Origin of the sequence: Amycolatopsis sp. NPDC059657 (assembly GCF_042734395.1) — a bacterium.
Lineage (GTDB): Bacteria > Actinomycetota > Actinomycetes > Mycobacteriales > Pseudonocardiaceae > Amycolatopsis.
This window is the reverse complement of record NZ_JBHWEB010000082.1, coordinates 1-43,925: the sequence shown is the minus strand read 5'-3', so window position 1 is coordinate 43,925 and position 43,925 is coordinate 1. Positions and strand designations below refer to the sequence as shown.

General features: G+C 67.8%; 37 protein-coding genes. 22 read left to right on the top strand and 15 right to left on the bottom strand.

Annotated features, from left to right (window positions below):
• Positions 1-27: 27 nt before the first annotated feature.
• Positions 28-1,632 (bottom strand): ABC-F family ATP-binding cassette domain-containing protein, encoded by a 1,605-nt coding sequence (locus ACFV15_RS33595; RefSeq protein ID WP_378355505.1) that lies wholly within the window; start codon positions 1,630-1,632, stop codon positions 28-30.
• Positions 1,633-1,715: 83 nt separating this feature from the next.
• On the opposite strand from ACFV15_RS33595, the gene ACFV15_RS33590 reads away from it, so the two are divergent.
• Positions 1,716-2,399: a TetR/AcrR family transcriptional regulator gene (locus ACFV15_RS33590; RefSeq protein WP_378355502.1), complete on the top strand. Its 684-nt coding sequence runs from the start codon at positions 1,716-1,718 to the stop codon at positions 2,397-2,399.
• 1 nt (position 2,400) lies between these two features.
• Here the strand turns inward: ACFV15_RS33590 and ACFV15_RS33585 are convergent, their stop codons facing one another.
• Positions 2,401-2,844, bottom strand: coding sequence for a pyridoxamine 5'-phosphate oxidase family protein (locus tag ACFV15_RS33585; protein WP_378355500.1), 444 nt, complete (start codon positions 2,842-2,844; stop codon positions 2,401-2,403).
• 88 nt (positions 2,845-2,932) lie between these two features.
• On the opposite strand from ACFV15_RS33585, the gene ACFV15_RS33580 reads away from it, so the two are divergent.
• A complete protein-coding gene (locus tag ACFV15_RS33580; protein WP_378355499.1) occupies positions 2,933-3,391 on the top strand; it encodes a winged helix-turn-helix transcriptional regulator in 459 nt (152 codons plus the stop codon).
• A gap of 255 nt (positions 3,392-3,646) precedes the next feature.
• Positions 3,647-4,789, top strand: coding sequence for a sialidase family protein (locus tag ACFV15_RS33575; protein ID WP_378355498.1), 1,143 nt, complete (start codon positions 3,647-3,649; stop codon positions 4,787-4,789).
• Here the strand turns inward: ACFV15_RS33575 and ACFV15_RS33570 are convergent.
• Genes ACFV15_RS33570 through ACFV15_RS33560 form a run of 3 tightly spaced genes read right to left on the bottom strand, consistent with a single transcriptional unit; the run spans position 4,786 to position 6,610 of the window.
• Positions 4,786-5,130 carry a DoxX family protein gene (locus ACFV15_RS33570; protein WP_378355496.1) on the bottom strand — a complete coding sequence of 115 codons (345 nt, stop codon included), beginning with the start codon at positions 5,128-5,130 and terminating at the stop codon, positions 4,786-4,788. The two genes, ACFV15_RS33575 and ACFV15_RS33570, sit on opposite strands and share 4 nt — an antisense overlap.
• A 46-nt stretch (positions 5,131-5,176) precedes the next feature.
• Positions 5,177-5,767 carry a TetR/AcrR family transcriptional regulator gene (locus ACFV15_RS33565; RefSeq protein ID WP_378355495.1) on the bottom strand — a complete coding sequence of 197 codons (591 nt, stop codon included), beginning with the start codon at positions 5,765-5,767 and terminating at the stop codon, positions 5,177-5,179.
• A 6-nt stretch (positions 5,768-5,773) separates the two neighbouring features.
• Complete coding sequence (locus tag ACFV15_RS33560) at positions 5,774-6,610, bottom strand: alpha/beta fold hydrolase (protein ID WP_378355493.1); 837 nt, start codon at positions 6,608-6,610, stop codon at positions 5,774-5,776.
• Between the two features lie 90 nt (positions 6,611-6,700).
• On the opposite strand from ACFV15_RS33560, the gene rfbA reads away from it, so the two are divergent.
• Positions 6,701-7,582, top strand: a complete 882-nt coding sequence (gene rfbA, locus ACFV15_RS33555) for a glucose-1-phosphate thymidylyltransferase RfbA (protein WP_378355492.1) — start codon at positions 6,701-6,703, stop codon at positions 7,580-7,582.
• Here rfbA and ACFV15_RS33550 read toward each other — a convergent pair.
• The 4 genes from ACFV15_RS33550 to htpX all read right to left on the bottom strand — a co-directional run bounded on the left by ACFV15_RS33550 (position 7,572) and on the right by htpX (position 11,730).
• Positions 7,572-8,888 carry an NtaA/DmoA family FMN-dependent monooxygenase gene (locus tag ACFV15_RS33550; RefSeq protein ID WP_378355490.1) on the bottom strand — a complete coding sequence of 439 codons (1,317 nt, stop codon included), beginning with the start codon at positions 8,886-8,888 and terminating at the stop codon, positions 7,572-7,574. The genes rfbA and ACFV15_RS33550 overlap by 11 nt on opposite strands.
• Position 8,889: 1 nt before the next feature.
• On the bottom strand, positions 8,890-9,912 hold the full coding sequence (locus tag ACFV15_RS33545) for an LLM class flavin-dependent oxidoreductase (RefSeq protein WP_378355489.1): 1,023 nt from the start codon (positions 9,910-9,912) through the stop codon (positions 8,890-8,892).
• Positions 9,913-9,954: 42 nt separating this feature from the next.
• Positions 9,955-10,683 carry an MIP/aquaporin family protein gene (locus ACFV15_RS33540; RefSeq protein WP_378355487.1) on the bottom strand — a complete coding sequence of 243 codons (729 nt, stop codon included), beginning with the start codon at positions 10,681-10,683 and terminating at the stop codon, positions 9,955-9,957.
• Between the two features lie 186 nt (positions 10,684-10,869).
• Positions 10,870-11,730, bottom strand: coding sequence for a zinc metalloprotease HtpX (gene htpX / locus ACFV15_RS33535; protein WP_378355485.1), 861 nt, complete (start codon positions 11,728-11,730; stop codon positions 10,870-10,872).
• A gap of 159 nt (positions 11,731-11,889) precedes the next feature.
• Here htpX and ACFV15_RS33530 point away from each other — a divergent pair, with 159 nt between their 5' ends.
• Entirely contained in the window at positions 11,890-12,831 is a 942-nt protein-coding gene (locus ACFV15_RS33530; protein ID WP_378355483.1) for a hypothetical protein, read from the top strand.
• A 128-nt stretch (positions 12,832-12,959) separates the two neighbouring features.
• Complete coding sequence (locus ACFV15_RS33525; protein ID WP_378355481.1) at positions 12,960-14,084, top strand: BtrH N-terminal domain-containing protein; 1,125 nt, start codon at positions 12,960-12,962, stop codon at positions 14,082-14,084.
• Here ACFV15_RS33525 and ACFV15_RS33520 read toward each other — a convergent pair.
• Positions 14,081-15,058, bottom strand: coding sequence for a hypothetical protein (locus ACFV15_RS33520; protein WP_378355479.1), 978 nt, complete (start codon positions 15,056-15,058; stop codon positions 14,081-14,083). The two genes, ACFV15_RS33525 and ACFV15_RS33520, sit on opposite strands and share 4 nt — an antisense overlap.
• Positions 15,059-15,237: 179 nt before the next feature.
• On the opposite strand from ACFV15_RS33520, the gene ACFV15_RS33515 reads away from it, so the two are divergent.
• The 11 genes from ACFV15_RS33515 to eis all read left to right on the top strand — a co-directional run bounded on the left by ACFV15_RS33515 (position 15,238) and on the right by eis (position 30,468).
• On the top strand, positions 15,238-16,290 hold the full coding sequence (locus ACFV15_RS33515; RefSeq protein WP_378355477.1) for a Gfo/Idh/MocA family protein: 1,053 nt from the start codon (positions 15,238-15,240) through the stop codon (positions 16,288-16,290).
• Positions 16,287-17,258 carry an NAD-dependent epimerase/dehydratase family protein gene (locus tag ACFV15_RS33510; RefSeq protein WP_378355475.1) on the top strand — a complete coding sequence of 324 codons (972 nt, stop codon included), beginning with the start codon at positions 16,287-16,289 and terminating at the stop codon, positions 17,256-17,258. Before ACFV15_RS33515 ends, ACFV15_RS33510 begins: the two co-directional genes overlap by 4 nt.
• A 46-nt stretch (positions 17,259-17,304) precedes the next feature.
• Complete coding sequence (locus ACFV15_RS33505; RefSeq protein ID WP_378355474.1) at positions 17,305-18,813, top strand: MBL fold metallo-hydrolase; 1,509 nt, start codon at positions 17,305-17,307, stop codon at positions 18,811-18,813.
• Positions 18,814-19,114: 301 nt separating this feature from the next.
• Entirely contained in the window at positions 19,115-23,143 is a 4,029-nt protein-coding gene (locus ACFV15_RS33500; protein ID WP_378355472.1) for a DUF4082 domain-containing protein, read from the top strand.
• Positions 23,140-24,315 carry a glycosyltransferase gene (locus ACFV15_RS33495; RefSeq protein ID WP_378355470.1) on the top strand — a complete coding sequence of 392 codons (1,176 nt, stop codon included), beginning with the start codon at positions 23,140-23,142 and terminating at the stop codon, positions 24,313-24,315. Before ACFV15_RS33500 ends, ACFV15_RS33495 begins: the two co-directional genes overlap by 4 nt.
• Before the next feature lie 66 nt (positions 24,316-24,381).
• Positions 24,382-25,503 carry a DegT/DnrJ/EryC1/StrS family aminotransferase gene (locus ACFV15_RS33490; RefSeq protein WP_378355504.1) on the top strand — a complete coding sequence of 374 codons (1,122 nt, stop codon included), beginning with the start codon at positions 24,382-24,384 and terminating at the stop codon, positions 25,501-25,503.
• Complete coding sequence (locus ACFV15_RS33485; RefSeq protein WP_378355469.1) at positions 25,503-26,483, top strand: hypothetical protein; 981 nt, start codon at positions 25,503-25,505, stop codon at positions 26,481-26,483. The genes ACFV15_RS33490 and ACFV15_RS33485 overlap by 1 nt, the downstream gene beginning before the upstream one ends.
• Positions 26,480-27,724, top strand: coding sequence for a glycosyltransferase (locus tag ACFV15_RS33480; RefSeq protein WP_378355467.1), 1,245 nt, complete (start codon positions 26,480-26,482; stop codon positions 27,722-27,724). The genes ACFV15_RS33485 and ACFV15_RS33480 overlap by 4 nt, the downstream gene beginning before the upstream one ends.
• A gap of 1 nt (position 27,725) precedes the next feature.
• Complete coding sequence (locus tag ACFV15_RS33475) at positions 27,726-28,814, top strand: DegT/DnrJ/EryC1/StrS family aminotransferase (protein ID WP_378355466.1); 1,089 nt, start codon at positions 27,726-27,728, stop codon at positions 28,812-28,814.
• Positions 28,811-29,356, top strand: coding sequence for an acyltransferase (locus ACFV15_RS33470; protein WP_378355464.1), 546 nt, complete (start codon positions 28,811-28,813; stop codon positions 29,354-29,356). Before ACFV15_RS33475 ends, ACFV15_RS33470 begins: the two co-directional genes overlap by 4 nt.
• Complete coding sequence (gene eis, locus ACFV15_RS33465; protein ID WP_378355462.1) at positions 29,353-30,468, top strand: enhanced intracellular survival protein Eis; 1,116 nt, start codon at positions 29,353-29,355, stop codon at positions 30,466-30,468. The genes ACFV15_RS33470 and eis overlap by 4 nt, the downstream gene beginning before the upstream one ends.
• A gap of 336 nt (positions 30,469-30,804) precedes the next feature.
• Here the strand turns inward: eis and ACFV15_RS33460 are convergent, their stop codons facing one another.
• From ACFV15_RS33460 to ACFV15_RS33445, 4 genes are all read right to left on the bottom strand, one after another.
• On the bottom strand, positions 30,805-32,226 hold the full coding sequence (locus tag ACFV15_RS33460; protein ID WP_378355460.1) for a lipopolysaccharide biosynthesis protein: 1,422 nt from the start codon (positions 32,224-32,226) through the stop codon (positions 30,805-30,807).
• Positions 32,223-33,470, bottom strand: a complete 1,248-nt coding sequence (locus ACFV15_RS33455; protein WP_378355458.1) for an ArnT family glycosyltransferase — start codon at positions 33,468-33,470, stop codon at positions 32,223-32,225. Before ACFV15_RS33455 ends, ACFV15_RS33460 begins: the two co-directional genes overlap by 4 nt.
• Positions 33,467-34,861: an O-antigen ligase family protein gene (locus ACFV15_RS33450; RefSeq protein WP_378355457.1), complete on the bottom strand. Its 1,395-nt coding sequence runs from the start codon at positions 34,859-34,861 to the stop codon at positions 33,467-33,469. Before ACFV15_RS33450 ends, ACFV15_RS33455 begins: the two co-directional genes overlap by 4 nt.
• Positions 34,862-35,034: 173 nt before the next feature.
• Positions 35,035-35,892, bottom strand: a complete 858-nt coding sequence (locus ACFV15_RS33445; protein ID WP_378355455.1) for a hypothetical protein — start codon at positions 35,890-35,892, stop codon at positions 35,035-35,037.
• Positions 35,893-36,078: 186 nt separating this feature from the next.
• Here ACFV15_RS33445 and ACFV15_RS33440 point away from each other — a divergent pair, with 186 nt between their 5' ends.
• The 5 genes from ACFV15_RS33440 to ACFV15_RS33420 all read left to right on the top strand — a co-directional run bounded on the left by ACFV15_RS33440 (position 36,079) and on the right by ACFV15_RS33420 (position 42,658).
• Positions 36,079-37,317, top strand: a complete 1,239-nt coding sequence (locus ACFV15_RS33440; RefSeq protein WP_378355454.1) for an MFS transporter — start codon at positions 36,079-36,081, stop codon at positions 37,315-37,317.
• Positions 37,314-38,297 carry a hypothetical protein gene (locus tag ACFV15_RS33435; RefSeq protein ID WP_378355452.1) on the top strand — a complete coding sequence of 328 codons (984 nt, stop codon included), beginning with the start codon at positions 37,314-37,316 and terminating at the stop codon, positions 38,295-38,297. The genes ACFV15_RS33440 and ACFV15_RS33435 overlap by 4 nt, the downstream gene beginning before the upstream one ends.
• Before the next feature lie 147 nt (positions 38,298-38,444).
• Positions 38,445-39,257, top strand: a complete 813-nt coding sequence (locus tag ACFV15_RS33430) for a WecB/TagA/CpsF family glycosyltransferase (RefSeq protein ID WP_378355450.1) — start codon at positions 38,445-38,447, stop codon at positions 39,255-39,257.
• A 6-nt stretch (positions 39,258-39,263) separates the two neighbouring features.
• A complete protein-coding gene (locus ACFV15_RS33425) occupies positions 39,264-41,333 on the top strand; it encodes a glycosyltransferase (protein WP_378355448.1) in 2,070 nt (689 codons plus the stop codon).
• A gap of 32 nt (positions 41,334-41,365) precedes the next feature.
• The gene (locus ACFV15_RS33420) at positions 41,366-42,658 is read left to right on the top strand and encodes a hypothetical protein (protein WP_378355446.1); all 1,293 of its coding nucleotides are present in this window, start codon (positions 41,366-41,368) and stop codon (positions 42,656-42,658) included.
• Positions 42,659-43,027: 369 nt separating this feature from the next.
• Here the strand turns inward: ACFV15_RS33420 and ACFV15_RS33415 are convergent, their stop codons facing one another.
• Positions 43,028-43,717 (bottom strand): glycoside hydrolase family 75 protein, encoded by a 690-nt coding sequence (locus ACFV15_RS33415; RefSeq protein WP_378355444.1) that lies wholly within the window; start codon positions 43,715-43,717, stop codon positions 43,028-43,030.
• Positions 43,718-43,925 lie beyond the last annotated feature (208 nt).

Genomic DNA, 43,925 nt, shown 5'->3' with positions numbered 1-43,925 from the left:
ACCGCCCGCAACGCGCACGAGCCCTGGTCACCGCGGCGGGGCGGTCTCCTTGAGTTCGCCGTCCAGGGTGAGCCAGCGGGTCAGGCCGAGGTCGTGCAGGAACGCGATGTCGTGGCTGGCCACCAGCAGTGCGCCTTGGTAGGACTTCAGGGCTTGGGTGAGCTGGCGGACGCTGCCCAGGTCCAGGTTGTTGGTCGGCTCGTCGAGGAGCAACAGCTGGGGTGACGGCTCGGCGAGGAGCAAGGCCGCGAGGGTGGCTCGGAACCGTTCGCCGCCGGAGAGTGTCGCGGCCGGTTGGTCGGCGCGTCTGCCTCGGAAGAGGAAGCGGGCCAGGTGGGCTCGGATCCTGTTGTCGGTCGCGTTCGGGGCGTAGGCGGCGATGTTCTGGGCCACCGTCAGGGTGTTGTCGAGCAGGTCCAGGCGCTGCGGGAGGTAGCGCAAGGGAACTGTGACGGTCAGCTCGCCGGAGAGCGGCTCCAGCTCGCCTGCGATGGTGCGCAGGAGGGTGCTCTTGCCCGCGCCGTTCCGGCCGGTCAGTGCGATGCGTTCGGGGCCGCGGATTTCCAGGGTCGCTTGGGCGCCGTAGCGGAGTTCAGCCGACGTGAGCTTGAGGACGCCTCGGCTGGGCGGGACCGCGGTTTCGGGGAGGTCCACGCGGATTTCGGTGTCCTCGCGGATGGCTTCTTCGGCTTCGCCGAGGCGTTCTTTGGCTTCCTCCAGCTTGTCTTGGTGCATGTTCCGGTACTTGCCCGCGGTGACCTGGGCCTGGCGCTTACGGGCCATCATGATGACCTTGGGTTCGCGCTTGGTGTCGAACTTGTGCTGGCCGAAACGGACCCCGCGGTCGAGTTTGATCCTGGCTTCGGCGAGCTCGCGTTGCTGGCGGCGGACGTCGGATTCGGCTACGCGGACCATGCGCTCGGCCGCTTCCTGCTCGACCGCCAGCGCCTCCTGGTACTCGGTCAGGTTGCCGCCGTACCAACGGACTTCGCCGCCGCGGAGGTCGCCGATCTGGTCGACCAGGTCGAGCAGCTCGCGGTCGTGACTGACGATGACCATCGCCGCGTGCCATGACTCGACCGCCTCGTAGAACCTGCGGCGGGCGGGGAGGTCGAGGTTGTTGGTCGGCTCGTCCAGCAACAGCACGTCCGGGCGGCGCAGGAATTGGGCCGCCATGGTGAGCAGCACCGACTCGCCGCCCGAAAGCTCGCCGATGTGGCGGTCCAGCGTCACGTGCTCGAGGCCGAGGCGATCCAGTGTGACGCGGGCGCGCTCTTCGACGTCCCAGTCCTCGCCGATCGCGGTGAAGTTCGACTCGCTCGCGTCGCCGGATTCGATCGCCCTCAATGCCGCCCTGACCGGCGCGATGCCCAGCGCCTGGTCGACGCGGACATGCGCATCGAGCGCGACGTTCTGAGGCAGGTAGCCCAGGTCGCCCGAGACCTTGACCGAGCCGGCGCCCGGTGTGAGCTTCCCGGCGATCAGGCACAGCAAGGTGGACTTGCCCGAGCCGTTCACGCCGACCAGGCCGGTGCGGCCGGCGCCGATGACCAGCGAAAGGTCGTCGAATACGGGTGTGCCGTCCGGCCAGGCGAACGTCAGGCCGGAGCAGACGATGGAGATGTTCGGCATGGACATGGGACCCCCTCTGGTTCTTCTACACTGTATAGGAAACATGTACAGTGTAGAAGAGATTTCAGGAAAGGGGTGCGGAGATGGTCGGCAGCGTGTGGCTCACCTCCGGAAAGGGCCGCAAATCGCGGGAGAGCGGCCTCGACCGGGACACGATCGTCGCGACGGCCGTCCGGCTGCTCGACGCGCAGGGTGACGTCTCGATGCGGGCGCTGGCCACCGAACTGAACGTCACGCCGATGTCGATGTACTGGTATGTCGCCAACAAGGACGACCTGCTCGAACTCGCGCTGGACGCGGTCGCCGGCGAGATCGAACTGCCGAAAGCCGACCATGACTGGCAAGCCGATCTGCGCGCGCTCGCGCAGGCTTGGCGGCGCACCATGGTCGCCCATCCGTGGGCGATCCGTTGCTATGGCGAGTACTTGAACATCGGGCCGAAGAGCATGCGCTTCACCCAGCACGCCCAAGCGGTCATCGCCCGGTCGCCGCTTTCCCCGCCCGACCAGGCCGCCGCACTATCGGCCGTCTTCCAGTACGTCTACGGCTTCGCATCGAACGAGAGCCGATGGTTGGAGTACGGCCGGAAAACGGGCCGCACGGTCGACGAGTTCGTCAAGGAGGTGGCCGAAAACGTGGCCGAGGTTCCGTGGGTGACCACACGAAGCGGCGTGATGGAACAGCGGCACAGCCAGAGCATGGCGGAGTTGCGCGACCGGGACTTCGACCGCGCGCTCGACTGGCTGCTCACGGGCATGCTCGCTTGACTCACTCCGAGAAGTCGGCGCTCAGCCAGCGGTCCGGGCGGGCGGTGAACAGCACGAACGTGCCGGTGGGGTCGCCGGTCTCGCCCGCGGCGAAGCCCTGGGCGTGGTCCTCGGGCAAGTAGCGGCTCGTGATCGCGAAGACGTCGTCGAACCCCGGCGAGCGGTCGGCCTTGACCACCGAGCATTCGACCGTGACGTACTTGTACGGGAACTCGGCCTGCTGCACGCAGAAGCTCAGCTTGCCCGCGTCTTCCAGCAGCCGGGTCTTGCGCGCGGTCCGGCCCTGCGTGCCAGTGAAGAAAGCGAGATCGCCGCCGGGCTCGTAGGCGTACCAAACCGGCACCGTGAGCGGCGGGCGCTCGCCGTCGCCCTCCACGCTCAGGACCCCGATGCGGGGCTCGGCCAGGAAGTCTTCGCGTTCGGTGGCAGTGAGCGTGCGAGGCATCTTGGTCTCCTTAGTCAGTTCCTTGAGGGAACTCAAAGCTAGCAGACATCAGTTCCTTAAGGGAACCCTTTGAGCTAAGATCGCTCTCATGCAGCGCACCCAGTTCGGTGAGATGGCTTGCTCGATCGCACGCACGCTCGACGTCATCGGCGAGCCGTGGTCACCGCTGATCCTGCGAGACGTCTTCGTGGGCATCTCCCGCTTCGAGCAGATCCAGCAGGACCTCGGCATCTCGCGCAAGGTGCTGACCGAGCGGCTGAAATGGCTGGTCGAATGCGACGTGCTGGAGCGCAGGGAGTACTCCAGCCGTCCGCCGCGTCACGAATACGTGCTCACCACCAAGGGCTCCGAGCTGTGCGACCTGCTGCTGACCATGGCGCGCTGGGGTGACCGATGGACCGCGGGCGAGGCGGGGCCGCCCGTTCTCTTCCGGCACCACGCGTGCGGCGAAGTCAGCCATGTGGAGCCGACCTGCTCGGTGTGCGGCAAGCCGATGCACGCCGGCGACGTCGATCCACTGCCCGGACCCGGCGCCCGGATGGACTGACCCGCCACGCCGAGCTTCTTGATCAACAAGACAATCACCGCTTCGGGGCACGCAGTGCACTCGAAAGCGGCTCGCAAGTGATCTTTGCTCACCCCTTCCGGGGATCATCGGAGCCGCGGCGACCGGATAGGGCGACAGCGTCCGGCCAGCACGGCGGCCGTGCGTGGTTACCGCGGGTCACCCCGCGGAAAGCCCGCGAGAAACCGGCTTGCGGCAGTGGTCTAATCGCGCGGTTTCCCGGATGAAAGGTCCCCCATGAGACGCGGCATTTCGCTGCTGGTTTCGCTGATCGTCGGCGCCTCGCTGCTGACGCCGGTCGCGCACGCGCAGGAACGCAAGCAACTCGTTCCCGGCTTCGGCACCTACGCCAGGCTCATCCGGCTCAGCCACTCGCAGGCAGGCCGCAACCGCATCATCGCGTCGCTCACCACGTCCTCGACCGTCGACAACTACACGACGGTCATGGAGAGCACCGACGAGGGCGAGTCCTTCCACAAGATCAGCGAGATCCACGACCGCGACGGTGTCGACGGCATGTGCTGCGGCACGCTCTACGAGCTGCCGCAGATGGTCGGCAGGCTCCGCGCGGGCACGCTGCTGTGGGCGGCGAGCTACGGGCACAACGGCGGGGTCAACCGCCGCGTCAAGCTCAAGGTCTGGGCCAGCCGCGACTCCGGCCGCACCTGGTCGTTCCTGGCCGAGCCCGCCGGGTCGCACAACACCGACGGCATCTGGGAGCCGGAGTTCACCGTCGACAAGGCCGGCACGCTGTGGCTGCACTACGCCGACGAAAGCGAAGCGCCGCAGTACAGCCAGGTGATGAACCGCGTCTCGTCGACCGACGGGCTCAACTGGGGCACCAAGCAGCGGACGATGGCGATACTGCCGCACCGCGTGCGGCCCGGCATGCCGATCATCCGGCGGCTGCCGGACGGCCGGTACTACTTCGCCTACGAGATCTGCAACTACGGCGACCGCTACTGCGACCCGTACTTCAAGATCTCGGCCGATGGCGCCAACTGGGGCGATCCGGAAGACCCCGGCACCAGGGTCCAGACCGCACAGGGCAACCACTTCCAGCACGCGCAGACGATCACGCTGTTCCCCGGCGGCGTGAACGGCACGCGCATCCTGATGGTCGGACAGATCTACGTCGACGCCGACGGCGATCCGTTGCCCGGCAACGGCTCGACGCTGCTGGCGAACGACAACTTCGGCTCCGGGCCGTGGTACGAGATCGCCGCGCCGCTCAAGATCAGCGGCGTCTACAACAACTACTGCCCGAACTACAGCTCGACGCTGCTGCCGGTGGACGACGGCAAGAACGTCCTCGAAATCGGCAGCGAGTACAACAGCGAAGGCACCTGCACCGCGTACTTCGCGAAGGGCCCTGCCTAGGAGATCAGGCCCAGAGTCAGCGCCGCCGCCGCGGTGGCGAGGAACACGATCCCGCCGACGATGTCGCGGGAGCCCACCCGCAGGTGGGCGATGATCGCGCCGATGAAGTACAGCACGAGGCCGGCGGCGGCGAGGGTGCCCAGCAGCGGCACGGCGAGCCCCGCCAGCAACCCCACGGCGCCCGCCGCCAGCAGCAGGCCCAGCACCGGTACCCACTTCCGGGGTATGCCCTTCATGTCGGCCTGAGCCTTGGGGTATTCGTGGCCGATGAGGTAGATGACGGCGGCGGCGCCGTTGAAAACAGCGCCGAGGATGGTGACCGTGAGGTAAGCGGCGAACATGATCCTCAGGACGAGGCAGCGAATCGATGTGTGACAGCGACCCCGTCTAGCCTGTCGCGAGGCCCTTGAACCAGGACATCAGCGCGACCTCGGAAGCCGCGCGGGTGGCCACGGGGTCTTCGGCGTTCGCGATGAGGAGTGCGGCTTCGGTCACCGCGCTCAGCACGAGCTGCGCGAGGACGTCGACCGGCAGTGGCGGCAACGCACCGGCCTTGACCGCGCCCGACAGGACCTCGGCGACCAGGCCGAGGCCGTGTTCGGCCTCGATCGCGCGCCACTCGGTCCAGCCGAGCACGGCTGGCGCGTCGGTCAGCGAGATCCGGCGGACCTCCTCGCGGCCGCACGCGTCCAGGAAGGCGCCGAGCGCGATCACCATGCCGCTCGCGAGGTCGCGCGCACCGGCCATCGCCGCCTCGACCTCGGCCGTGACCTCGCGCTCGACCTCCTCGAAGACCGCGCGGAACAGGGCCTGCTTGTCGCCGTAGTGGTGATACAGCGCGCCGCGGGTCACGCCTGCCGCGCGCACGATCTCGTCGGCGGGCACGGCCGCGTAGCCGCGCGTGGCGAACAGTTCACGCGCGGCGGACACCAAGGCCGCCTTCGTACTGTTCGACCGGTCTTCCTGGGTTCGTCGCATCGGCTCCTAATCTGCCATGAACGACACCAGATGCTTCGCCAAGGCCGCCGGCTGGTCGTGCGGCACGAATGTCCACGAGTCCTCGATCTCGACGACGCGGGCGTCCGGCAGCAATTCGGCGATCCGGTAGGCGAACGACAGCCTGAAGACGCGGTCCTCGCGCGCCCACGCCAGCAGCACGGGCTTGCGGAAACGCGGGAACTGGCGCGCGGCCGCCAGCGTGTGGCGCCGGTGCACCGCGCGCAGGAACTTGCCGAGATCCCGCCTGATCAGCCGGTTCTCGCGCGACGGCCGGAGGAAATCGTCGACGACGTCGGCGGGCAGTGGCCGTTTCGCCACCAGGCCGAACGCGACCGGGAGCCGCTGCACCGCTTTGAACCGCACCGCCTGGGTGAGCAGCCACACGCCGCCGGGGACCTTCGCCAGGCGAGGCAACGAGCTGAACAGCGGCGGGAAGAACGCCTCGAACGCGTCCGACGGCGTGAGCACGACCCGGCCGACGCGCTCGGGATGGTTCGCCATCAATATCTGCGTGAGCGCTCCCCCGGTGTCGTTCGCGACGACCGTGACGTCACGTAAGTCCAGCTCCGCGAGGAAGTCCGCGATCAACCGCGCCACGCCCGGCGGTGTCAGGTCGGCGTCCGCGTTCATCGGCAGCCGGTGTGAGCCGAGCGGCCAATCCGGGGCCAGGCACCGGAAACCCGCCGCCACGACATCCGGGATCACCGCTCGCCACAGGCCGGAATCGACCAGCAGGCCGTGCACGAACACGACCGGCGGCCCCTCTCCCTCGTCCCGGTACCGCAGGGAGCCCTGACTCAGCCGGATCTCTTTGTGTGTCATGCCAGCCATGGTTACATACAAACAGTATGTATGTAAATGAGACCCGGTAGGGTGAACGCACCAAGGGGAATCCACACAGGAGGAGTCACGATGAAGGGGATCGTTCTGGCCGGGGGCAGCGGGACGCGCCTTCATCCGATCACCCAGGCGATCTCGAAGCAGCTGCTGCCGGTCTACGACAAGCCGATGATCTACTACCCGATCTCGGTGCTGATGTTCGCCGGAATCCGCGAGATCCTGATCATCTCGACCCCGGCCGACCTGCCGAACTTCGAGAAACTGCTCGGCGACGGCAGCCAGTTCGGCCTCAAGCTCTCCTACGCCGAGCAGGCCGCGCCGAACGGGCTGGCCGAGGCGTTCATCATCGGCGCCGACTTCATCGGTGACGACCAGGTCGCGCTCGTGCTCGGCGACAACATCTTCTACGGCCAGGGTTTCTCCAGCAGGCTGCAGAACGCCGTGTCCACATTGGATGGATGCGTGCTGTTCGGCTACCCGGTGAAGGACCCCGAGCGCTACGGCGTCGGCGAGGTCGACGCGGACGGCAAGCTGCTCTCCATCGAGGAAAAGCCCGCGAAGCCGCGCTCCAACAAGGCGATCACCGGCCTGTACTTCTACGACAACCAGGTCGTCGACATCGCACGCGCGCTCAAGCCGTCACCGCGCGGCGAGCTCGAGATCACCGACGTCAACATGACCTACCTGCGTGACGGCCGTGCCGCGCTGGTCGACCTCGGCCGCGGTTTCGCCTGGCTCGACACCGGCACGCACGACTCGCTGCTGGAGGCGGGCACCTTCGTCCAGGTACTCGAACACCGCACCGGTGTGCGCATCGCGTGTCTCGAGGAAGTCGCGCTGCGCATGGGTTTCATCGACGCCGACCAGTGCTTCGCGCTCGGCAGCAAGCTCGCCAAGTCGGGCTACGGCGAATACCTGATGAACGTCGCGCGCACGGCTGGCGCTACCGGCTGAAGAGGTGCTCGCGCAGGGTGTTCCCGGTGTAGTCGGTTCGGAAAACGCCTAGCTCCTGCAGGTGCGGGACGACCTTGTCGGCGAACTCGTCGAGCCCGCCCGGCGTCAGGTGCGGCACCAGCACGAAGCCGTCGGACGCGTCGGACTGCACGTAGTCGTTGACCGTGTGCGCCACCTGCCGCGGCGTGCCGATGAACTGCTGGCGCGTCGTGGCCTCGATGACGAGCTCGCGGATGGAGAGCTTCTTCTCCTCCGCGAGCGCTCGCCACTTGCGCGCGGTCTCCAGGTTGTCCTTGTCGTGCTGCACCCTGCCCCAGGTCAACGGCTCGGCGTCGGGATCGGGGTCGACCTCCGGCAACGGCCCGTCGGCGTCGTACTCGCTGAGGTCACGGCGCCAGACCTGTTCGAGGAACTGGATCGCGGTCGCCGGGCGAACCTGCTGGTAGCGGATCTCGCGGGCGTACTCGTGCGCCTCCTCCTCGGTGTCGCCGAGCACGAAGGTCGCCGCCGGCATGATCAGCAGGTCCTCGTGTGAGCGCCCATAAGCCGCGAGACGGCGCTTGACGTCGGCGAAGAACGCTTGCCCGTCCTCGAGGGTGCCGTGCCTGGAGAAGATGACGTCGGCGGACTTGGCGGCGAATTCACGGCCCTCGTCGGAGTCGCCTGCCTGGATCACGATCGGCTGTCCCTGCGGCGTGCGCGGCAGCGTGAACTCGCCCTCGATGTCGAACTGCGGTCCACTGTGGACGAAGCGACCGACCTCTCGGACGAAGACGCCTTGCTCCTTGTCGCCGACGAACGCGTCCGGAGCCCAGCTGTCCCACAGCTCGCGGACAGTGGTCAGGAACTCCTCCGCACGCTGGTAACGGTCCTCGCGCTTAAGAAAGCCGCCGCGCCGGAAGTTCTGGCCGGTGAAGGCGTCCGGCGAGGTCACCACGTTCCACGCGGCACGGCCACCGGACAGGTGGTCCAAAGTGGACACCTGGCGGGCGACCTCATACGGCTCGTTGAAGGTCGACGACAGCGTGCCGGCGAGGCCGAGCTTCGTGGTCACCGCGGACAAAGCTGCGAGCACAGTGGTGGTGTTGGGCCTGCCGACCACGTCGGAGTCGAGGATCTTGCCGGCGTGCTCACGCAGGCGCAGGCCCTCGGCCAGGAAGATGAAGTCGAACTTGCCGCGCTCGGCGGTGCGCGCCATGTGCTCGAAGGACGCGAAGTCGATTTGGCTGCCCGAACGCGGATCGCTCCACACGGTGGTGTTGTTGACCCCGGGGAAGTGGGCGGCGAGCTTGATCTGCTTGGTCATCTCACACTCCCTGGTACATGTTGGGCGGCTTGGCCAAGCCGAAGTGTTCGCGCAGCGTGGTGCCGCTGTAGTCCTCGCGGACGAGACCCGCGCTCCGCAGTTCGGGGACGGTCTCGTTGGCGAACAGCTCGAGGTCGTCCGGCAGCACGGCAGGCCGGATGAGGAAGCCGTCGACATGGCCCTCCGACCACTCCCGCAGTGCGGCGGCGAGCGCTGCGGGAGTGCCGACGAAGTCACGACCAGACGGTCGAAACTCCTTGCCGTACAAGGAATCGAGCTGCTGCCGACGGTCGAGCGCGTGTTGCTCGGTCTCGCCGAGCAACACCGACACGGTCTCCAGCACCTTGCCGCCGTCCATGGCCAGGTCGGGTCCGAACTCGTTCATGACCACGGGGTGACCCTGCGGCGGCCTCGGCGTGATCGACGGGCCCTTCACACTGAAGAACTGGCCTTCGAAGTCGGCGTAGTGCAGCTTGTCGCGGTCGATGAACCGCCCGGTCGGCTCGTCACGGATGATCGCGTCGTCCTCCCAGCTGTCCCACAGTCGGTAGAGGACGTCGACGACATCGGCATTCTCGGCATTCGCCGCGGATTCCGACGGCCACGCGCGCCTGCCGAAGTGCTTGGCCTCGGCCTCGGTGCGGGATGGAATCAGGAGCACGCCGGCGCGGCCTCGGCTGGCGTAGTCGAGCGTCGCGACCGCGGTGGCGACGTGGAACGGCTCGGTGTGTGTGGTGGTGACTGTCGGCACCAGCCCGATCGAGTGCGTGACCGGCCCGAGCGCGGCGAACGTGAGCAGCGCGTCCAACCGGCCACGGACAACGGACGACCCGCCCGGCTGAACACCGAGCGAGTCGTCCAGGGTGACGAAGTCCAGCTTCGCGTACTCGGCGAGCCGCGCGTAGGTCAGATAGTGGGCCGACGTGAAGAGCGCGGCGGGCTCGACACCGGAGGCCCGCCAGGCGGCCGGGTGGTACCCGGCGCCGTCGATCGCCACACCGAAATGGAGTTCCGAAGAAGCCATAGGCCCAGTGAACTCCCGTTTTCGGCGGACCGGACGTGCTTCTCAGACCATGGGAGCCGGGAATACTTCGGGTTCCTCGACGGTTGCCGCCGAGCCGACGCGGTCGGCGACCAGAGCCGCGATGAGCCCGCCCGCGATCGGGGCGATCAGATAGACCAGCAGCTGGCCCCAGGCGACCGTGCCGCCTGCCAGCGAGAGAACCGCGTCCGGGCCGAACGTGCGGGCGAAGTTCACCGAAGCGCCGCTGGCCGGGCCGAACGCCATGATCTGGGTGGCCAGCGCGAGCCCGATGCCGAAGCCGAAGACACCCTTGGGCGCGGTCGGCGAGACGGCGAGCGCGAAGACCGCGGTGACCAGGATGGCCGCGCCGAGCGCCTCGGCGACGAGCGCGTGCCCGAAGTTGCCGCTGTAGGTGGTCGCACCGAGCCCGGCGTCGATCGCTGTGCCGCCATAGGACGCGTAAACGAGCGACGCGCCGAGCAGGCCGCCCGCTATTTGGGCGACGATATAACCGGGTACTTCGCGCCACGGGAATCTGCCACGAGAAGCCAAAGCGATCGTGACCGTCGGATTGCAATGCGCGCCGGAAACTGAGCCGAAAGCGTAAATGGCGACGGCGAGTGCCAAACCGTGTGCGAGCGCGACCATCAATAGTCCAGGACCGCCGGTCTTCGCCGCGCTGACGGCCACCGCCGCGCCGATACCGAAACCACACAAGAGGGTCGTACCTGCCAGTTCCGCGGCCATCCGGCGGATGAGACTGTATTCCACGACGAGTGGGGACCTTTCTCTGCGGTGGGGGCTGCTGGGGATGAATCCCAAAGTGCCGGTCCGCACCACAGCCCGAATACCGCCGATCGAGGGGCGGGTCCTACGCCATCCGTGACCGGATTTTCGCTGGTCGGGATGTTCTTCGAGGCGGTGAACCAAACCGCTCCGGCAGCCGTGAAAGAAGGGTCAGCTCTGGCGGTGCGCCATTTCTTCGAGGCGCCGGATGCGCTCGGCCATCGGCGGATGAGTGGCGAACATCCGCGAAAGCGACTCGCCGGGGCGGAACGGGTTCGCGATCATCAAATGCGACTGCGAGATCAACGCCGGCTCGGCGACCAAAGGCGCCGCGCGGGTGCCGAGCTCCAATTTACGGAGTGCGGACGCGAGGCCGAGTGGATCGCCGGTGAGCTCGGCGCCGGAGGCGTCGGCCTGATATTCACGCGAACGACTGACCCCCATTTTGATGATTCCGGCGGCGATCGGGCCGACCAGCACGAGCAGGATGGCGACGAACGGGTTGTCGCCGTCGCGGTTGCCGCTGAAGAGGCCGGTGAACATCGCGATATTGGCGATGACACTGATCACGCTGGCCATCGCGCCCGCGACACAGGAGATCAGGATGTCCCGGTTGTAGACGTGGGACAGCTCGTGCCCGAGCACGGCACGCAGCTCGCGCTCATCGAGCAGGCCGAGTATCCCGCTGGTGCAGCAGACCGCGGCGTGACGCGGGTCGCGGCCGGTCGCGAAGGCGTTCGGGGCCTGCGTGGGACTGATGTAGAGGCGCGGCATCGGCTGGCGGGCGGCGGTCGCGAGCTCGCGGACGATCCGGTACATCGCGGGCTGCTCCGCCTCGGAAACCGGCCTGGCGTGCATGGCGCGCAGCGCCAGCTTGTCCGAGCTGAAGTAGGCGAAGGCGTTGAAGCCCAGCGCGACGATCAGGCCGATGACCAGCGCACCCCGGCCGAAAAGCGAGCTGACGCCGATGATCATCGCGCTCAGCGCGCCGAGCAGGAGCACGGTCTTGAGTCCGTTCTGATGCTTGTGCACTCGTGCCCGCTCCTTTCGCCCGATCCGTGGGTTACCCACCGGAAACAACGCGATCGGGGGATCTGAAGTTCCTTCACCCGCTGCCGCGCGACGTCCGGGGTTAGGGTCCAACGGTGACGATCCGCAATCAGTGAACCACCGACCACGGGTGAGGCGTCGATGCTCCGGATGTTTGCCGCGGTGCTCGCGGCTACCGCGCTGCTGGCCGCTCCGGCACAGGCTTCGCAGGTCATCAGCATCGACGTGGGCGGCGAGCCGGCGTCGATCGCGGTCAACCCGGCCACCGGGCTCGCGTATGTGAGCGATCCGTCGACCGGCGCGATCACCGTGATCGACTCACGCCGCGCGACCATCTCGGCCATCATCCCGATCGGCGGCAACCCGGCGGGTATCGCCGTGGACAGCACGACCAACCGGGTCTACGTCGCGAACCCGGCCAACGGGACGGTCGCCGTGGTCGACGCCGGCAACAACGTCGTGGTCAGCACGATCAGCACGGGCGAGGGCACGGCGTCCGTCGGCGTCGACGAGGCGGCGAACAAGATCTACGCGGGCAGCAGGACCACCGGCGCGGTCTCGGTGATCGACGGGGTCAGCGCCACCCAGCTCACGCTCGTGCCCGGCAAGGTGAAGTCACTCACCGGCATCACCGTCGACGCCGGCCGCAAGCTGGTCTCGTTCGCCAGCACGGCCACCGACAGCGTCGAGGTGTTCGACGCGGTCACCAACACGTTCATCGCCAGCGCGCCGGTCGGCAGTAAACCGGTCGGTGTCGCGGTGCACCGCGCGAGCGGCACGATCTACGTCGCGAACTCCGGCATCCACCACATGTCACTCGTCGACAGCAACAGCAAGACAGAGCGCAAGACGATCTTGTTGCGCAGCGAGGCGTCCTCGGTCGCGGTGCACGAAGGGTCCAACACGATCTACACCAACGGCGGGCCGAACGGCATCGTCAAGCTCGACGGCCTGTCCGGCGCGCTCGCCGGCGAGCTGCCGCTGGGCATCAACCCCGGCGACATCGCCGTCGACCAGAAGACGAAATGGGTCTATGTAAGCGATCCGCTGCACGGCAGGGTTTCGCTGATCAAGGACTTCTGACGCCAAGAGGTCGTGAATGTTGCGGGCTGTTAGAACCGTCGGCAACACTCACGAGTCCTTGACCAAAGCGTGGCAAAATGCCGGGTATGGAGAGCGAGTACCAGCTCAGAGGCGGTAGACACGCTGACGTGGCGGCGGTGGCCAATGTGCTGGCCGCACAGGGGGCCGAGGTCAGCGAGGCGCTGGTGTTCGCGGCTTCGGGTGGGATCGGGGCCGGGTACATCCTCTTCGAGTTCGCGCGGGAGGTGGACGCGACGCTGGTCGTCGCTTTCCGGAACCAGTGGCAGTATCCCAAGGCCTGGCTTGAGTCCACAATAGACAGACTTGGGCTCAAGGCGTCCGTGCTCACCACCGGCGGGAAACGTGGTGCGGCGAAACGGCTTTCGGCCGAGCTCGCCGAACACCGTCCGGTGATCGTGCTGCCTGATCGGCAGACATTGGGCTACTGGCATCTGCCAGAGAGGCTCAACGGCGCCGGCGGCCACTTCGTGGTCGCGTACGGCGAGGAGGACGGCAAGGTCCTCGTCGACGACCGTAACCTCAAGCCGTTCACCGTCGAGCGTGCCAAGTTCGACGCCGCGCGCGCACGTGTCGGGTCGTACAAAAACCTTCTCGTCAGCATCGAGCCTGGGCCGGTCGGAGACCTTGAGAAGGCCGTGCGCACCGGGCTGAACGATTGCGCGCAAAGGCTTTCCGGCACCTCGTCCTCGTTCGCGTTGCCGACCTGGGATCGCTGGGCGAAGTCGATGACCGACGAACGCGGGCCCAAAGGCTGGCCGACGGTGTTCGCCACCAGGCGTGGACTGGTCAGCGCGCTGCTGACCGTCTGGGAAGGCGTCACCACCGCGGGTATGACCGGCGGACACTCGAGGGACCTCTTCGCCGACTCGCTCACCGAGGCCGGCGCGTTGCTGGACAACAAGGCGCTGACCGAACAGGCCGGGCAATGGCGGGCCATCGCGACCCAGTGGGACGAGTTCGCCGAAGCCGCGCTGCCCAAGCATGTCACCGAGTTCGGGTGGATGCGGGACCTCACCGCCACCGTCTCGAACGGCGTGCGCGGTGGCGATGAAGGGGTAGCGGCGGCCACCGAGGCCGGTGCCGAGCTGTGGCGGGTGCGTGGGCACTACGACGCAGAGATCCCGTTCACCGATGAACAGGTGAACGGGATCTTCGCCGACCTCGGTTCGCGGCTTCGGGAGATCCATGCCGCCGAGGTCGCGGCGGTCAAGGATCTGACCGAAGTCCTTTAGCGGCGGTGGACGGCCGGCTTCAGGCTCTTCGCCACGACCTTCAGGTTGGAGAAGCTCTGCATGACCGAAGCCGCGACCTGGGCGGCACCGCCGCCGCCCTGGTAGCAGTTCACCAGCAACGGGGTGACCACCGTGCAGGTCGTCGTCACCGAATCGTTGGCCGCGTTCGGGTCACGCGAGTCCGATGAGGTGCGCGAGGTCTTGAACTGGAACGGCAGGCCGACGGTCAGCAGTCCGAACGGGACCGAGAAGTTCGCCGTGGAGCTGGCGCCGTTCGCCACCCCGTTGAACGTGCATACGACCTTGCCCGTGCTGGGAGCGCAAGCGCCACTGGCGTTGCCGGACAGGCCGAGCGGCAGTGTCGTCGTGATCTTGGCGTTACGGACCATGCCGGGGCCGCCGTTGGTGACCTTCACCGCGAAGTCGAACCGGCCGCTGAGCAGACCGGGTCGCGGGGTGACGTTGACCGAGACGGCCACGTCGGCGCTCGCGTCGATGGTGATCGTCGGGCCGGTCACCGGCTCCGACGCGTAGTTGCTGCCGACCAGCTGCCCGCGCAGCGTCTCGGTGAGGTCGGGTGCGTTGTCGGCGACCTTGAAGGTGAACGACGTGACGCCGCCGGTGTGCTGATCCATCGCCTCGGCGAGCACGAACTTGTACCCGTCGCTGGTCGCGACGCACGAGCCCGCGACCGAACCGGAACAGCTCTGCAACGACGCGTAGGTCTGCAGCGCGTCCGGCAGCGTCACCAGCACGGCCGCCGGGTGGAGCACGGTGAAGTCGTTGATGTTGTTGATCGTCTCGGTGACCGTGAAGGTGTCGCCGGGGTGAACGACCGACTGCGAAACGCTCAGTGAGACCTCGGGCAGCGGGTCGGCGAGCGCGGGGACAGCGGTGAGCACCGACCCGGCCCCGGTGAGGAGAGCCAAGCCGGCGACGGCGCGAGTGCGCCGGAGGAGGTGCTTTGTCGTCATTGCGGATCCTCGCTTCAGGCGTGGCGTGGGCGGCCGCGGCTAACCATGATTCGCCCATTCGCCACGCGTCGTTACACCCACCAACGGATCACGCAGTTGGGTGAGTTGTAACAGCGGGCGGTGACTCTGCGAATCAACGAGCGTCGTGGCCGTTCGTGCCCGGGAAAACGGGGATCGTTTTGTCTGCCGCCATCGGGCTTGCCGTTATCGGCGCCGGTTACTGGGGACCCAACCTCGTCCGGAATGCGCAAGCAACTTCCGGACTCAAACTCGAATATCTGTGTGACCTCGACGCCGAACGCGCGCGCCGGGTGCTGGGCGGCTATTCGACTGTGCGGGTGTCCGACTCGCTCGAAGAGGTGCTCGCCGACCCGGCGGTGCACGCCGTCGCCATCGCGACACCTGCCGCCTCCCACCTGCCGGTGGCGATGGCCGCGCTCGAAGCAGGCAAGCACGTGCTGGTCGAAAAGCCGTTGGCAGCCAACTACGAGGACGGCCGCAAGCTGGTCGAGGCCGCGGATTCCCGTGGCCTGAAGCTGATGCTGGACCACACCTTCTGCTACACACCCGCCGTGCGGCACCTGGCCGAGATCATCGCCAGCGGCGAGCTCGGCACCATCCAGTACCTCGACTCGGTGCGCATCAACCTCGGGCTCGTCCAGCCCGACGTGGACGTGCTGTGGGACCTGGCGCCGCACGATCTGTCGATCTTCGACGCGATCCTGCCGAAGGACGTCTACGTCACCGAGGTCGCCGCGCACGGCTCCGACCCGATCGGCGCCGGAAAGGCCTGTGTGGCGCACCTCACGCTGCGGCTGAGCCATGGTGGCATGGCTCACGTGCACGCGAACTGGCTTTCCCCGACGAAGATCCGGACGATGGTCATCGGCGGATCGGCCAAGACGGTCGTTTGGGATGACCTCAACCCGAGTCAGCGACTGTCCATTTACGACAGAGGCGTCGACAAGTGTCCTGCCGATGAACTCGCCGAAGAGAAGCGGGCGCGGACGATCGTGTCCTACCGCGTCGGCGACATGGTCGCGCCGGCACTCGGTGAGCGTGAGGCACTGCGTGCGGTGATGGCCGAGTTCGCGGAGTCGATCACCCAGGATCGGCGGCCACTCACGGACGGCCATTCCGGGCTGCGGGTGCTCGCCTTGCTGGAAGCGGCGTCGGAAAGCCTGCGCCGAGGCGGCGTCTTCGTCGACGTCAAACAAGAGGAGCGAGTATGACCACGGCGCAGCCGATCGAAGGACAGCGGTTCCTGGTCACCGGCGGGGCCGGGACCATCGGCTCGGCGGTGGTCGACCAGCTCGCCGCGGCGGGCGCGGCCGAGATCGTGGTGCTGGACAACCTGGTGCGCGGCCGTCGCGAGAACCTCGCCGAAGCCGGTGACCGCGTCCAGCTGGTCGAGGGCGACATCAACGACCCCGGACTGGTGCACGAGCTCACCGAGGGCAAGGACGTCGTCTTCCACCTCGCCGCGCTGCGGATCACCCAGTGCGCCGAGCAGCCGAGGCTGGCGCTCGAGTCCTTGGTGGACGGTTCGTTCACCGTCTACGAGGCAGCCGCGGCCAAGGGCGTCAAGAAGGTCGTGACCTCCTCGACGGCGTCGGTATACGGGCTCGCCGAGGTCTTCCCGACCACCGAGCGCCACCACCCGTACAACAACGACACCTTCTACGGCGCCGCCAAGGCGTTCAACGAAGGCATGCTGCGCAGCTTCCACGCCATGTACGGCCTCGACTACGTCGCGCTGCGGTACTTCAACGTCTACGGACCGCGGATGGACGTGCACGGCCTGTACACCGAGGTGCTCATCCGCTGGATGGAGCGCGTCACGCGCGGCGAGGCCCCGCTGATCTTCGGCGACGGCGCGCAGACCATGGACTTCGTGCATGTGCACGACATCGCGCGGGCGAACCTGCTCGCCGCGCGGGCCGACGTCACCGACACGGTGTACAACATCGCGAGCGCTCAGGAGACCAGCCTGCGTGAGCTGGCCGTGGCGCTGCTCGCCGTGATGGGCTCCGACCTCGAGCCGGAGCACGGCCCGGAACGTAAGACGGGCGGGGTGACGCGCAGGCTCGCGGACATCTCGGCCGCTGCCCGCGATCTCGGCTGGCGGCCGGAGATCGGGCTCGACGAGGGCCTGCGCGGCCTGGTCGAGTGGTGGACCAAGAGCACCGCGAACGCATGAGTGACAGGAGCACCGCCAACACATGAGCGATGGGGGAGAACAAAACATGTCCAGCGTCCGCTATCTCGGGCACGCCGGTTTCGTCGTCGAGCACGCGGGCACCAGGCTGCTGATGGACCCGTGGTTCTACCCGGCGTTCCTGCAGTCGTGGTTCCCGTACCCGGACAACCGCGCGCTGCTACCGGACGTGGTCGACGGCGGGTTCGACTATCTCTACGTGTCGCACGCGCACGAGGACCACTTCGACGAGAAGCTGCTGGACCAGCTCCCCCGCGACATCACCGTCCTGGTGGCGAAGTACCGCTCGAAGATCATGGTGAAGCGGTTCAAGGCACTGGGCTTCGAGAACGTGATCGCGCTGGACCACAGGGAGTCCTACGAGCTCGCCGACGGCTTCACGGTGACGATCTACCTCGACACCAGTCACAAGGAGGACAGCGGGCTACTGGTCGACATCGGCGGCTACCGGTTCCTGGACCTCAACGACTGCAACACCCCGATGTCCGAGCTGCCGTCCGAGATCGATCTGCTGGCGGCGCAGTTCTCCGGCGCCATGTGGTACCCGAACTGCTACGACTACCCCGCGCGGGTGATGGCGGACAAGGTGGCAGGCGTCCGAGACGACCTCATGGACACGCTGTACCGCAAGGTCGAGCTGACCGGCGCCAAGGCGTTCCTGCCATCGGCGGGCCCTGCCTGTTTCCTCGACCCCGAGCTGGCGGAGTACAACGACCGCGACTCCACCATCTTCCCGGTGTGGGACCAGGTGGCGGAGGAGTTCGCCAAGGCGTGCCCGGACACCGAGGTCTTCAGGATCGGGCCAGGGGATCACATCGAGATCGACTCGGGCAAAGCTCGTGCCAATCGGCGGCCCGGGTCCAAACTGGACGAAGACATCGACGCGTACCGCGAGCGGCGGCGTGACGAGTGGGAGGCGTACTACGCCGGTCCAGAGCCGCACGTCACGATGGAAGAGATCAAGCAGTACTTCGGCACGCTGCAGCAGTGGAACAAGCGATTCCTCGGCGACTACAGCAAGGACATCCGGCTGATCGCGGGCACGGAAAACTGGGACATCCGGCTGGGCAGGCTGGCCGAGCACTTCGTCATCGAGGGCGAAGAGCCGTATGACCCCGCATACACGCTCCTCGTGTCACCGAGGGTGCTTAGGCTGATCGTGGACGGTAAGACCGGCTGGGAAGAGGCGCTGCTTTCGATGCGCCTTGGACTGCACCGCGAGCCCGATGTATTCGATCTCACATTCATGGGACTGCTCCGTTACGGAAACCACCCGGCGCAGACCATGCAGATGCTCCGTGAGCGGCAGAACACCGAGACGATCGAGCGCGATGGCTTGCGGATCCAGCGGTTCTGCCCGCACGCCGGCGAGGACCTGACGTTCGCCGATATCGGCGACGGCAAGATCGAATGTCCCCGCCACCACTGGATTTGGGATGCCCGAACGGGCAGCTGTGTGGACAAGGCGTCGATCGATCTGCGCGTCGAGGTGCTCGATCCGGAGTCTCCGGCGCTGGCGCCGCGGAACGTCACCTGATCGGCGGCTGGTGCGGGACAACCCGGCTGTGGGAATTCACCGGCGAACGTTAACGAGAACAATGCGTGAAGACGCATGCGCGAATTAGTGCGTTACCGAACTGTGGCAGTTGAAAAACCCGCTGACGCTGGAATTCTGTAACGAGGGTGCGGTCACCGTCGATTTCGCAACCGACCAGATGCGGGAACCGAATACGGTGACTGGAGCAATTGTGATGCTATCGTTCCCATTTCGGCTGCTGCCCGGATTCAGACGCGGCCGGACCGCACGGGGGACAGCGCTCTCCGCGACCATGGGGGTAGTGGCAGGCCTGGTGATGGCCGTGCCCGCTTCGACGTTGCTGGCCACACCGGCGGCGGCCGCGCCGTGCACGGCGCCCGTCACCAACAAGGTCGCCTGCGAGAACACGCAGACCGGCACGCCGAACTGGATGGTCCAGTCCTACGACGACACCATCCACGGCTTCACCACGGACATCAGCTCGGCGCCAGGCGGCACCGTCACGTTCAAGGTGAACACCAACGCGGTCAACTACCACGTCGACATCTTCCGCCTGGGCTACTACAACAACGCGGGCGCGCGGCTCGTGCAGACGCTTGCACGAACCGGTGCACAGGTGCAGCCCGCCTGCCAGTCCGAGCCGTCCACCGGCCTCGTCGACTGCGGCAACTGGGCGCCCTCTGTCACCTGGAACGTGCCGTCGACCGCCGTTTCCGGGCTCTACTACGCCGTTCTGCGTCGTGACGACACCGGCGGCGAGAACGAGATCGCCTTCGTCATCCGTGATGACACCAGCACCTCGAAGATCCTGTTCCAGACGTCGGATTCGACCTGGCAGGCCTACAACGCCTATGGCGGGCAAACCGGGCGCGCGCCGAACGGCACCGTCTACTCCGGACAGGGCGGCAACAGCCTCTACGGCGGCACCGGTCCCGGCGCACAGGGTTCCGCGTACAAGGTGAGCTACAACCGCCCGCTGTACGGCCAGGGCGACGACAACTACATCTTCAACGCCGAAGTCCCGATGCTGAAGTTCCTCGAGGCCAACGGCTACGACATGAGCTACACGACGGACACCGACTCGGCACGACGCGGCAGCCTGATCAAGAACCACAAGGTGTTCATGGCGGTCGGCCACGACGAGTACTGGTCGGCGGAGCAGCGGAACAACGTCGAGGCCGCGCGTGCCGCCGGCGTCAACATGGCGTTCTTCACCGGCAACGAGATCTTCTGGAAGACCCGCTGGGAACCCGCCATGGGACAGTCCACAAACGACTGGCGCACGGTGGTCTGTTACAAGGAGACCAAGGCCAACGCCAAGATCGACCCGGACCCGGCCTGGACCGGCACCTGGCGTGACCCGCGCTTCAGCCCGCCGTCCGACGCAGGCAAGCCGGAGAACTCACTGCTCGGCCAGATCTTCACGGTCAACGGCCGTCGGACGGACGCGATGAGCGTGCCGACGGCGTACGGGAAAATGCGACTGTGGCGCGGCACTCCCCTGGCGACCATGGCGCCGGGCAACGTCTACACCTTCGCGCAGGGCACGCTCGGCTACGAGTGGGACACCGTTGAGGACAACGGCTTCCAGCCGCCAGGCGTCGCCCAGCTCTCGCGCACCACGGTGAACATCACCCAAGGCAACTACGTACTCAAGAACTACGGCGACCTCTACGGCACCGGCACGAAGACGCACGCGCTCACCTACTACCGCCACCAGCCCAGTGGCGCGCTCGTGTTCGGCGCGGGCACCGTGCAGTGGGCGTGGGGTCTCGACGACCAGCACGCGTTCGAGGGTGAGAACGGGAGCGGCCCGACCTCCGACGTCCGGATCAAGCAGGCGACCGTGAACCTGCTGGCCGACATGGGCGTGCAGGCGGGAACGCTGCAGGCAGGGCTGACCCCGGCGACCGCGAGCCTCGACACGCTCGCGCCGACCGTCGCCATCACCAGCGCCCCGCCGACCACCGTCGGCAACAACTACTCGTTCTCCGGCACCGTCGTCGACAACGGCGGCGGCCAGGTCGCGGGCGTCGAGGTGTCGACCGACAACGGCGCCACCTGGCATTCGGCGACCTGGAACGCGGGCAGCACCAGCTGGAGCTACACGTTCGTGCCTGCCACCGCGGGCACACCGGTGATGAAGGCGCGCGCGGTCGACGACTCCGCGAACCTGTCCACCGCGGTGTCGGCCCAGATCACGGTCAACGCCAGGACCTGCCCGTGCAGCATCTGGACCGACCAGACGGTGCCCGGCACCACCTCGACGGCCGACAACGGCCCGGTCGAGGTCGGCGTGAAGTTCCGCGCCAGCTCGGACGGTTACGTGCGCGGCATCAAGTTCTACAAGGGCGCGAACAACACCGGCGCGCACACCGGTTCACTATGGACCGCGGGCGGGCAGCTGCTCGGCACCGGCACCTTCGTCGGGGAGACCACGAACGGCTGGCAGACACTCGCGCTGCCGACCTCGGTGCCGGTCACCGCAGGCACCACGTACGTCGCCTCGTACTACGCGCCGACCGGGCACTACGCGTCCGATGTCTCCTACTTCACGGACAAGAGCGCGTCGCTGGATCCGCTCACCGCGTTGAAGAGCGGCGTCGACGGTCCCAACGGTGTGTTCCGCTTCGGCTCCACCGGGTTCCCGAACCAGTCCTATGCGGACACCAACTACTGGGTGGACGTGGTCTGGGCGCTCGACCCCGGCCCGGACACCCGCGCACCGGTGATGCTGTCGACCTCGCCGGCGACCGGCGAGAGCTCGGTCGGCCTGAGTTCTCCGGTCTCGGTCACCTACGACGAGAACATCGCGCCGGGTTCGGTGTCGTTCTCGCTGACCTACTCCGGCGGTTCGGAAGCCGGGTCGATCTCGGTGGCAGGCGGCAAGGTGACGTTCACCCCGAGCTCCACTTTGGACCCGGGCACGACCTACACCGCGACGATGCGCGCCTCCGACGCCTCGGGTAATCAGGCGAACGTGGTGACCTGGACGTTCAAGACGGGTTCGCCACGACCGGCGGCTTGTCCGTGCACGATCTGGGACGACTTCACGCATCCGGCGAACCCGGCCGACCCGTACGACTCGGCGGCGCTCGAACTCGGCACCAAGGTGCGGTTCGACGCCAAGGGCCAGGTGCTCGGCGTCCGGTTCTACAAGGGCACCGGCAACACCGGCACGCACACCGGTTCACTGTGGTCCTCGACCGGGACGCGACTCGCCACCGGCACGTTCACCGGTGAGTCCGCGGTCGGCTGGCAGACGCTGAACTTCAGCGCCCCGGTCAACGTGCAGGCGAACACGACGTACGTGGTCTCCTACTACGCGCCGAACGGGCATCCGGCCGGTGACAACGGCGGGTTCGACACGGAGAAGTCGTACCAGGCGATCCACGGCCTGGCGGACGGTGTGGACGGCGGCAACGGCGTCTACAAGGCGGCCGTCGGCGGCGGGTTCCCGACGTCGACCTACCGGGCCAGCAACTACTGGGTCGACGTGATCTTCCAGAACGGTCTCAACGGCGACACCACGCCGCCGACGATCACGACACGCACTCCGGCGCCCGGCGCCACCGGAACGCCATTGGCGGGCACGGTCAGCACCACGTTCAGCGAACCGGTGGACCTCACCAGCGCGCAGTTCTCGCTGACGGATCCCGGCTCGGCGAAACTGTCCGGCTCGCTCGCGCTGTCCGCGGACCAGAAGACGGTGACGTGGACACCGGCCGCCAGATTGGTGGCGGGCACGACCTACGCGGCGAGCATGAAGATCGCCGACGCGAACGGCAACCCGATGCCCGCGGCGTCGACGTGGACCTTCACCACGGCCGCGACGCAGACCTGTCCTTGCACACTGTTCAGTGCGGCGACGACTCCGACGATCCTTTCGGCGGACGAAGCGACCTCACTCGAACTGGGTGTCCGGTTCAGCTCTTCGGTCAACGGCACCGTCACTGGCGTCAAGTTCTACAAGGGAACGGGCAACACCGGTACGCACACCGGTTCACTGTGGACGACGGACGGCACACAGCTGGCGACCGGTACGTTCTCCGGTGAGACGGCTTCGGGCTGGCAGACGCTGACGTTCAGCACACCGGTGGCGATCACGGCCGGTCAGAGCTACGTCGCTTCGTACACCGCGCCCAACGGGCACTACTCCGCGAACGCGTTCTACTTCGAGCAGACCGGGGTGAGCAGCGCACCGCTGAGCGCGCCGGCGACCGGAGGCGACACGCCGAACGGGGTGTACAAGGTGGGGCCTGGTTTCCCGACCTCGACCTACCGAGGCGGCAACTACTGGGTCGATGTCGTGTTCTCGCCGGGCGCATGACGGATACGGGTTCCACGGGGCGGCGGCTGGTGGTCGTCGTCTCGGGGGTGACGTGGGACGGGGTCAAGGGCTCCGAACGCCAGCTGGCGGAAGCGCTGCTGGAGTACGCGGACATCCTGTGGGTCGACCCGCCGGTGTCCCCCGCGACCCCCGATCGCTATCGCGGGGTCGCGGCGGCCGCCGGTCGGCAGTGGCGTCCCGTGCTGCGGGAGGTCGCCGCCGGGATCCAACGGCTCACGCCGGTCGCGTTGCCGGGCCTGACCAGGCCCGGCATCCGGTCGACAACCTGGCCGCTGGTGCGTGCCCAGCTGGCATGGGCGCTGTGGCGGCTGCGCAGGCGGCCGCGCGCGGTGCTGGCGTGCTCACCGCACGACGTGCTCGGCCGCTGGGGTTCGTCCACTATGGACGTTCTCTATGGGACGGACGACTGGGTCGCGGGCGCCGAGCTGATGCGGCTCGACCGCGACCGCGTGGCCCGCGAGGAACGGAAGTCGTTGCGGCGCGCGGATCTCGTGCTGGCGGTCGGCCCGGAACTGGCGGCGCGCTGGCGTGGCCTCGGTCCGGAGCCGATGCTGTTCCCGAACGGCTGCGCGCCGGACGCGTACCTCGCCGACGTCGAGCGTGCCGCGTTGCCGGACGGCTTTCCGACTCCGGTCGCGGGATTGTCCGGCCAGCTGTCCGACCGGATCGACCTGGAGCTGCTGGAAGCCGTCGCGGACACCGGGATCGGCCTGCTGCTGGTCGGGCCGCGCGATCCTGCCTGGCATCCGGCACGCGTGGATTCCTTGCTGGACAGGGAAAACGTGCACTACGTCGGCGCCGTGCCGTTCGACGACCTGCTGCCATATCTCGCCAGGTTCGACGTCGGGCTCACCCCGTACGCGGACTCGGCGTTCAACCGCGCCTCCTTCCCACTGAAGACGCTGGAGTACCTCGCCGCCGGGAAACCGGTGGTCAGCAGCGAGCTTCCGGCGAGCAGGCGGCTCGCCGACGAGACCGGGGAAATCCGATTGGCCGACGGTCCCGCGGCATTCGCCGAAGCGGTGCTGGCAGCGGCCAAGGAGGCGCGGGATCCCGCGGCGGTGTCGGTGCGCCGCGGGGTCGCGCGTGCGCACTCGTGGTCGGCGCGCGCCGAGAAGCTCGCCGGGCTGCTCGGGCTGAAGCGCTCGTAACAACGGCCGTCACGGCACCGATTCCGTATTCGAGTAAACGACAAAAGGGGAGCCGACTTGATTCCGGTGATGCGGCCGTTCTTGGGTGAAGAAGAGGCCGAGGCGGTCGCGGAAGCGGTGCGCTCCGGCTGGGTGGCACAGGGCCCCCGCGTGGCCGAGTTCGAGCAGGCGTTCGCCGCGCACACCGGCTCCGCGCACGGGGTGGCGGTCTCGTCCTGCACGACCGCGCTGCACCTGGGCCTGTACGTGCTCGGCGTCGGACCTGGCGACGAGGTGGTGGTGCCCTCGTTCAGCTTCATCGCGAGCGCGAACGCCGTTCGCTACTGCGGCGCTACGCCGGTGTTCGCCGACGTCGACGTCGTCACCGGCAACCTGACGGCCGAGACGGTCGCCGCCGTGCTCACCCCGCGCACCAAGGTCGTCATGGCGGTCCACCAGGGTGGTCTGCCCGCCGACGTCGACGCGATCCGCGCGGCCTGCGGTGACATCCCGGTGCTGGAGGACGCGGCCTGCGCGGCGGGCGCGACCTACCGTGACCGGCCGGTCGGCGCCGGTGCGCTGGCCGCCTGGTCGTTCCACCCGCGCAAGCTGCTCACCACGGGTGAGGGCGGCATGATCACCACAGACGACGCCGACCTGGCCGCGCGCATGCGCAGGCTGCGTGAGCACGGCATGAGCGTCTCGGCGGCGGACCGGCACGCGGCGGCGGGCAAGGCGATCGTCGAGCAGTACCTCGAAACCGGCTTCAACTACCGGATGACCGACATCCAGGCCGCGATCGGCCTGGTCCAGCTGCGGAAACTACCCGCGCTCGTCGAGCAGCGGCGTGCGCTCGCCGCGCGGTATCACGAGCTGCTGGCGAAGGTGCCCGGCGTGCGCGCGGTGCGGGATCCCGCTTACGGGACAACGAACTTCCAGGCGTTCTGGGTGTTGCTCGACGACGATGTGCCGGTCGAGCGCAACGACGTGCTGGCGCAGCTCGCGGCCGAGGGCATCTCCGCGCGCCGCGGGATCATGGCCTCGCATCTCGAACCGGCGTACGCGGGTCACCCGCATGTCGCGCTGCCGTCGACGGAACGGCTGACCAACCGGTCGCTGATCCTGCCGCTGCATCACGAGCTGACCGACGCCGACCAGGTGCGGATCGTGGACGTGCTGGCGGCGGCGCTCGAACCGGCCACGGTCTGATGAGCGCGGGGGGAAATCCGGATCGCCTGCTGGCGCTGTGCGCCGAAGCGGTCGAGCGGATGGGACTCGATCTCGGCGGCCGGGTCGTCGTGACCGAAGCGGCGACCGGCGCGTACGCCGTGACGCCACTGCTGGCCGCGATGGCGGGCGCCGTCGAGGTCCGCGCGCTGTCGAAGGACAGCCGGTACGGCTCCGCGCAGGACGCCGAGGATGCGATCATCCGGCTGGCCACGCGTGCGGGTGTGCGGGTGCGGTTCAGCCGAGTCAAGGACGCCGCGCTGTTCGACGGCGCGGACGTCGTGACGAACAGCGGGCATCTACGGCCGCTCGACGCCGAGACGATCTCGTGGCTGCGACCGGGTTCCGCGATCAGCCTGATGTACGAACCCTGGGAGCTGCGCCCCGGTGAGGTGGACCTCGACGCGTGTCACGCGCGCGGCGTCCATGTCGCGGGCCCGAACGAGCACAACCCGTTGATCGGCGTGTTCGCGTACTCCGGCGTGATGGCCGTGAAGCAGCTGCTCGACGCGGGCGTTCCCGTGCTCGGCAGCCGCGTGTTCCTGTTGTGCGACAACGTGTTCGCCTCCGACATCGAGCAGGGCATCACCGCGCTCGGCGGTCAGATCACCACGGCCGTGAATCTCGACGGCGCGCCTTCGGGGCGGCTGGACGCGGTCATCGTCGCGCTCTCGCCCGGTCCCAAACCGGTGCTCGATTCCGCGGCGGTCAAGCGAATCCGCGAAGAGCACCCGGGCGCTGTGCTGATCCAGTTCTGGGGTGACATCGACCGCGACGACCAGGCGTTCTGGCCGCCGTCGGCACCCGATCCCGGGCATATGGGGATCCTGCCGTCCGCCGTCGGCGCTGACCCGATCGTCGCGTTGCAGACCGGCGGGCTGAAGGTCGGCGAGCTGCTGACCTGCGGACGTCCGGTGACCGAAGCCGAAGAGGCGTTGCTGCTGAGGGTGGAGCCCCGATGAGAATCCTGGTTTACCCGCACGCGATGGAGATCGGCGGCTCGCAGCTCAACGCGCTGCAGCTGGCCGGCGCCGTCCGCGATCTCGGCCATTCCGTCGACGTGATCTCCGAGCCCGGCCCGCTGGTCGAGTACGTCCACGAGCTCGGGCTCACGCACCACGAGATCCCGGCCGAGCGGCGCCGTCCGTCGCGGGGCGTGTCACGGCAGATCGCCGAGATCATCGCCGACCGCGACATCGACCTCGTGCACGGCTACGAGTGGCCGCCGGTGCTGGAAGGCCTCGCGGCGACGGGGCTCGGGCGCGGCGCGCTGGTCGGCACGGTGCTGTCGATGTCGGTCGTGCCGTTCTTCCCGCGGACCGTCCCGCTGCTGGTCGGCACCGAGCAGATCCGTGAGGCGGCCGTCGCCGCCGGGCACACCAGGGTCTCGCTGCTCGAGCCGCCGGTCGACACCGACGGCGACCACCCCGAGGTCGACGGGTCGGCGTTCCGTGCCGAGCACGGTTTCGACGACGACGTCACGTTGATCGCGATGGTCTGCCGCCTGGTACCGGAGCTGAAGCTCGAAGGCCTGCTCGCGGCCTGTGACGCGGCCGGTCAGCTGGCCAGCGCCGGCCGCAAGCTGCGGCTGGCGATCGTCGGCGACGGGCGCAGCCGCGACGAGGTCGCCGCGCGAGCGGCACGCGCCAACGACGCGGCCGGGTACGAGGTCGTCACGCTCACCGGCGAGGTCGCCGACCCTCGGCCCGCCTACGCGGCGGCGGACATCCTGATCGGGATGGGCGGCTCGGCGCTGCGCGGCATGTCGTTCGGCAAGCCGCTCGTCGTGGTCGGCGAGCAGGGTTACAGCGAGCTTTTGACGCCGCAGACTGCGAGCACTTTCCTGCAGGCCGGCTGGTACGGCCAGGGGCCGGGTTCGCGCGGCGCGGGCGTCACCGCGCTGCGGGAGGCGCTCGACACGCTCGTCGACTCGCCTGGGCGCCGAGCCGAACTCGGCGGGTTCGCGCGCGACCTGGTCGTCGACCGGTTCAGCCTGCGTGGCGCGGCCAAGTTCCTCGAGCGCGTGTACTCGGCGGCGCTCGCGCAGCCGACGCCACGGCCACGGCTGGCCGCGGACAGCGCGCGCAGCGCGGCCGGGCTCTTCGGCTACAAGGTCCAGCGCAAGATCCAGCAGTTCCGCGGCACCGCCCGTACCGACGACGCCAACGCCACGCCGGTTTTGGCTCACCGCAAGGAGAATTGAGATGACCTCAGTACCGCTGGTCGATCTGGCGGCACAGCAGGAGCAGGTGGCCGACGAGGTGGCCGTCGGCTGGGCCGAGGTGCTGAAGAACACCGCGTTCGTCGGCGGGCCGCAGGTCAGCGCCTTCGAGGCCGAGTTCGCCGCGTACTCCGGGGTCGGCCACTGCGTCGGCGTCGCCAACGGCACGGACGCCTTGGAGCTCGCGCTACGCGCGCTCGGCGTCGGCCCCGGCGACGAATGTGTCTTGCCTGCCAACACTTTCATCGCGACCGCTGAGGCCGTGGCGCGTACCGGCGCGACCCCGGTACTCGTCGACTGCGTCGAGGACACGCTGCTGATCGACGTCGACCAGGTGCGGGTCGGCCCGAAGACCAAGGCGCTCGTCCCCGTGCACCTCTACGGTCAGACCGCGCCGGTCGAGAAGCTGCGCGACCTGGGCGTTCCGGTGCTCGAAGACGCCGCGCAGGCGCAGGGCGCGCGGCGGCACGGTGTCACCGCGGGCGGGCTCGGCGACATCGCCGCCACGAGCTTCTACCCCGGCAAAAACCTTGGCGCGTATGGGGACGCGGGCGCGGTGCTGACCGGCTCCGAGGAGCTGGCGACCCAGGTCCGGCTGCTCGGCGCGCACGGTTCGCCGCGTAAGTACGAGCACCCGACGTTGGGGTTCAACAGCCGGTTGGACACGCTGCAGGCGGTCGTCCTGTCGGCGAAACTGCGTCGGCTGGAAGGCTGGAACACCGCGCGCCGCGAAGCCGCGTCCCGGTACACCGCGCTGCTCAGCGAGGTACCCGGGGTGCGCACGCCGGTCGTGCTCGACGGCAACGAGCCGGTCTGGCACCTGTACGTCGTGCGCGTCGCCGACCGCGATCGCGTGCTCGGCGAGCTGCACGCGGCGGGTATCGGCGCCGGCATCCACTACCCCACCCCGGTGCACCTGAACGGCGCGTTCAGCTCACTCGGTCAGGGCACCGGCGCGTTCCCGGTCGCCGAACGCGCCGCGGGCGAGTTACTGTCGCTGCCGTTGTTCCCGGAGATCACGCAGGCTCAGCAGGAGTACGTGGTCGACGCACTGAAGAAGGCGGTCCGATGACCGGAGTTCGCGTGCATCCGAACGGCCTCTGCGAAAGCGACGAGGTCGGCGAGGGCACCCGCGTGTGGGCGTTCGCGCACGTGCTCCCCGGTGCGAAGATCGGCAAGGACTGCAACATCTGCGACGGCGCGTTCGTCGAGGACGGCGCGGTCTTGGGCGACCGGGTGACCGTCAAGAACGGCACGCTGGTGTTCAGCGGCGTGACCTGTGAGGACGAGGTCTTCCTCGGCCCGAACGTGTTGTTCACCAACGATTTGCGCCCCCGCGCACACATCCGCAAGGGCCCTGACGAGCTGGTGTCCACTGTGGTCCGTCGCGGCGCCTCGCTCGGCGCGGGCACCGTGGTCGTGTGCGGCACCGAGATCGGCTCGTACGCTTTCGCCGCGGCGGGTTCGGTCATCACCCGCGACGTCCCGGCGCATTCCTTCGTCGCGGGCAACCCTGCCCGCCACAAGGGCTGGGTGTGCTCGTGCGGCTTCCGGCTGAACGAGTCCTTGAAGTGCGAAGACTGCGGCAACAGCTACCCGGACCTCGGCACGTGATCATCCGCGAAGCGATCGACGACGACCTCGAAGCCGTCTGGCGGCTTCGACGGATCGCGTTCGGCAGCAGCGATCCCCGCCCGACCGCGTGGCCTTCTTCGGACGAACGCCGTCTCGTGGCCGAAGAAGGCCGCGTCCACGGCTACCTGCGGATCCGCCGCTTCGGCCAGTACTTCGGCGGCCGGGTCGTCCCCATGGGCGGCCTCGCCACAGTCGCGGTCGACCCGCACGCCCGGGGCAAAGGCGTCGCGAGCGGCCTGCTCGACGCGGCGCTCGCCACGATGCGCGAAGACGGCCAGCCACTGTCCACTTTGTTCACCACGGTCCCGGCGCTCTACCGCGGCCGTGGCTGGGAGCAGTCCGGCGTCATCGAGCACACCGAAATTCCGGTCGACGCCTTCCGCGCACTCCCGGCTTCCCCCGTATCACTGGGCCCGGTCGACAAATCGGCACTCGACGCCATGACGGCCTGCTACCGCGAAACCGCCGTCGACGGCCTGCTCGACCGCACCCGCGAAGACCTGCTGGACAACGACTTCGCCACCCTCGCCTACTCGGGTGACTCGCTCACGGGCTACCTCGACCTCGAGCGCCTCCCAGACCGAGTCATCTACGCACGCGAACTCATCGCCCGCGATGCTCTTACGGCGACCGCGCTCCTGCGTTCACTCGGCTCCTGGTCCGGCCTGATGCTCACGGTCCGCCTCCGCCTGACCGACCCGTCGATGCTCGCGCTGGTGCTCCCGACGGCCTTCAGCACGGTGACCGAACCCTGGTACCTACGCGTGGTCGACTTCCCGTCCGCCATCACCGCCCGAGGCTGGCCCGCCGCCTCGCCACTCTCCGACGGCGTCGCCGCCGAACTGGACATCATCGACCCGCACGCACCTTGGCACGCGGGCCATCACCGCCTGATCATCGACGGCGACCAGGTCATCTGCGAGCCCGGCGGCTCCGGCGCCACCGTCCTGCACGCCCGCGCACTCGGCCCCTGGTACGCCGGAGTCCCCACCCCGACCCTGCGCGCGGCAGGCCTCATGACGGGCGCACACGCCCCGGCCATGGACCTCCTCACCGCCAACAACGGCGCCCGGATGCTCGACGACTTCTAGCGGCTGGGCCAGGTTGTGTAGTGAGCCTTCATCCACCCAGCTGCAGGGTCTCGGCAAAGTCGGCTTCGCGGATACTCGAAACGTCCACAAAGGACTCATACCGGCAACTTTTATCCCATTTGTCGCCTTTGTACCGGTTCTGATGCGGGTCCGGATGGGATGACGGAGCGTTCGCGTCGCCTCAGCGTTGTGAACGGGACGTTCATTCCTTCAACAAACGGGGCGTATGGGTCGCTCAGCGTTGCATAAGTGGCGTTTGTGCGCTCAACCGACACGGGATGGGCGGCTTTGCCGGGACCCGAAGCGTCCTGCGGCGCCTGGCAAAGCCCGAAAGCGTCAGCCCAGGTGGCGGAGCTCGGCGCGAAGCGGCCAGACGAAGGGTGCGTAGACCAGAGCGCAAGCCAGGCCGCCCACGACCAGCATGAGCGCCGAAGGCGCGAAAGCCAGGCGCAGCAGCAAAAGCACCCCAACCATCGCGAGGCTGCCCAAGACCGGGCGCACCAGAGGCCGCACCAGCGAAGCCAGGTGCACCCCGGTCCGCCCGACCGCCAGAGCGAAAGCGGGCAGCGCGACCACCAGAGCCACGGCGGCGTGCGCCATGGCGACCCCCTCGATGTCGCCCAGGTAGGCGCCGACCGGCAGTGCCACCGCCAGAGCCGCCAGCCAGCCTCCTTGCAGCCACATCGTCGTACGTGACCGCCCCAAGGCGACCAGGTAGTCATAGGCCAGCTCGCAAGCCACCCGCACCAGGGCGAGCACGGCGAGCCACTGCAAAGCCGCGGCCGAAGCCGCCCACTTGTGACCGTACAAAGTGGACACCAGAGGCAGCGCGAGCAACCCGAGCAGCACGCAGACCGGCAACGTGACTACCGCCAGCAGAGACGTGAACCGCGCGAACGTCGCCTCACGGGCTTCGCGATCGCCTTGCAGGGCTGCGAATGCAGGCAAGGACACCCGGCGGACGACCATCGAGAACATGTTCACCGGCCAGCTCGACAAGTTGAAGGCCTGGAGGAAGAAGCCGAGTGCGATCGCGCCGAGCATGCGGCCGGTGACGATGTAGTGGATGTTCAGCATCGCGAACACCAACAGGCTCCCACCCGCCAGCGGCAACCCGAAAACCAGCAGCTCACGTGCCAGAGACTTGTCGAAGCCGGGCCTGGGCCACATGCGCACGAGGTAGCAGAGCATCACGCCGGACAACACGTTTCCGGTCAGCTGCCCGACCGCCAGGCTCCACGCGCCGTTGCCCGCGACGGCCATGCCGACCGTCACCGCGGTCGTCAGCACCAGGTTGAGCGAGTCGACGACCAGCCGCGAGCCCTGCTTGAACTCGCGGTTCGCGAGCTGGACCGCCGCGGCCGTGATGCCGTCGACGATCACCGTGAGACACAGCAGCCGCACCACGCCGGTCGCCTCGGGTGCGCCCAAAGCCGCCGAAAACACAGGCGCCGTAACAAAACACAGGGCATAGAGCACAGCGCTCGACAACACCGAGATCGTCGTGACCGTCGGCGCGATGCGCTGCGGGTCGCCGGGCCAGCGGACGATCGCGATGCTCACGCCCAGCTCGTTCAGCGACAGCATCGCGGTCAACGCGACCAGCGCGACCGCGTAGACGCCGAAGTCCTCCGGCGCCAGCAGGCGCGCCAGCACGATGCCGGTCAGGAAGGTGCCGAGCCTGCCGACCACGGTGTTGAGCAGGCTCAGCCCCAAGGCTCTTCGAACCTTGGAAGTGTCCTTGGTCGCTTCAGTCACGAAGGCTCCTTAACCCGTGAGCGCAAGATCTGGACGAAAGCGGCCGATGCGAGCAAGATCGTCAGACCGTCCAGCGGTACCCGGAACCGCAGCCGAGTGAAGAAAACGGCCAGCAGCAACAGGTTCAGCACGATCAAGCCCGCGGCGAGCTTCTCCTCCGGTGACAACCGACGCCACGAGAAGACTCGCCACAAAGCCAGCAACAGCACCGGATAGTAGGTCAACGCGAGCAGCAGATCGGCGGTCCGGTTGCCCTGCCCCGAAGTCGCCATCTCGCTCGAGTAGGCGAAATTGTTCGCGACCTTCTTCGCGTACAGCACCGCCGCGTCGCCCGGATGCTCCTTGATCCAGGCGACCGCGCTGTCGCTGTAGAACTTGTTGATCCCGACCTCGTCCAAATGCCGGTTCTTGGCTTCGGTGTCATAACGCGAGATGTCGACGCTCGTGCCGCTGCCCGCCGTCGTGTGCTCGCTGTTGCCCAGCAGCAGGTTGATCCCGTCATTGGTCGACACCGGCACGAAAGCGTGCAACTGCACCGCGTTGCGCACGCACCAGAGCCCGGGGATCACCGCGACCACGACCAGTATCGCGGCGGCGACCCGCCACGCCGCACGCCGGTTACGCCAGGCGAGCCACAGCACCACGATGAACACCGACACCGCGAAGTTCGGCACGGTCACCGCCAGCAGACCGCCCGCGATCCCCGACACGGCAACGAAACCGAGACGCGCACGCCCCGCGGTCTCGGAAGCGCGAAGCCCGAACTCGATGTTCGCCAGCAGCAGGAACAACGCCGGGATCTGCGGGTACAACGCCGTCGCCGTGTAGATGCCGAGCGGGTAGCACGCCATGACCACCGACGCGACCGCGCCGACCGCGGGCGAGCCGATGCGGCGCCCGATCCGGTACGAAAGCCAGACGCAGCCCGCGAGCGCGAACACGCCGATCAGGCGCATCGCGAGCACGCTGCCGCCGGTCAGCCAGTAGACGGGCAGCAGCAGGAACGGGTAACCCGGCGGCCGGTACGCGGTCGCCTGGACGCCGTCCGCGCTGAAGCCGACGCCTTCGGCCATGGACTGGGTGAGCCGGACGTAGACCTGCTCGTCGAGGTAGCGCAGCGCGTCACCGAGGAAGATCGCATACCCGCCGGCGACCACCAGGCTCACCACGATCGCGGCGGCCGCGATGCGCGGCGCGAGTTCGTCGAGCCTGCTGAGCAGCGTGCGTCTGACTCCGGTCGTCATTTCTGCGGGCTCCCCATCTTCAGCCGCATGGCGCGGGTGAGCACGACACGCACGGTCGGCGGGTCGATTCCGGCGGCGACCTGCTCGGCCCGCGTCGAGCGCAGCAACGCGCCCGCCAGCCCGCACAGCAGGAAGGCGAGCCCGGTGGCCATCGAGAAGGCGAGCAGGTCGAAGGTGGCGGCGCCGAGTGCGAGCACGGCGATCGAGGCCACCAGCGTCAGCCCGAGGTCGCGGATGTGCGGGTCGCGGGTCATGGTCCGCGCGCGCAACGCCGCGTACGCGCCGAGCACGAAGATCGCGATCAGTGCGAAAAGGCCGATGAAACCGTTCTGTACCAACGTTCCCAGGTACTGGTTGTCGAGCGGGCCGTACTTGTTCGGCAGGTACGTGCCCAGCCCTCTGCCGAGCAGCGGGTGCTGGGCGATGTACACGCTGGACGTCGCGTAGTCGTCGGTGCGCCCGCTGATGCTGGTGTCGTTGCCGATCTCGGCGAACAGGCCGACGAGCGTGCCCACCAGCCCTGGCACGAGGAACCGCATGAGCACCAGGAACGCGAGCCCCACGAAGAAGGCCTTCACACGACGCTTGGCAGGCCAGCCGATCAGCAGCACCAGCGAGGCGAGCGCGAGCCCGAGGATCGCCGAGCGCGACAGCGACACCATCGCGCCGGTCGCGACGATCGTCAGGCAGATCCACCAGCGCTTGGCCGACTCGCCCTTGTCCAGCGCGGTGAACGCGAAATGCGCGGCGATCGGCAGCGCGACCGCGCAGACCACCCCGAATTCGATCGGATGACCGGTGGTGCCCGCCGGTCTGCGGAACGCGGCCCGCTCCAGCACGAACCCGTCGGAAGTGACCGGGTGCAGCCCCGGTATCACCATGTACTGCGTCAGGTCGAAGTTGACCAGGAACTGCAGGATGCCGATCATCGCGAGCACGGTCGTCGCCACCAGCACGCACTTCGCGACCAGTTCCACCCTGGCGACCCCGCGCACACCGTCGACCACGGCGAGCCCCGCGAGCGCCACGCCGAGGATGGTGACCAGCGTGCGGTCGGCCGAATTGAGCTCGTCCTCCGGCAGGTAGTTGCGCGTGGCGTAACCGTACGTGGCGAGCTGGGTGACGATGAACACGAACAGTGCCGTCCGCGCCACGTTGCGGCCCTTGGCCGCGTTGAGTGTGGTGACCAGCTGCGAACAGAACCACACCAGGCCAAGGAAGAGCCCGGCCACGGTGGCGGGCGTGATCGACATCGACACCCCGGAGATCACCAGCCTGGCAGGCACGATCAGCGTGATCACGGAGTAGACGCAGACCATGGTCGTGCCGTCACGGCGGCGGCGCGGGCCCTCCGCCAGCAGGAATCCGAGGTCCTCGTCACGGACGGTCATGGGACCGGCCCTAGGGCGCGTTTCATATGTCTGTTCGATGAGCTTCGTGATCCAGGTGGTTCCTGGCGGCGCCGTGGAATCACCCTCGTACCGGGTTGTACTCGGGTGATTCCACGGTGCCGCCAGGGGCCGCCTGGGCGCGAAGATCGCGAACAAGACATATGAAACACGCCCTAGCGGGGATCGCGGGCGCGCGGACTGGGCGTCGGCTTGGCGACCGGCGTCAGGATGCGAGTGGTCTCTTCGGACTTCGGAGCGCTTTCAGTAGCCGCCGGCCATGACGGTTCGGGCTGTTTGACCGGCTTCGGCGCTTCCGCCTGTTTGACTGGCTGAGGCGCTTCCGGCTGCTTGAGCGTGGACTCCTGCTTGTCGGCCTTTGCCGCTTTTTCCTTGCCAGGGTGGGTTTTCTTGTAGTTCTTGTAGCTCTCGAAGCCGTACGCGGCGGTCAGGCCCGCGACCAGGCCGAGCACCAGCGCGACCGCGGCGTAGCGCACCTTTCCGCCGATCTTGGCCTTTCCGAGGTCAGGGTTCACCACGGGGCCGACACGGATGTACGTGGATTCGGGCGCCTGCAAAGACTCCTGACGAGCAGAGAGTTCCTTGCGCGCCAAGTCCAGCACGCTGGTGGCCAGCTTCTTCGCGGATTCGGGACTGCCCGCGGTCGCCACGACGACGATGAACGGCCCGTTGAGCTGGCCGTTACCCGCTTCGTAGGCGGCCGGCTCGCCGTCGATCGTCTCGAACTGCTTCTGGGTCGCCGGGTCCTTGAGCGTCTCGATAACGATTTGCGCACTGGTCGTCAGGCTGCCGTCGAAGACGAGCAGCGGGTTGGCCTTCTCCGCCGGCTGCGATCCCCCGACGGACACCTTGGCGCCGGTCGACGGCCCGGTGAGCACGATCGTGCCGGTCGACTCGTACTGCGGCGAGACGCTCAGGAACACCGCGACCGCCAGGCCCAACGACACCGCGAACACCGGAAGCGCGATGTACCAGCGCTTGAGGAGGACGCGGATCGTCATCCAGAAGTCCATGCAATGTCCCCGATCCGGTGGCGTGCAGGCAGAGGGCCGGCACGTCTGTGTCAGCGATTCAATCGGTGCCCCGACTCAACTGTTACAGCAGGTGACGAGTCGGGTGTTAACGCCCGGCAGGCCCGTCACGACTAACCGGCCAGGTGCGCACTCTGCGGATGAGAGTACGCCGGAGAGGCCCCGTGGATGTACTTGTCATCACGCTCTGTGCCCGACGCCGAGCTCCCTTCCGCCGACCGAGGCAAGATCCCGCCGGTGGTGTTCGCGCTGGGCACGGTCAGCCTGCTCACGGACATCTCGGCCGAGATGATCACCGCGTTCCTGCCGATCTACCTGCTCTATACCCTCCAGCTGGGTTACGTCCAATTTGGACTGCTCGATGGGCTTTACAACGGCGCGACCGCGTTGCTGCGGCTGGTCGGCGGGTATGTCGCCGACAAGATGCAGCGGCCGAAGCTGGTCGCGTTCGTGGGCTACGCCACGTCGACGATGACGAAACTGATCTTCCCCGCGGCGGGCGCGTCGGGCTTCGGCATCGGTGGCGTGCTCGCGGCCGACCGTGCGGGCAAAGGCCTGCGCACGGCGCCGCGTGACGCGCTGATCACGCAGGCCACCAAGCCGGAACGGCTGGGTCGCGCGTTCGGCGTGCACCGCTCGATGGACACCGTCGGCGCGCTGATCGGGCCGCTGGTCACCTTCTGGATTCTGCGCGACCTCGGCAACGAGTCGACGCCGGTGTTCATGGTGAGCTTCCTGTTCGGCCTGATCGGGCTGATCGTGCTCGTCACCTTCGTGCGTGAGCCGAAGAAGACCGCACCCGTGCCCGGCTCGGCGCCGGTCTCGTTGAAGGCCTGTGTGCGCCTGCTCAAGGACCGGCAGGTCCGGCGGATGACGCTGGCCGCCGCGGCACTCGGCCTCGTCACGCTCAGCGACGCTTTTGTCTTCGTGGTGCTGCAGAAGTCGACCGGCGTGCCGTTCGACTACCTCCCGCTGATGCCGCTCGGCACCGCGCTGGTCTTCCTGAGCGCGGCGGTCCCGATGGGCTGGCTGGCGGACAGATTCGGCCGCTGGCAGGTGTTTTACGCCGGTCACGTCCTGCTGCTCGGTGTTTATGTGGTGTTGGTCACTGGCGGCGGTGGCGTCGTCACGCTGGTGGCCGCTTTGCTGCTGCACGGGTGCTTCTACGCGGCGACCGACGGCGTGCTGATGGCGTACGCGGGCCCGCTGGTCCCGCCGGAGCTGCGCGCGAGCGGGCTCGCGGTGGTCCAGACCGGTCAGGCCGTTGCCCGCCTGATCTCGTCGGTGCTCTTCGGCGTCATGCTCACCACGCTGACCATGAAATCGGCGCTGTGGCTCGTCTTCGGTTCCTTCCTGCTCGCGCTCGCCGTGGCGGCCATGCTGCTCGGCCGAAAGGTCACTTCGTGAAATCCTGGCTACAGGCCCACCGCGTGCTGCTCGGCGTCGCCGCGATCGTCGTCGTGCTGGCGGCAGGCGGTGTCTACGTGGCCGCGACCGCGGCGAACCGGAACGCGGAGACGGCGAGCGCGTCCGCTCCGGTCACCGGCGACCTGCTCTTCGTCGACATGAAGGACGGCCAGGACCGCGTCGAGAAGGTGCGCCAGGACGCGCCAGGCGGGCCACGCGGCACGACCGCGCTGCGCTGCCAGCGGATCTACGTGGCAGGCGGCATCACCGTCTGCCTGCGGCTGGCCGGGCTCGGCCCGACCTACGAAGCGGCCGTGCTGGACGCGTCCGGCAAGGAGCTGCGCACCGTCGGGCTGGCCGGTATCCCCAACCGGGCCCGCGTCTCGGCGTCGGGTCAGATCATCTCGTGGACGACCTTCGTCAGCGGTGACTCGTACACCGTGCCCGGTGGCTTCTCCACCAGGACCGGCGTCCTCGACCTGCGCTCCGGCCAGGTGGTCGACACGCTCGAGACGTTCACCGCGACCGTGGCAGGTCAGCAATTCACCATCGCCGACCGGAACTTCTGGGGCGTCACCGTCGCGGCCGACGACCGGACCTTCTACGCGACCATGGCCTCGCAGAACCGCACCTGGCTGATGAAGGGCGACCTCGTCGACAAGACGTTGACCGATGTTCGCCAGACGTCCGAATGCCCGTCACTTTCCCCCGATGGCACCCGGATCGCGTACAAAAAGCGCACCAGCAGGCTCGGACCGTGGGAATTGGCTGTGCTGGATCTGGGCTCGGGTAAGGAAATCGCTTTACCCGGGACGACCGGTATCGACGACCAGGCCGCGTGGCTGGACGGCGGCAGGCTGGCGTACGGCAAGGTTTCACAGCCTGGTCAGAAGCCGTCCATCTACGCGGTGCCTGCCGACGGATCCGCCCAGCCGACGCTCATGGTCGCGGACGCCGCTTCACCGGTTCCTCTGCACTGATTCCGTTAATGGGACGTAAATTGTTGCCCTGTAACGAATCTCGTCCCATTACCGACTCTTCGATCGCGAAAGCCGTGGTTTTCGCCACCGCGCTGGCACCCCAGCGAATCCGGTGCTCCTCCTCCCCGCTTGCCGAGGTATCGCCAGATGAGTACCGAGCCCGCCACCGGTTTCGACCCTCTCAGATCGACGCGCACGGTGCGCGTCGGCGCGGTCGACATCTTTTCCTTACGTGAAGCCGAACTGGTCCGAATGGTCGAACAGGCGTGGCGTCTGCGCCAGGGTGGCTGGATCGTCACGGCCAATGTGGACATCGTCAGGGCCGTGACCCGTGACGCCCGGCTCGCCGACCTCGTCGCCGAGGCCGACGTCGTGGTCGCCGACGGCATGCCCGTCGTGTGGGCGGGCCGGATCGCGGGCGAGCCGCTGCCGGAACGTGTCACCGGCGCTTCGCTGGTGTTCTCGCTCGCCGAGGCCGCGGCCCGCGAGGGCCGGTCGATTTATCTGCTCGGCGGCCAGCCCGGTGTCCCCGAAGCCGCCGCGAAGGCGCTGACCGAGCGCTACGAAGGCCTGATCGTCGCCGGCACGCAGTCGCCCGAGTTCGGCTTCGAAAAGACCGCCGACGGCCTCGACGCCGTGGCGAACCTGGTCCTCGAGGCGAAACCCGATCTCGTGCTCGTCGGACTCGGCTTCCCCAAGCAGGAGCACACCATCAAGGCACTGCGCGCCGCGCTTCCCGACAGCTGGTACATCGGCTGTGGCGCCGGCATCCCGATGGCGGCGGGCGAGTTCACCCGCGCGCCGACGGCGATGCAGCGGATGGGCGCCGAGTGGCTGCACCGCCTCGCGCTGGAGCCCAAGCGGCTCGCGCGCCGATACCTGCTCGAAGACGCGCCGTTCGCGCTGCGCCTGCTCGCCGGCGCCGTCCGGCGGCGGTTCTCGTCCAAACCGGGGGTTTGATCAGCTATGCCCACTCCGCTCGCCGTCGTGATCGTGACGTATCACAGCGAAGCGATCATCGAAGACTGCCTGCGGTCGGTACTGGCCGAGCTCGACGGCGATGACTCGGCCCGGATCATCGTGGCGGACAACGCCTCCACGGACCGGACGCTGGAGATCGTCGCCGACACCGCGCCGCGAGCGCAGGTGCTCGCGCTGCACTCGAACGGCGGTTTCGGCGCGGGCGTCAACGCCGGTTTCGCCGAGGCCGAAGGCCACGACGTGCTCGTGCTCAACCCCGACGTCCGGCTGCGCCCTGGCGCGGTACAGGCGCTGCGGGACCGGCTGACGACGCCGGGCACCGGCATCGCTGTACCGCTGCTGCTCGACGAAACCGGCGGCACCCAGCTGTCGCTGCGCAGGCGGCCGACGACGTTGCGCGCGCTGGGCGAGACGCTGCTCGGCGGCACCCGCGCGGGCCGCGTTCCCGCGCTCGGCGAGCTGATCGTCGACAAGGCGCGCTACCAGCGCTCCGACACCGTCGACTGGGCGACCGGCGCGGCCTGGCTCATCTCGGCCGAATGCCGCGCGGCCATCGGCGTGCTGGAGGAGCGCTACTTCCTCTACTCCGAGGAGACCGACTACCACCTGCGCGCGGTCGACCACGGGTTCGCCGTGCGCAACGAGCCCGCCGCCGTCGCCGTCCACTTCGGCGGCGAGCAGTCGACGTCACCGAAGCTGTGGGCGCTGTCCGCGACCAACCGCGTGCGCCTGCGCCGCGAGCGTGACGGGCTGCCCGCGGCCGTCGCCATGTGGTTCGCCGTGTTCGCGAACGAGCTGCTGCGCGCGGTCACCCGAGGCCGTGCGGGCGGCGCCAAGCACCGGCTCGCGCTGCGCCGGCTGCTGCCGATGCGGCGGTGGCCGGAGCAGACCTCCGAGCGCGGGTACATCTGCTTTTCGGCGCAGGACTGGTGGTATCACAACCAGGCGCACTCCGACTTCCAGCTGATGCGCTCGATCGCCGAGAAGCGCCGGGTGCTGGTGATCAACAGCATCGGCATGCGGATGCCGACGCCGGGTCGCAGCACCCAGGTGACCAGGCGGATCCTGCGCAAGCTGCGCAGCGTGGCGATGCTGGTGCGCAAGCCGCTGCCGGAGCTGCCGAACTTCCACGTGATGTCGCCGTTGCCACTGCCGTTCTACGGCTCGCCGTTCCTGCGCAAGGTCAACGCCGTCCTGATCCGCGCGCAGGTGCGCGTGGTGGCCGCGGCGCTGCGGCTCTCGGACCCGGTGATCATGGTGACCATCCCGACCGCGTGGGATGTCGTCCGCCCGATGAAACGGCATTCACTGGTGTTCAACCGTTCCGACCGGCACGCCGATTTCCCGGAGGCCGACCGCGAGGTCATCGAAGAACTCGAACGCGGGCTGCTCGGTAACGCCGATGTCGTCACCTATGTCAGCAACGTGCTGCTCGACTCCGAGCATGCGCAGACAGGTGACCGCGCGCATTTCCTCGATCACGGCGTGGATATCGACCATTTCCGTCCTCGCACGGAATTGCCCGCCGAGCTGGCCGCGATTCCCGGCCCGCGCATCGGTTTCTTCGGCGCGCTCGACGACTTCCTAGTCGACTTCGACCTGCTGGAACGCATCGCGGCGGAACTGCCGGACGCCTCCTTGGTGCTGATCGGCGACTCCACGCACGCGATGGAACGATTTGATAAACACCCGAACGTGTACTGGCTGGGGTTCCGGTCCTACGCGACGATTCCAGACTACGGTTCCGGATTCGACGTGGCGATCATGCCCTGGTTGGACAATGAATGGATACAACATTCCAACCCGATCAAACTGAAGGAGTACCTGGCGCTCGGGCTTCCCGTCGTCAGTACCGGCTTCGCCCAGCTCGAGTCCTATACGGACAGAGTCAGGGTGGCGACCGATCATGGGACGTTCGTCGAAGCGATCCGCACCAGCCTCACCGGCGGTGGCTTGCAGAGGCCGGAGCAGCTGCGGGATTCCGTCCGCGGCTTCTCATGGCGGTCGCAGGCGGCACAGCTGATGCGCTTGGCGGAGGCTGCCGACACCGAATGAGGACATCAGGGGGAGGGTGGAAACGTCACCACGTGCTGGCCGTGCTCGTGGTCGTCGCGGTGCTCGTCGCGACCTTCGTCATGTACCGGGCGGACAGTCTCACCGGCACCGCCACCACGCCGGCGGCACCGGCCACCAGTTCCGTGGTCTCCCCCGGCTCGCTGCCCCGCGTCCCCTGGGCGGGCCCCGGTTTCTACGCCGGTTTCCCCGCCATGGTCAGCGCGGGCTGGACCGACCCGAACTTCTTCCCGATCGGCGTCTGGTACGAGGCGGTCACCACCCCTGCCGACACCGCGCTCGACAAGGAAGCCGGTCTCAACACCTACTTCGAGCTCACCGCGTCCAGCGACATCTCACTGGTCCGTGACGCCGGCATGTTCGCGATGCCGAGCACGCAGCTCAAAGGCTTCGGCCCGGAAACGGTCGGCTGGCTCCTCACCGACGAGGTCGACCTCTGGGGCCACGAAGGCGACGCGCCGTGGACCGGCAACTTCCCCAGCGAAGGCCCGATCTGCGTCCCCGAATCGGCTTTGTGCGGCTACACGGTCCTGAAGACGTTGCGCGACAAGCTTCCCCAGAACGACGGCCGGGTGCGCTACGCGAACTTCGGCTTCGGCATGGAATTCTTCATCAAGGACGAGCTGGCAGCCAAGTTCCTCGACTACACCGACGTGTCCTCAATGGACACATACTGGTACACCGACCCCGGCATGTGCGAAAAGTCCCACACCCCAACGGATGTCTGCCAGCGCGCCGCGTCCTACGGCTTCACCATGGACCGCATCCGCGGCCTCGACGCGATGGACGGCAAACTCCAGCCGATCTACGCGTTCATCGAAACCGGCCTCCCGTTCGCCCAGTTCTCGGTCCCGATAGCACCCGACCAGCTCTCGGGCGCGGTGATGAACTCACTGATCCACGAAGCGCGCGGCATCATCTACTTCAACCACAACTTCGGCGGCCCGTGCATCAGCCAGCACGTGCTCCGCGACGCCTGCGGAGCCCAGATCCGGCCCGCGGTCATCGAGATCAACCGCCGCGTGAAGTCGCTGGCGCCGGTGCTGAATTCCCAGTCGATCAAGTACCGGTTCTCGCCCGACCTCGACACGATGTTCAAGGAACACGACGGGACTCACTACATCTTCGCGATGAACGCCCGGGGCAGTAAGCCCGGCCCGCACACGTTGACGCTGCCTTCGGGCTTGCAGGCCACCCAGGCGGAAGTCCTCTTCGAAAACCGGACGGTGCCCATCGAGGCGGGCAAACTGGCCGACACCTTCGCGGCCGAGAACACCTACCACGTCTACAAGCTCAAAGGCTCGTGAGCGTCGCCTCCGTTGAGGGTGGCGGTGGGCGGTTCTACTTGCGCGGTAAGTGGCTCAGTGCTGGCCGGTGGGCGACTCCTTCGCCACCCTCGCTTCGCGATGGGGCGCGGACCCCCTTTGACCACCAAGCCCAAGTTTGTGAAGGCTCCCTTCACCCAACCTGAGTGGATGAAGGCTCCCTTCACGCAGCCAGGCCTCGTGAAGGGAGCCTTCACACAAGTCCAACCGCCGGACCACGTCTCAGGGGGGGCGTGAGTGGTACGGCCGGTTCTAACCGGCCATACCCCAAACCTTGCCGTGGCGGCCCACTCAAAGCGGGCCATGCCCGGCGCGCCCCCAGCCGGGGCAAGACCCCAAAGCCCTCCCCGATCAGCTGTTGACGAACTTCGTGGCGAGGTTCTCGCCGGTGGAAGTCGCCGCGCTCTTGCTCTCGATCGGGGAAACCTTGGAGTTCTTGAAGCAGATGTAGGTGACGCCGGAGTCGACGCCGCCGTTCTTCGGGTCGGGGTTGATGCCGAGGCCCGCCGCGGTGGCGTACGAGGCCTCACCGATGATCGCGGTAGGACCGGTGTCACCGATGACCGTGTACAGCACCTTGTTGTTGTAGATGACCGCGCACGAGCCCGCGCCCTTGAGCCCGGACGACTGGTAGTTCCAGGTGCTGCTCACGCTCGGCACCACGATGTACGGAGTCTGGTCGGCGACCAGCGGCTTGCCGTCGGAGCGGTGGAACGCGGTGTCCGGCTGGAACCAGGGGTCGGTGTTCTTGTTGCACTTGGCGGTGACCTGGCCATCGCAGTCGACGTCCATGTCTGCTTTCCAGAACACGGCCTGGCCGGCGTCGCAGACCGCGATCGTCCTGCCGGTCTCGGTGTCGGTCTTGTACTTGCCGTTCGAGATCTGCTTGCAGCTCGCCACCTTCGCCAGCAACTGCTGCGCGGTGGGACCCGCCTGGATCTGAACATCGGAAGCGCTTTCGGTGGTGGCGGCCGACGCGATCGCGGCCGGAGCGAGACCTGCGGCCAACGCCATCGACGCGAGCAGGATCAGCTTCCGCATTGAGGCTCCCTTAGTTAGGAAGGTTTCCTTACTTCGTGATGCGGAACACCATGCACCCCAGCGGTCCGTCAACTCAACCGACGAATGGGGGTTGTTTTTTTCCCACGCTCCGCAACCTCCCAGTCACCGGAAGCCTCGTTACCCCCAATGTGGCATTCGTCAGGTTTCAGCCTCCCAATGTGGCGTTCGTCAGCTCTGAGCTGACGAA

What these genes read in the sequence shown, in the direction of transcription:
- ACFV15_RS33570 (WP_378355496.1), bottom strand. Translation starts at nt 5,130, where the DNA reads ATGTTCGCCGCTTACCTCACGGTCACCATCCTCGGCGCTGTTTTCAAC.
- ACFV15_RS33560 (WP_378355493.1), bottom strand. Translation starts at nt 6,610, where the DNA reads ATGACACACAAAGAGATCCGGCTGAGTCAGGGCTCCCTGCGGTACCGG.
- ACFV15_RS33470 (WP_378355464.1), top strand. Translation starts at nt 28,811, where the DNA reads ATGACCGGAGTTCGCGTGCATCCGAACGGCCTCTGCGAAAGCGACGAG.
- ACFV15_RS33575 (WP_378355498.1), top strand. Translation starts at nt 3,647, where the DNA reads ATGAGACGCGGCATTTCGCTGCTGGTTTCGCTGATCGTCGGCGCCTCG.
- ACFV15_RS33455 (WP_378355458.1), bottom strand. Translation starts at nt 33,470, where the DNA reads ATGACGACCGGAGTCAGACGCACGCTGCTCAGCAGGCTCGACGAACTC.
- rfbA (WP_378355492.1), top strand. Translation starts at nt 6,701, where the DNA reads ATGAAGGGGATCGTTCTGGCCGGGGGCAGCGGGACGCGCCTTCATCCG.
- ACFV15_RS33440 (WP_378355454.1), top strand. Translation starts at nt 36,079, where the DNA reads ATGTACTTGTCATCACGCTCTGTGCCCGACGCCGAGCTCCCTTCCGCC.
- ACFV15_RS33565 (WP_378355495.1), bottom strand. Translation starts at nt 5,767, where the DNA reads ATGCGACGAACCCAGGAAGACCGGTCGAACAGTACGAAGGCGGCCTTG.
- ACFV15_RS33585 (WP_378355500.1), bottom strand. Translation starts at nt 2,844, where the DNA reads ATGCCTCGCACGCTCACTGCCACCGAACGCGAAGACTTCCTGGCCGAG.
- ACFV15_RS33520 (WP_378355479.1), bottom strand. Translation starts at nt 15,058, where the DNA reads ATGACGACAAAGCACCTCCTCCGGCGCACTCGCGCCGTCGCCGGCTTG.
- ACFV15_RS33590 (WP_378355502.1), top strand. Translation starts at nt 1,716, where the DNA reads ATGGTCGGCAGCGTGTGGCTCACCTCCGGAAAGGGCCGCAAATCGCGG.
- ACFV15_RS33480 (WP_378355467.1), top strand. Translation starts at nt 26,480, where the DNA reads ATGAGAATCCTGGTTTACCCGCACGCGATGGAGATCGGCGGCTCGCAG.
- ACFV15_RS33510 (WP_378355475.1), top strand. Translation starts at nt 16,287, where the DNA reads ATGACCACGGCGCAGCCGATCGAAGGACAGCGGTTCCTGGTCACCGGC.
- ACFV15_RS33545 (WP_378355489.1), bottom strand. Translation starts at nt 9,912, where the DNA reads ATGGCTTCTTCGGAACTCCATTTCGGTGTGGCGATCGACGGCGCCGGG.
- ACFV15_RS33495 (WP_378355470.1), top strand. Translation starts at nt 23,140, where the DNA reads ATGACGGATACGGGTTCCACGGGGCGGCGGCTGGTGGTCGTCGTCTCG.
- ACFV15_RS33505 (WP_378355474.1), top strand. Translation starts at nt 17,305, where the DNA reads ATGTCCAGCGTCCGCTATCTCGGGCACGCCGGTTTCGTCGTCGAGCAC.
- ACFV15_RS33475 (WP_378355466.1), top strand. Translation starts at nt 27,726, where the DNA reads ATGACCTCAGTACCGCTGGTCGATCTGGCGGCACAGCAGGAGCAGGTG.
- ACFV15_RS33425 (WP_378355448.1), top strand. Translation starts at nt 39,264, where the DNA reads ATGCCCACTCCGCTCGCCGTCGTGATCGTGACGTATCACAGCGAAGCG.
- ACFV15_RS33580 (WP_378355499.1), top strand. Translation starts at nt 2,933, where the DNA reads ATGCAGCGCACCCAGTTCGGTGAGATGGCTTGCTCGATCGCACGCACG.
- ACFV15_RS33415 (WP_378355444.1), bottom strand. Translation starts at nt 43,717, where the DNA reads ATGCGGAAGCTGATCCTGCTCGCGTCGATGGCGTTGGCCGCAGGTCTC.
- ACFV15_RS33485 (WP_378355469.1), top strand. Translation starts at nt 25,503, where the DNA reads ATGAGCGCGGGGGGAAATCCGGATCGCCTGCTGGCGCTGTGCGCCGAA.
- ACFV15_RS33430 (WP_378355450.1), top strand. Translation starts at nt 38,445, where the DNA reads ATGAGTACCGAGCCCGCCACCGGTTTCGACCCTCTCAGATCGACGCGC.
- ACFV15_RS33450 (WP_378355457.1), bottom strand. Translation starts at nt 34,861, where the DNA reads ATGACCGTCCGTGACGAGGACCTCGGATTCCTGCTGGCGGAGGGCCCG.
- ACFV15_RS33595 (WP_378355505.1), bottom strand. Translation starts at nt 1,632, where the DNA reads ATGCCGAACATCTCCATCGTCTGCTCCGGCCTGACGTTCGCCTGGCCG.
- ACFV15_RS33530 (WP_378355483.1), top strand. Translation starts at nt 11,890, where the DNA reads ATGCTCCGGATGTTTGCCGCGGTGCTCGCGGCTACCGCGCTGCTGGCC.
- ACFV15_RS33550 (WP_378355490.1), bottom strand. Translation starts at nt 8,888, where the DNA reads ATGACCAAGCAGATCAAGCTCGCCGCCCACTTCCCCGGGGTCAACAAC.
- ACFV15_RS33445 (WP_378355455.1), bottom strand. Translation starts at nt 35,892, where the DNA reads ATGGACTTCTGGATGACGATCCGCGTCCTCCTCAAGCGCTGGTACATC.